Below are 57,266 nucleotides of genomic sequence, written 5' to 3'. Positions count from 1 at the left end.
GTGGAGCCGGTCGATCGCGCGGACCTGCTGGGGCAGGGCGGCCGGGGCGAGTCGACGGCCGTCGTCGCCGCACGCGTCCGCGACGCCAGGGCGCGCGCGGCCGAGCGGCTGGCCGGCACCCCGTGGACGACGAACAGCGAGGTCCCCGGCCACGAGCTGCGGACCCGGCTGCTCGCGGCCCCGGGGGCACTGGCGGCGGCGGAACGCGACCTGGAACGCGGGATCCTCACGGCCCGGGGCCTGGACCGGGTGCTGAGGGTGGCGTGGACCGTTGCGGACCTGCGCGGCGCCGACCGCCCGGACGCCTCCGACGTGGCGGTGGCCCTGGAGCTGCGGACGGGCATCCAGCGCGGGGTGCCGATGGGGGTGGGGGAGCGGTGACCGGTCTGCGGGGGGAGCGGCGGTACGGGCCGGAGGAGGACGGGGAGCAGCGCCCGGGGGGCCGGGGCCGCGACCTCGACCGGCACCGCGAAGGGGACCGCCACCGCGACGGGTACCCCGGCCGTGACGCGCACCCCGGCCGTTGCGGAGACCAGGAGTCGGAGCGGGTGGCCAGGGCGGCGTTGACGCGGGTGTTGGAGCCGGGGGACGAGCGTGCCGGGGGCTGGCTCCGGCGGACCGGTGCGGTCGAGCTGATGCGGAGGCTCACCGTCGAGGACGGCTCCGCCGAGAGGCTGCCGGGGATGACCGCCGCCCGGCTCGGGGGCTACCGCCTGCGTGCGGCCGCCGCGGAGCCGGAGCGGGATCTGGCCGCGGTCGCCGCGCTCGGCGGGCGCTTCGTCTGTCCGGGGGACCCGGAATGGCCGAGCCAGTTGGACGACCTGGGCGACGCGCGGCCCGTCGGGCTCTGGGTGCGGGGGCGGCCCGACCTGCGGTTGTGGTCCCTGCGCTCGGTCTCGGTGGTCGGTGCGAGGGCCTGCACCCCGTACGGCGCGCACATGGCGGCGACCCTCGGCTCCGGGCTCGCGGAGCGCGGCTGGGTGGTGGTGTCGGGGGCCGCGTTCGGGGTGGACGGGGCGGCCCACCGCGGCGCGCTGGCCGCAGGCGGGGCGACGACGGCGGTCCTGGCCTGCGGAGTTGACGTCCCCTACCCGCGCGGGCACGCCGAGTTGCTCGGGCGTATGGCCCAACAGGGTCTCATCGTCGCCGAGTTGCCGCCGTCCGCCCACCCCACCCGCAGCAGATTCATTCTGCGCAACCGGGTCATCGCCGCGCTGACCAGGGGAACGGTCGTGGTCGAGGCCCAGTACCGCAGCGGATCCCTGGTCACCGCCCGCCAGGCGCAACGGCTCGGCCGCTTCGCGATGGGGGTGCCAGGCCCCGCCACCAGCGGACTGTCGGCAGGTGTCCACGAACTGTTGCGCGGTGAGGGCGTGCTCGTCACCGATGCCGATGAAGTCGTCGAGCTGGTCGGGGACATGGGCGATCTCCCGCCGCTCCGCCGCGGCCCGGTGCTGCCCAGGGACCAGCTCGACGCGGTCACCGCGAGTGTCCTCGACGCGCTCCCTTACCACGGTGTCACCCACCCCCGTGACCTCGCCCGCACCGCGGGGACGTCCGCGGACGAAACGCTCGGTCGACTGTACGAACTGCACTCACTGGGGTTCGTCGAACGCGAAGGCGACGGCTGGCGGTTGACGCTTCCTTCGGCACGCAACGACGACGCGCGGCGAGGCGATACTTGACCTGGAGCATTCGGGTGAAAAGGTAAGCCGATGGCCTCGCACGATCGATCGGTGACCTGCCCGGGACCCGCGCCCACGGCGGCGGCCCCGGCCCCGGGCGGGCGCGGACAGCGTGAACGGCAGAACGCAATCACGCAGCCTGGATCTCCCGTCCTGCGCGGACTGCGACGTTGCAGTCACGCTACGCTCACAAGGATTTCGCCCCAGACAAAAGTCCCCCAGCACTTCACGGCAGAACGGCTCAAGGCACCACATGCCCCAGCACACCTCCGGGTCTGACCGCGCGGCAGTACCACCGGTTGCGCGTGGCACTGTGCGCCCTCCCGCCCCCTCCTCCCTCGACGAGTTGTGGCGTTCCTACAAGACCACGGGAGACGAGCGGCTGCGGGAGCAACTGATCCTGCACTACTCGCCGCTCGTGAAGTACGTCGCGGGCCGGGTGAGCGTGGGGCTGCCGTCCAACGTCGAGCAGGCCGACTTCGTCTCCTCCGGCGTCTTCGGGCTGATCGACGCCATCGAGAAGTTCGATATCGAGCGGGCCATCAAGTTCGAGACGTACGCGATCACCCGGATCCGCGGCGCCATGATCGACGAACTCCGGGCCCTGGACTGGATCCCGAGGTCCGTCCGGCAGAAGGCGCGGAACGTGGAGCGCGCCTACGCGACGCTGGAGGCGCAGTTCCGGCGCACCCCGTCGGAGGCCGAGGTCGCCTCGGAGATGGGCATCGCGCTGGAGGAACTGCACGCTGTTTTCAGCCAGTTGTCGCTGGCGAACGTGGTGGCCCTGGAGGAGCTGCTGCACGTCGGCGGCGAGGGCGGCGACCGGCTGAGCCTGATGGACACCCTGGAGGACACCGCCGCCGACAATCCGGTGGAGGTCGCCGAGGACCGGGAGCTGCGAAGACTGCTCGCGCGGGCCATCAACACCCTCCCCGACCGCGAGAAGACCGTGGTGACCCTCTACTACTACGAGGGCCTGACCCTCGCGGAGATCGGCAACGTCCTCGGGGTGACCGAGAGCCGGGTCAGCCAGATCCACACCAAGTCCGTGCTCCAGCTCCGGGCGAAGCTGGCGGACGCGGGCCGCTGACGTCCTTCTCCCGGCTCTCTCCGGCCATCCGATCCGAGGCCGTACCCTTCCTCCGCGCACCTGCCGCCGTAGAGTGGATGCGTGCCCAGGATTCGAGCGGCCTCCGTGGCCGAGCACCGGACCATGCAGCGCGGCGCCCTCCTGGACGCCGCGCGCTCCCTGCTGTCCGAGGGCGGTACGGAGGCGCTGACCTTCCCCGCGCTCGCCGAACGCACGGGCCTCGCCCGGTCCTCCGTGTACGAGTACTTCCGCTCCCGTGCCGCCGTCGTCGAGGAGCTGTGCGCCGTCGACTTCCCGGTCTGGGCGGCCGAGGTCGAGAACGCCATGGAGCGCGCCGAGACGCCCGAGGCGAAGATCGAGGCGTACGTCCGCCGGCAGCTGGACCTCGTCGGGGACCGCCGCCACCGTGCGGTCGTCGCGATCTCCGCGAGCGAGCTGGACGCGGGCGCCCGGGAGAAGATCCGGGCCGCGCACGGCGGACTGATCGCCATGATCGTCGAAGCGCTGGGCGACCTGGGCCACACACAGCCGAGGCTCGCCGCCATGCTCCTGCAGGGTTCGGTCGACGCCGCCGTGCGTCGCATCGAACTGGGCGTCGCGGAGGAGCCGGGCGTCATCGCGGACACCGCCGTCGCGATGGTCCTGCGCGGTGTGAGCGGCTGACCCGGACGGCCCCCGGCTCCGGCACCCCGAACACCGGCAGCAGCCGCGAGGGCCCTCTCCTCAGCAGCGAGGGCGGCAGCAGTGAGAGCGGGTCCAGGTAGGCCTCGCCGCGTCGCAGCCCCCAGTGCAGGCAGCCCGCCGCGCAGTGGAACGGCCCCTCCTCCAGCACCCCGATCGGCTGCCCTGCCCGCACGCTCGCGCCCTTTTCGGCCAGTGCCCGTACCGGTTCGTACGTGGTGCGCAGCGGCGGCGTACCGCTGCCGGCCACCTCGATGGCGAGCACCCCGCGTCCCGCCACCCGCCCTGCGAACGACACCCGGCCGTCGGCGGCCGCCAGCACCCGGGCGCCCGGCCCCGCCGCGAGGTCCACGCCGCGATGGCCGGGCCCGTACGGGCCGGAGGGCGGTTCCCACCCCCGTGACACCGCGGGTCTCCCCGCCAGCGGCCAGCTCCGGCCGCCGCCGTCCCGGCCCACGTCCGCATCCACTTCGGCGTCCACATCCGCCTCCACGTCGGCGTCCGCGCCGGGGAGGGATGCCGGTGCCCCGGCCGGGACCACAGCTGCGCCCGGCGCGGAAGGACCGGTCGGGAGCGGCACGTACAGCAGGAGAAGCGGGAGTAGCAGGACGGGCAGGATCACGGGACGGAGAGCGGGGCGGAGGGCGGGGCGGAGGGCGGGGGAGCGGCGTGGGCCGGGCTGATGGCGCATGCCCGCCACGATGGCCCGGACGCCGGGATTCCGGGGATCACGGGCCGTTCCTGTGGACTACTCGCCGGTTGTGGACATCGCCGTCACCCGGCACTCAACCGGTCCCGTACACTTCTTACGGCGATCCGGGTCACCGGGTCGACTTCGCACGCCCCGCCACCTCCCTCTCTCGGAGGTGGCCGCGCTCCTCGGTCCCTCGTGGCACGGCGCGTCGGGGCGTCAGGCGCGAACGCAAACCTGCGGTCGCGATAACCGAGTACCTCAAGGAGTACGGCCATGGCCGTCGTCACGATGCGGGAGCTGCTGGAAAGCGGCGTCCACTTCGGTCACCAGACCCGTCGCTGGAACCCGAAGATGAAGCGCTTCATCTTCACCGAGCGCAACGGCATCTACATCATCGACCTGCTCCAGTCGCTGTCGTACATCGACCGCGCCTACGAGTTCGTCAAGGAGACCGTCGCCCACGGCGGCTCCATCATGTTCGTGGGTACGAAGAAGCAGGCCCAGGAGGCCATCGCCGAGCAGGCGACGCGCGTCGGCATGCCGTACGTCAACCAGCGTTGGCTCGGTGGCATGCTCACCAACTTCTCCACCGTCTACAAGCGCCTTCAGCGTCTGAAGGAGCTCGAGCTCATCGACTTCGAGGACGTGGCCGCCTCCGGCCTCACCAAGAAGGAGCTCCTGGTCCTCTCGCGTGAGAAGGCCAAGCTGGAGAAGACCCTCGGTGGTATCCGCGAGATGCAGAAGGTGCCCAGCGCCGTCTGGATCGTCGACACCAAGAAGGAGCACATCGCCGTCGGTGAGGCGCGCAAGCTCCACATCCCGGTCGTCGCCATCCTCGACACCAACTGCGACCCCGACGAGGTCGACTACAAGATCCCGGGCAACGACGACGCGATCCGCTCCGTCACCCTGCTCACCCGCGTGATCGCCGACGCCGTCGCCGAGGGCCTCATCGCCCGTTCCGGTGCCGCCACCGGTGACTCGAAGCCGGGCGAGAAGGCCGCCGGCGAGCCCCTCGCCGAGTGGGAGCGCGACCTGCTCGAGGGCGACAAGAAGGACGAGACCGCGGCTGCCGCCGAGGTCCAGTCCTCCGCCGAGACCGAGAAGGTCGCCGACGCCGAGAAGCCGGCCGAGGCCGTCGCCGAGGCCGAGGCCGCTGTCGAGACTCCGGCTGCTGCCGAGGAGCCGGCCGCTGCCGACGCCCCGGCCGCCGACGCGGACGCCGAGCAGGCCTGACACCCGTCACGGCTGCTGACGGCGGGGGCCGACGCCACAAGCGTCGCCCCCGCCGTTCACCCGTAGATCTTTCAGACTTCGAGAGAGACATACAGACTCATGGCGAACTACACCGCCGCTGACGTCAAGAAGCTCCGCGAGCTCACCGGCGCCGGCATGATGGACTGCAAGAAGGCGCTCGACGAGGCCGACGGCAGCGTCGACAAGGCCGTCGAGGCGCTCCGTATCAAGGGCCAGAAGGGCGTCGCCAAGCGCGAGGGCCGCTCTGCCGAGAACGGCGCCGTCGTCTCCCTCATCTCCGAGGACCAGACGTCCGGCGTCATCCTCGAGCTGAAGTGCGAGACGGACTTCGTCGCCAAGGGCGACAAGTTCCAGGCCGTGGCCAACGCGCTCGCCGCGCACGTCGCCGCGACCTCCCCGGCCGACATCGCCGCGCTCCTCGCCTCCGAGATCGAGTCCGGCAAGACCGTCCAGGCGTACGTCGACGAGGCCAACGCCAACCTCGGCGAGAAGATCGTCCTGGAGCGTTTCGCGCAGTTCACCGGCGCGTTCGTCTCCGTGTACATGCACCGCACCATGCCCGACCTGCCCCCGCAGATCGGTGTTCTGGTCGAGCTGGACAAGGCCGACGCCGGGCTGGCCAAGGGTCTCGCGCAGCACATCGCCGCGTTCGCCCCGAAGTACCTGTCCCGCGAGGACGTCCCGGCCGAGGTCGTCGAGGCCGAGCGCCGCGTCGCCGAGGAGACCACGCGCGCCGAGGGCAAGCCCGAGGCCGCGCTCCCGAAGATCGTCGAGGGTCGGGTCAACGGCTTCTTCAAGGAGGCGACCCTCCTCGGCCAGCCGTACGCGCTGGACGCCAAGAAGTCGGTCCAGAAGGTCCTGGACGAGGCCGGTGTCACCCTGAAGCGCTTCTCGCGCATCAAGGTCGGCATCTGAGTCCGTCCGGGCGAACAGCACGAGACCCGATAGGGTCTGGTGCAGTCGACGGCCGCACCCACGCCGGACGACCGCAGATCTGACGAGGAGGCCATTGCCGCTGTAGGGACACCAGACCCACCGGCAATGGCCTTCTTCGTATGTGCACGAGGAGAATTTCCATGGACAAGGGCGCGGACGCCATTCAGGCCGACGACAAGCGCGACGACGACAAGGGTTCCGGACGCTTCATGCTGAAGCTCTCCGGTGAGGCATTCGCCGGTGGCGGCGGCCTCGGCGTCGACCCCGACGTCGTGCACACGATCGCCCGCGAGATCGCCGCCGTCGTACGCGACGGCGCCCAGATCGCGGTGGTCATCGGGGGAGGCAACTTCTTCCGCGGCGCCGAGCTCCAGCAGCGCGGCATGGACCGGGCCCGGTCCGACTACATGGGCATGCTCGGCACCGTCATGAACTGCCTGGCGCTCCAGGACTTCCTGGAGAAGGAGGGCATCGACTCGCGCGTCCAGACCGCCATCACCATGGGCCAGGTCGCCGAGCCGTACATCCCGCTCCGTGCCGTACGGCACCTGGAGAAGGGTCGCGTGGTGATCTTCGGCGCCGGTATGGGCATGCCGTACTTCTCCACCGACACCACCGCCGCCCAGCGTGCCCTGGAGATCGACGCCGAGGCGCTGCTCATGGGGAAGAACGGCGTGGACGGCGTCTACGACTCCGACCCGAAGACCAACCCCGACGCGGTGAAGTTCGACGCACTGGAGTACGGCGAGGTGATCACTCGCGACCTGAAGGTCGCCGACGCCACCGCGATCACGCTCTGCCGTGACAACCAGCTCCCGATCCTCGTCTTCGAGCTGACCGTCGAAGGCAATATCGCCCGCGCGGTCAAGGGTGAGAAGATCGGCTCGCTCGTGAGCGACGCGAGCACCCGGGCCTGACGGCCCCCCAGGATGGACAACGGCCTGCCGGTCGGACACCGTGCAGGTGAGGACGCGACGCAGGACCCACAGGGCCGGACGATGACGACGCCGGGCCCACTCAAGACACGCAGGAGCACGTGGTGATCGAAGAAATCCTCCTCGAGGCCGAGGAGAAGATGGAGAAGGCCGTTGTCGTCGCGAAAGAGGACTTCGCCGCGATCCGTACCGGCCGCGCGCACCCGGCGATGTTCAACAAGATCGTCGCCGACTACTACGGCGCGCTGACCCCGATCAACCAGCTGGCCTCGTTCTCGGTTCCCGAGGCGCGGATGGCCGTCGTGACGCCGTTCGACAAGACCGCCCTGCGCAACATCGAGCAGGCGATCCGTGACTCCGACCTCGGCGTCAACCCGAGCAACGACGGCAATATCATCCGGGTGACCTTTCCCGAGCTCACCCAGGACCGCCGCAAGGAATACATCAAGGTCGCCAAGACCAAGGCCGAGGACTCCAAGATCTCGATCCGCTCCATCCGCCGCAAGGCCAAGGAGACCCTCGACAAGCTCGTCAAGGACAAGGAGTCCGGCGAGGACGAGGTGCGCCGCGCCGAGAAGGAGCTCGACGACACCACCGCGAAGTACGTCGCGCAGGTGGACGAGCTGCTCAAGCACAAGGAAGCCGAGCTGCTCGAAGTCTGATGAACGACTCTTCCTGGGGTGCCCCGCAAGGAGCCGGTTACTGGGGCACGCCCGAGATGAGGGCTGCCCCGGCGGGTCCTGCCCACGATGTGCATGGCGCCCAGCAGACTCGGCCCATGCCCAACGTGCCGGACGTTCCCGACGCAGGTAGAGACGCAGCCGACCGCGACGACCGGGACAGGGATGCCGCTCACGTCAGCGGCCCCCTGTTCCGTGACGAGATGCCGCAGGAGCCCATGTCCACCCCGCTGCCGCCCCCGCCGCAGAAGAAGCGTGCGGGGCGTGATCTGCGCGCCGCCATAGGGGTCGGCGTGGGTCTCGGCGCCGTCATCGTCGCGTCGCTGTTCATCGTGAAGGCCGTCTTCATCGGCGTGATAGTGGTCGCCGTCGTCGTCGGCCTCTGGGAGCTCACCTCCCGCCTCCAGGAACGCAAGGGCATCAAGGCGCCCCTGGTCCCGCTGGCCGTCGGCGGAGCCGCGATGGTCATCGCCGGCTACGCCCGGGGTCCCGAGGGAGCCTGGATCGCGATGGCCCTGACCGCCCTCGCGGTGCTGGTGTGGCGGATGACCGAGCCGCCGGACGGCTATCTCAAGGACGTCACCGCCGGAGTCTTCGCGGCGTTCTACGTCCCCTTCCTGGCCACCTTCGTCGCCCTGCTGCTGACGGCGGACGACGGGTCGTGGCGGGTGCTGACCTTCCTCGTCCTCACGGTGGTCAGCGACACCGGGGCGTACGCGGTCGGCTGGCGCTTCGGCAAGCACAAGCTCGCCCCGCGCATCAGCCCCGGCAAGACCCGTGAGGGCCTGCTCGGGGCGGTCGCCTTCGCGATGGTCGCCGGCGCGCTCTGCATGGAGTTCCTGATCGACGGCGGCGCCTGGTGGCAGGGTCTGCTGCTCGGCCTCGCGGTCGCGGCCAGCGCCACCCTCGGCGATCTCGGCGAGTCCATGATCAAGCGGGACCTCGGGATCAAGGACATGGGCACGCTGCTCCCCGGCCACGGCGGCATCATGGACCGGCTGGACTCGCTCCTGCCGACCGCGCCGGTCGTGTGGCTGCTCCTGGTGCTGTTCGTCGGCTCCGGCTGAGCGCCTCGGCACCACGAAACACCGTCCCACCTGCACGTTTTACGAGTGAGGGTCCGTTGTCCACAGGGCGGCGGGCCCTCACCCGTCTGTCTGCGACACTGGATGAACCATGCCTAAGCCCGGAGAACTCACTTTCGTCGCGCCCCGCGGAGCCAAGAAGCCCCCGCGGCACCTCGCCGACCTCACGCCCGCCGAGCGCAAGGAAGCGGTCGCCGCGACCGGTGAGAAGCCGTTCCGCGCCCAGCAGCTCTCGCAGCACTACTTCGCGCGGTACGCGCACGACCCGGCGGAGTGGACCAACATCCCGGCGGCCGCGCGGGAGAAGCTCGCCGAGGCGCTGTTCCCCGACCTGATGTCCGTGATCCGGCACATCAGCTGCGACGACGACACCACGCGCAAGACGCTGTGGAAACTGCACGACGGGACGCTCGTCGAGTCCGTCCTGATGCGCTATCCCGACCGCGTCACGATGTGTATCTCCTCGCAGGCCGGCTGCGGAATGAACTGTCCCTTCTGCGCCACCGGACAGGCCGGCCTCGACCGCAATCTGTCGACCGCCGAGATCGTGCACCAGATCGTCGACGGCATGCGCGCGCTGCGCGACGGCGAGGTGCCCGGCGGGCCCGCGCGGCTGTCCAACATCGTCTTCATGGGCATGGGCGAGCCGCTCGCCAACTACAACCGCGTCGTCGGAGCGATCCGCCGGCTCACCGACCCGGAGCCGGATGGCCTCGGTCTGTCGCAGCGCGGGATCACCGTCTCCACCGTGGGCCTCGTCCCGGCCATGCTGCGCTTCGCCGACGAGGGCTTCAAGTGCCGTCTCGCCGTCTCGCTGCACGCCCCGGACGACGAGCTGCGCGACACTCTGGTCCCCGTCAACACCCGGTGGAACGTCCGCGAGGTGCTGGACGCCGCCTGGGAGTACGCGGAGAAGTCCGGCCGCCGGATCTCCATCGAGTACGCCCTGATCCGGGACATCAACGACCAGGCCTGGCGCGGCGACCGGCTCGGCCGGCTGCTCAAGGGCAAGCGGGTGCACGTCAACCTGATCCCGCTGAACCCCACGCCCGGCTCCCAGTGGACCGCCTCGCGGCCCGAGGACGAGAAGGCGTTCGTCGAGGCCATCGCGGCCCACGGCGTGCCCGTCACCGTCCGGGACACCCGTGGTCAGGAGATCGACGGGGCCTGTGGTCAGCTGGCGGCCTCCGAGCGTTAGCCTCTCCCGGGCGGGCGGCCGAAAACCGCCGGTGTAGCCTGGGCCCGAAATCAACTTCATATTCCGACAGGGGAGCGCCACAGCGCTGAGAGTGCGGCACCAAGGACAGGTTGGCCGCAGACCCTCTGAACCTCGCCCGGGTCATTCCGGGTAGGAAGTTCGGACCTTACTCAAGCTGTTGCGCCCTGCCCGCTTCCGGTTCGCCGGACAGCGGGCGGGGCCGCGTCTCTTCCTGGTCACCTCCAGGAGGAATCACATGAACACCACCACGAAGTACGCGGCGACCGCGCTCGCCGCCGCTCTGGGCGTCTCCGTGCTCGCGGGCTGCGGCGACGACGGCCCGTCGGGCTCCGGGGCGTCCAAGGGCAGCGGCTCCAAGACCGTGACCCTGGTCAGCCACGACTCCTTCAACGCCTCGGACAAGGTGCTGAAGGCGTTCACCGAGGAGACCGGCTACAAGGTCGAGATCCTCAAGAGCGGCGACGCCGGGGCCGCGCTCAACCAGGAGATCCTGACCAAGGGCTCCCCGCGCGGCGACGTCTTCTTCGGCGTCGACAACACCCTGCTCTCCCGCGCCCTCGACAACGGTCTGTTCACCGCGTACGAGGCCAAGGGCCTGGACGGGGTCGCGGCGGACACGCAGACGGACGACAAGCACCGGGTCACGCCCGTCGACACCGGTGACATCTGCGTCAACTACGACAAGAAGTACTTCGCCGACAAGAAGCTCGCGCCGCCGAAGACCTTCGAGGACCTGCTCGAGCCCGCGTACAAGAACCTCCTCGTCACCGAGAACGCCGCCAGCTCCTCGCCCGGTCTCGGCTTCCTCCTCGGCACCGTCGCCACCCAGGGCGAGGACGGCTACGAGACGTACTGGAAGAAGCTGAAGGCCAACGGCGTCAAGGTCGTCGACGGCTGGGAGCAGGCGTACAACGAGGAGTTCTCCGGCTCCGCCGGCGGCAAGAAGGCCAACGCGGACCGGCCGCTCGTCGTCAGCTACGCCTCCAGCCCGCCCGTCGAGGTGCTCTACGCCGACCCGCAGCCCAAGGAGGCCCCCACCGGAGTCGCCACCGGCACCTGCTTCCGGCAGACCGAGTACGCCGGACTGCTGACCGGGGCGAAGAACGAGGCGGGCGGCAAGGCGCTGCTGGACTTCCTGATCAGCAAGACGTTCCAGGAGGACATGCCGCTCACCATGTTCGTGAACCCGGTCGTGAAGGACGCCGAGCTGCCGGAGCTGTTCACGAAGCACGGCGAGACCGTCGAGACGCCTGCCACCGTCGCGCCCGAGAAGATCACCGCCAACCGTGAGCAGTGGATCCAGTCGTGGCAGTCGCTGGTCCTGAAGTAGGGCCCAAGGAGAAGACCGCCCGCCCCGCGCCGCCCGTCCGGGGGGCCGGGCGGCGCGGGACCGCGGTGCGGCTCGGCCTGATGGCCGTGCCCGTCGCGTTCTTCGTGGTGTTCTTCGCCTATCCCGTGACCGCGATCGTCGGCCGGGGCCTCAAGGCGGGCGGCGACTGGCAGTTCGGGCGGATCGGCGAGGTGCTGGCCCGCCCGGACATCCTGGACGTCCTCTGGTTCACCACCTGGCAGGCCCTCGCCTCGACCGCGCTCACCCTGCTGATCGCCCTGCCCGGGGCGTATGTCTTCGCCCGGTTCGACTTCCCCGGCAAGCAGGTGCTGCGGGCGGTCGTCACGGTGCCGTTCGTGCTGCCGACCGTCGTCGTCGGGACCGCGTTCCTGGCGCTGCTCGGGCGCGGCGGGCTCCTCGACGAACTGTGGGGGGTCCGCCTCGACACCACGGTGTGGGCCATCCTGCTGGCCCACGTGTTCTTCAACTACGCCGTGGTCGTCCGGACGGTGGGCGGGCTCTGGTCCCAGCTGGACCCGCGCCAGGAGGAGGCCGCCCGGGTGCTCGGGGCCGGCCGGTTCGCCGCCTTCCGCCGGGTGACGCTGCCCGCCCTCGCCCCGGCCGTCGCCGCCGCCGCGCTGATGGTCTTCCTGTTCACCTTCACCTCCTTCGGCGTCGTGCAGATCCTCGGCGGTCCGGCCTACTCCACCCTCGAGGTGGAGATCTACCGGCAGACCGCGCAACTCCTTGATCTGCCGACGGCCGCCGTGCTGACCCTCGTGCAGTTCGCCGCGGTCGGCGCGATCCTCGCCGTGCACGCCGCGACCGTACGCCGCCGGGAGCGGGCGCTGAAGCTGGTCGACCCGGCCCAGACCTCCCGCCGGCCGCGTGGCGCCGGGCAGTGGGCGCTGCTCGGCGGGGTGCTGCTCACCGCGCTGCTGCTGATCCTGCTGCCGCTCGGGGTGCTGGTGGAGCGTTCCTTCGACGGAGCAGCCGGAGCAGCCGGAGCAGCTGGAGCTGACGGATCCGGCGGATCAGGCGGTTACGGCTTCGGCTACTACCGGGCCCTCCAGTCGGCCGGGTCCGGCGGCTCCTCCACCTTCCTGGTCCCGCCGCTGGAGGCCGTCGGCAACTCCCTGCGGTACGCGCTCGTCGCGACGCTCATCGCGCTGGTCGTCGGCGGGCTCGCGGCGGCGGCCCTGACCCGCCGGGCCGGGCGGCTGGTCCGCGGCTTCGACGCGCTGCTGATGCTGCCGCTCGGGGTGTCCGCCGTCACCGTCGGCTTCGGCTTCCTGATCACCCTGGACGAGCCGCCGCTCGACCTGCGGACCTCCTGGATCCTGGTCCCGCTGGCCCAGGCGCTGGTCGGCGTCCCCTTCGTCGTACGGACCATGCTGCCCGTGCTGCGCGCGGTCGACGACCGGCTGCGGGAGGCCGCCGCCGTGCTGGGGGCCTCGCCGCTGCGTGCCTGGCGGGAGGTCGATCTGCCGCTGGTGCGGCGGGCGTTGCTGGTCGCGGCGGGCTTCGCCTTCGCCGTCTCCCTCGGGGAGTTCGGCGCGACGGTGTTCATCGCACGCCCCGACAACCCGACCCTGCCGGTGGCCGTGGCCCGGCTGCTGGGCCGGTCGGGGGAGCTCAACTACGGGCAGGCGATGGCGCTCAGCACGATTCTGATGCTGGTGTGCGCGGTGTCGCTGCTGCTCCTCGAACGTATCCGCACCGACCGATCCGGGGAGTTCTGAACGACATGCTGAGCTTGCAGTCAGCCACCGTGCGGTTCGGGAAGCGGACCGCGCTGGACGCCGTGGACCTGGAGGTCGCCGACCACCGGATCGTCTGCCTGCTCGGACCCAGCGGCAGCGGCAAGTCCACCCTGCTCCGGGCCGTCGCCGGGCTCCAGCCGATGGACGGCGGCCGGGTGCTGCTGGCGGGCCGGGACCAGGCGGGCGTCCCGGTGCACCGGCGCGGCCTCGGCCTGATGTTCCAGGACCACCAGCTCTTCCCGCACCGCGATGTCGGTGCCAACGTCGCCTTCGGGCTCCGGATGCACGGTGTCGGGCGGGCCGAGACCGGACACCGGGTCCGCGAACTGCTGGAGCTGGTCGGCCTGCCCGGGGCCGAACGCCGCGCGGTCGCCGCACTGTCCGGCGGCGAGCAGCAACGCGTCGCCCTGGCCCGCGCCCTCGCCCCGCGCCCGAAGCTCCTCATGCTGGACGAGCCGCTCGGCCAGCTCGACCGCAGCCTCCGCGAACGGCTCGTCGTCGAACTGCGGACGCTGTTCCAGGAGTTGGGTACGACGGTGCTGGCCGTCACACACGACCAGGGCGAGGCGTTCGCGCTCGCCGACCGGGTCGTCGTGATGCGGGACGGCCGGATCGCGCAGGAAGGGAGCCCGCTGGACGTCTGGCAGCGCCCCGCCTCCGCGTTCGTCGCCCGTTTCCTCGGCTTCGACAACGTCACCGCGGCGACGGTCACCGGATCGGCCGCCGCCACCGCCTGGGGCAAGGTCCCGGTGCCCGAGGGATCCCCGCAGGGCGAGGTCGATCTGCTGGTCCGGCCCGCCGGGGTCCTGATCGGCGCCCCCGAGGACGGCCTGCGCTGCACGGTCGGCGTCCGCACCTTCCGGGGGAACCATGTGACCGTACGCCTGATGCCCGAGAACGCGCCGGTGCTGGAGGCCGAGTGCGCGCTGCGGGACACCCCGGACGAGGGCGCGGTGGTGGGCGTCCGCTTCGACGCGGCGGAGACGGTGGTGCTGGCGGACTCCGGGCAGCCCTCAGGAGTCTGAGGGTCCCCGCAGTCGGCCCTTCGGTGGCCCGAGGCCCCCGCAGTCGGTCCCTCGGTGGCCGAGGTCCCCGCGGTCGGCTTTCAGGGACCCGAGGTCCCCGCCACCACCAGACCCAGTTCGTACGCGAGGATCACCGCCTGCGCCCGGTCCCGCAGCCCCATCTTCGCGAACAGCCGGTTGATATGGGTCTTCACCGTGTGGTCGGTGATCGTCAGCCGGTCGGCGATGTCCGCGTTGGACAGGCCCCGGGCGATCAGGACGAGCACCTCGGCCTCGCGCGTGGTCAATGCGTCGATCGAGCGCCGCGGGGGAGCGCTGACCCGCTGCCGGGTGAACTCCGCGATGAGCCGCCCGGTGATCTCGGGGGCCAGCAGGGCATGGCCGTCCGCCACCACCCGTACCGCGTGTAGCAGTTCGGGAAAGGTCGCGTCCTTCAGGAGGAAGCCGCTGGCCCCGGCGGTGAGGGCGTCGTAGACATACTCGTCCAGGCCGAACGTCGTCAGCATCAACGCCCTGGTCGCCCCGCTCGACGCCGAGACGATCTCGCGTGCCGCGTCGATGCCGCCGAGCCGGGGCATCCGGATGTCCAACAGCGCCACGTCGGGCCGCAGTTCGGCGGCGATCCGGATCGCCTGCTCGCCGTCCTCGGCCTCCCCGACCACCTCGATGTCGTCCTGGGTGTTCAGCAGACCGGAGAACGCCGTCCGCACGACCGCCTGGTCGTCGGCCACCAGCACCCGGATCACCACGGAAGTTCCGCCTCCACGAGAAATCCGCCGGCCGGACTCCGGCCGGTGGTGAGGGCCCCGCCGAGCAGGGCGGCCCGTTCGGCCATGCCCACCAGCCCGTGGCCCGGCCGTTCGGAGCCGCCGGACGGATCGGGGCCCGGCCCGTCGTCGGTCACCCGGACCGTCAACAGGCCCGGACCGTAGCGGAGTTCCACGACCGTGCGCGCACCCGGGGCGTGCCGCCGGGCGTTCGTCAGGGCCTCCTGGACGATCCGGTACGCCGACAGCTCCCAGGACGCGGGCAGCGGTGTCCGCTCGCCGGTGACCCGCAGTTCCGCCGCACCGCCCACCGCCCGGTGCTGGTCGAGGAGGTCGTCGAGACCGGCCAGCGAGGGCTGCGGGGCGGTGAGCGGAGCCGGTTCGGCCCCGTCGCCCGTCCGCAGCACCCCGAGCAGTCTGCGCAGCTCGGCCATCGAGGAGCGCGCCGTCCCCGCGATCTCCTGGAAGGCGTCCCGTGCCGGGGGCGAGAGGTCCGCGGTCGTGTACGTGGCGCTCTCGGCCCGGACCGCGATCACCGAGACCGAGTGCGCGATCATGTCGTGCAACTCCCTTGCTATCGCGGCTCGTTCCGCCTCGGCGGCCTGCCGCCGCTCCATCGCCAGCAGCCGGGACTGGGCGGCGGCCCGGGTGTGCCGGGTCTCCTCGCGCGCCCGCACCGCGTCCCCCGTGCTCACCGCGCCCAGGATCATCACGGTCAGCACCAGCGTCTCGGCGTACAGCCCCAGGCTGAACCGGTCGGCGCCCTGGAGCGCGGGCAGCCCGGGGGAGCCGTCCCGGGCCCACCGGTCGATGTGCACCAGATTGACGGTCAGCGCGGCCAGGGAACCGGCCAGCACGAGGACGGCCGGGTGCTGCACCCGGTGCCGCCCCAGGGTGTAGCAGCCGATCAGGGCACCGGCGATGGTCGCGAACGCCATGTTGCCGTCGGTCCCGAAACTGAGCAGGGCCGCGCCCACCGTCAGGAATCCCACGGCGGGCCACGCCGCCCGCAGCGCCAGCGAGGCCGTGCAGACCAGCACCCCGAACGTCGTCGCCGCCGAACCCGGTACGAGGACCAGCTCCACGACGGCGAACAGCGTCAGCGCGGCCCCGGTCAGCCAGGCGTACGAGGGCGCCGCCGCCCAGTGCCGCAGCCGCCTCCGCACCCTGCGGTCCGGCGGCGGCGGGGCGGCGGTGGCGACCGGGCGGTCCGGCGTGATGGTGCGCGTCATGGGGAGATTCTTCGTCACCCCGGGGACCGGCGCATCGGAGCACGGGTGGAATTCGCGGCGCCGTCTCATGCCACGGGTTGAGCCGGAGGACCGGACGGTGGTGTGACGATCCGTGAACGGTCCGTTCCTAGCCTCGGATCCATGGCCACGATCACGCTCCCCACCCCTCCCGACCGGCACCGGGAGCTCCCCGCGCTGCCTGCCGGAACCGCCTGGTGGACGTTCTGCGCGGCCACCGCCCTGGCGCTCGCCGCCTTCTCCTCGCTGGGCCCGCACCGGATCTGGGGAGCCGCCGCCGCACTCGGCTACACCGCCGCCGCGGTCCTCGCGGCAGCCGGACGGAGCCCCCGAACGGCCGGGGCGGTCGCCGTGGCCGGCGCGGTGCTGGTGCCCCTGGCCCTGCTTCTCGCCGCCGACCGGGCGCAGTTGGAGGTCGCCGTCGTCGCCCGCTCGGCGGAGCTCCTGCTCTCCGAGGGGACGCCGTACCCCGAACGGCCCGCGGCCCCCGAGGACTTCAACCCCTACCTCCCGGGCATGGCGTTCTTCGGGATCCCGGAGGCCGTGGCCGGACCGGGACCGCTCACCGATCCGCGCCTGTGGATGGGCGCGGCCTTCCTCGGCGCGTTCGCGCTCGCGCTTCCGGCGCGGTCCCGCCGCGCACCGCTGCGGTGGATCGCCGGCTGTCCGCTGGTGGCCCTGCCGCTCGCGGTCGGCGGGGTCGACCTGCCGGTGGCCGGGCTGATGTGCCTCGGGCTGGCGCAGGCGGGACGGGGCAGAGCGGGCCCGGCCGGGCTGGCCCTCGGCCTGGCCGCCGCCCTCAAGTGGACCGCGTGGCCGGCGGCGCCGGTGGCCCTCGCGCTGCTCGCCGCTGCCCGTGGGGGCGACGGCCGCCGGGGGAGCCGCGCCGCCCTGCGCTGCGGGCTCGTCACCCTGCTCACCGCCGCGGCGCTCGTCCTGCCCGCCGCACTGCGCGACCCGGGAGCCTTCCGGACCCATGTCGTCGACTTCCCCCTCGGGCTGACCGACGCCCTCTCGTCCGCCGCGAGCCCGCTCCCCGGCCATCTGCTCGCCACCCAGGTCCCCGGCGGCCGGACCCTGGCCCTCCTGCTGCTCGCGGTGAGCGCGCTACTCCTCGCCCTCTCCCTGCCGGTCCGGCCCCCGGCGACGGCGGCGGCCGCCGCCGGGCGGCTCGCGCTCGGGCTGCTCCTGGCCATCGCGTTCATGCCCGCGACCCGGTTCGGCTATCTGGTGCACCCACTGGTCCTCGTGGCCTGGGCCCTCGCCCGGCAGGCACCCGCCCACCCCCTCGGCGTACGCGAACCCGTACCCGTACGCGAACGGAAGCAGGCTCCTGATGACACCCCGCCGCACCCTTGTGGTGACCAACGACTTCCCGCCGCGCCAGGGCGGCATCGAGACCTTCGTCCAGGCGATGACCGGCCGGTTTCCCCCGGACTCCGTCGTCGTCCACACCTCTGCCGAACCCGGGGCGGCCGCCCATGACGCCGCTCTGCCGTACCCCGTGGTCCGCGACCCGGCCCGGATGCTGCTGCCGACCCCGCGCGTCGCCGCCCGCACCGTGGAAACCGCCCGCCGCCACGGCTGCGACAGCGTCTGGTTCGGGGCCGCCGCACCGCTCGGGCTCCTGGCGGGCCGGCTGCGCCGGGACACCGGGATACGGCGGGCGGTCGCCACGACGCACGGGCACGAGGTGTGGTGGGCCCGCACACCCGGAGCGCGGGCCCTGCTCCGGCGGATCGGCGACCGCACCGACGCGGTGACCTACCTGGGCGCGGCCACCCGCGCGCCCATCGCCGCCGCGCTCGGCCCGGCCGCCGCCCGCCGCATGGTGCGCCTGGCGCCGGGGGTGGACGCGGAGGCCTTTCGGGTACGCCCCGGGGAGCACGGCGTCCGCGAGCGGTACGGGCTCGGCGCGCGCCCGGTGATCCTCTGTGCGGCGCGGCTCGTCCCCCGCAAGGGCCAGGACACCCTGATCCGCGCCCTGCCCGCCGTGCGGCGGTCGGTGCCGGGCGCCGTGCTCCTGCTGACCGGGGACGGACCGTACGCCCGGACCCTGCGCCGGCTCGCCGCGGACACCGGGGTCGCGGACCACGTGATCCTCGCCGGCGGGCAGCCGCACGCGCGGATGCCCGGTCACTACGCCGCCGCCGACGTCTTCGCCATGCCGTGCCGCACCCGCAGGCGCGGCCTGGAGGTGGAAGGGCTCGGCATCGTCTTCCTGGAGGCGGCGGCGGCCGGGCTGCCGGTCCTCGTCGGCGATTCGGGCGGTGCGCCGGACACCGTACGGAACGGGGAGACGGGGTACGTGGCCGACGGCCGCGACGTCGCTGCCGTCGCGGACCGGCTCATCGCGCTGCTGCGGGACCGGGCGGCGGCCGCGGCGATGGGGGAGAAGGGCCGGGCGTGGGTCCGCGAGGCGTGGGGGTGGGAGCGGACGTACGACACGCTCGCCGGGCTGCTGACCCCCTGACCTGCGTGGCAGGCGGGCGGCGGGCGCGGCAAGCTGGAGGCGGACACCGCGCGGACGCATCCGGGCCCCGCGGGGACGGCCGACTCCGACAAGGACCGTGATCATGACCGGTGGCACCCGCGAGGGCATCGACCTCACCCGCGTCCTGCACGCCCCTCAGCAGCGGGTCTTCGCCGCCTGGACGTCACCCGAGGACTTCGCCGCCTGGTACGGCGGGGAGGCGGACGTCCCCCTGGACCGGGTGGCGATGGACGTGCGGCCCGGCGGTGCGTGGAGCCTGGTCATCGTGATGCCGGGGGTCGAGATGCCCTTCCACGGGGTGTACCGCGAGGTGAGCGAGCCCGACGGCCTCGTCTTCACGCTTCTGGGCGGCTCCGCGCCCCAGGACGCCGAGGGCGAGGTCGTGACCGTCACCTTCAGCGACCTCGGGGGCGGGACCACCGAGCTGGCCTTCCAGCAGCGCGGCGGCAACCTCACCGCCGAGCAGTACGCGGCGGCGGAGGACGGCTGGGAGGCCTTCTTCGACTCCCTGGCAGCCCGCCTGGCCACCCACCCCTGAGTCCGCCGGGCCCCCCCCACCCGGTTCACTTCGTCAGCGGAAGCGCCGCCAGCTGGGCGATCGCCCAGGTCAGCGGGGCGAACAGGGCCAGCAGCGCGGCTGCCCGCAGCGCCGTCGCCCGGCGCAGCGCGGAAACCGGAGCGCCCATCCTGAGCAGCACCTCGGCGGTGTGGGCGCGGGCGTGCTTGGCCTCCAGCGCGGAGGTCAGCAGCGTCGCCGTCGTACAGCTGAGGACCAGCACCGCGCCGAGTGCGGTGAGCGGGCCGTAGGGGCGCTCGTCGCCCCCGTACAGAGCCGAAGCGGCGATCGCCGCGGACAGCACCGCGCAGACGACCCCCAGCGGGCGGCCGATCCGGCGCGCCTCGCTCATCAGGACCCGCCCCGCCAGCAGCCGTACGGCTCCGGGGCGCACCGCCTGCAGCGCCCGCCCGCACAGATGGGTCAGGCTCGGTCCGGCCATCGCCAGGCCGACCGCGGTGAGCGTCCACCCGATCAGCACCGCCACCGGCGTGGCGTCGAACCGGCCGGGCAGCGGGAACGCGTTCCCCGTCGCCTCCCGTGACGCGTACGCCTCGACCGCGAGCCCGGCGGCCGTCAGCGCCACACCCCAGGGGAGCCCGGCCGGAGCCGGTGCGGGCTCCGGCAGCTCCTCGGAGCCGAAGGAGTCCTGTGCCGGGTCGGGCCGTGACCGCAGCGCCAGCGCGCTGGCCGCCGACGCGGCCAGCGGCACGAGCGTCAGCAGCATCAGCGCGGCGGCGAGCGGCAGCGGGCTGCCCGCGCCGAGGAACTCCGCCGCACCGCCGTCGAACGGCATCCCGGTCAGATCGCCACGCAGATGCAGGAAGAAGAGCAGGGCCACCATGGAGCCGAGCGTGGTGGAGACGGCCGTGGAGACCGCGGCCAGCGCGGAGAGCCGGACCGGTCCGAGGCCCACGGAGGACAGACCGGGCCGGGGCCGGGTGCTCGGGTCGGTCCGGGCCACCGCCACGGCGAACTGCACGGTGGCGGCCAGCGGGACGAAGCACCACAGCAGCCGCAGCACGGAACCGGCGGACGCCGGGTGCGCGGCGGCGTAGCCGAGGGTGCACAGGAGGAGGAACCCGACGCCCGCCGAAGCGGCGGCCACCAGCAGCCGCCGGACCAGGACGAGGGGATGCGAACCGCGGGCTAGACGGAGAGCGAGCACGCCGCGCGGCCCTCCGCTTCCGGTTCCGCGGGCAGGGCGACGGTGGCGACGCGCCGGCCGTCCAGCAGCGGGACCGCCCGGTCGGCGAGCGCGGCGACCTCGGCGTCGTGCGTGGCCAGGACGACGGTGATGCCGTGCGAGCGGGCCGCCGTGGTCAGGGTGCGCAGCAGCTGGGTGCGGTCCGCGCGGTGCAGGGTCGCGGTCGGCTCGTCGGCGAAGATCACGGTCGGCTGTGCGGCGAGGGCCCGCGCCACCGAGATCCGCTGGCGCTGCGCCTGGAGCAGGGCGTGCGGCCGCTTCTTGGCGAAGGCGGCGATGTCCAGGCGCTCCAGCCACTCGGTGGCGGCCTTCCGGGCGGCCCGGTGCGAGACGCCGCGCAGCATCAGGGGCAGCGCGGCGTTCTCCCAGACGGTCAGCTCCGGGACCAGCTCCGGATCCGAGGCGATCCAGCCGAACCGCTCCCGGCGCAGCTGTTCGCGGACCCGGGGGGCCATGGTGTGGACGGGGACGCTGTTGAACCAGACCTCGCCCTGCTGGGGCACCAGCCGGCCCGAGAGGCAGTGCAGCAGCGTGGTCTTCCCGCTGCCGCGCGGACCGGTCACGGCGAGGATCTCGGCGTCCCGGACACCGAGGGAGACACCGCCGAGACCGGGCGATCCGTTGTGGGAGTGGTGCAGGGAACGCGCCCAGATCACGTCGTTGTCCGGCGGGGCCACCATGGCGTACACCTCGGTTCAGGTCAGATTTCCCGTTCCCCCGTACGGGGGAACGAAGACGCGGCCGATCGGTCACTCGGCACCGTAGATAGTCGGACCGGTGCGGGCGCACAGCACGCGGCCCGGACACCCCCTTCTCACTCGAAGGGCGTATCCGGGCCGGGTGGACCGTATGAAATGACCGCTGGGCGATGATCACCCAGGGGGTGTGGCGTCGGTCGGAACCAGAACCTCGGACCAGGGGTCAGAGCTTCGTCCAGGCCTCCGTGAGGACGGCCCGCAGGATGCCCTCGATCTCGTCGAACGTCGACTGGTCGGAGATCAGCGGCGGTGCGAGCTGGATGACCGGGTCGCCGCGGTCGTCGGCCCGGCAGTAGAGGCCGTTCTCGTACAGCGCCTTGGAGAGGAAGCCGTACAGGACGCGCTCGGTCTCCTCGTCGGTGAACGTCTCCTTGGTGACCTTGTCCTTCACCAGCTCGATGCCGTAGAAGAAGCCGTTGCCGCGGACGTCGCCGACGATCGGCAGGTCGTGCAGCTTCTGCAGCGTCGTGAGGAAGGCGTTCTCGTTGTCCAGGACGTGCTGGGTGAGGTTCTCGCGCTCGAAGATGTCGAGGTTGGCGAGGCCCACCGCCGCGGAGACCGGGTGGCCGCCGAAGGTGTAGCCGTGCAGGAAGGTGTTGCCGCCCTGGTAGAACGGCTCCGCGATCCGGTCCGAGACGATGCAGGCGCCGATCGGGGAGTAGCCCGAGGTCATGCCCTTCGCGCAGGTGATCATGTCCGGCACGTAGTCGAACTTGTCGCAGGCGAAGATCGTGCCGAGCCGGCCGAAGGCGCAGATGACCTCGTCGGAGACGAGCAGCACGTCGTACTTGTCGCAGATCTCGCGGACCCGCTGGAAGTAGCCGGGCGGCGGCGGGAAACAGCCGCCCGCGTTCTGCACGGGCTCCAGGAAGACGGCCGCGACGGTCTCCGGACCCTCGAAGAGGATCTCCTGCTCGATCTGGTCGGCGGCCCAGCGGCCGAAGGCCACCGGGTCGTCGCCGAACAGCGGGGCGCGGTAGATGTTGGTGTTCGGCACCTTGTGCGCGCCGGGGACCAGCGGCTCGAAGGGGGCCTTCAGGGCCGGGAGGCCGGTGATGGACAGCGCGCCCTGCGGGGTGCCGTGGTAGGCGACGGCACGCGAGATGACCTTGTACTTGGTCGGCTTGCCCTGGAGCTTGAAGTACTGCTTGGCCAGTTTCCAGGCGGTCTCGACGGCCTCGCCGCCACCGGTGGTGAAGAAGACCTTGTTGAGGTCGCCCGGGGCGTGGCCGGCCAGGCGCTCGGCCAGCTCGACGGCCTTCGGGTGGGCGTAGGACCACACCGGGAAGAAGGCCAGTTCCTGGGCCTGCTTGTACGCCGTCTCGGCCAGCTCGTGACGACCGTGACCGGCGTTGACCACGAACAGGCCGGAGAGCCCGTCCAGGTAGCGCTTGCCCTGGTCGTCGAAGATGTACGTTCCCTCGCCACGCACGATGGTGGGAACGGGTGCGTTCTCGTAGTCCGACATGCGGGTGAAGTGCATCCACAGGTGGTCGTACGCGGTTCGGCTGAGGTCCTTGCTCACGGCTATCGGGTTCCCCACATATAGGTCTGCTTCTTGAGCTTGAGGTAAACAAAGCTCTCGGTGGAGCGCACGCCGGGAAGGGTCCGGATGCGTTTGTTGATCATCTCCAGCAGGTGGTCGTCGTCCTCGCAGACGATCTCCACCATCAGGTCGAAGGAGCCCGCGGTCATCACCACGTACTCGCACTCGGCCATGGCCGACAGGGCTTCGGCCACCGGGTCGAGGTCGCCCTCGACATTGATGCCGACCATCGCCTGGCGCCGGAACCCCACGGTGAGCGGGTCCGTGACGGCGACGATCTGCATCACGCCCTGGTCGAGCAGCTTCTGGACGCGCTGGCGCACAGCCGCTTCGGAGAGGCCGACGGCCTTGCCGATCGCGGCGTACGGACGCCGTCCGTCCTCCTGGAGCTGCTCGATGATTGCGAGGGAGACGGCATCGACCGCTGGCGGTGATCCGTTCCCGGTCCTGGAGTCTGCGCTGCGACTGGCCACGGACCCACCATGCACCGCTCCTCGTCTGTCTCGCAACCCCAGATCGATGAAATTCGTTGTCTGAGAGCTTCGATCTGACTGAATCCGAAGTTGAGGCCGGTTGGGTATGTCGAAAGCGTCACCGGAGCGATTAGGGTGGACATCTCACCCATCGGACAGCCGACAGGAGGGGTGGTTGTGACCACCGAGGTGCGCCGTCTGCGCAACTACATCAACGGAGAGTTCCGGGACGCCGCGGACGGGCGGACCATCGATGTGGTCAGCCCGGTGACGGAAGAGGTCTACGCAACCTCGCCGCTCTCCGGCCAGGCCGACGTCGATGCCGCCATGGAGGCCGCAGCGGCGGCCTTCCCCGCCTGGCGCGACACCACGCCCGGTGAGCGCCAGAAGGCTCTGCTGAAGATCGCGGACGCCTTCGAGGAGCGGGCCGAGGACCTGATCGCCGCCGAATCGGAGAACACCGGCAAGCCGCTCGGCCTGACCCGCAGCGAAGAGATCCCGCCGATGGTGGACCAGATCCGCTTCTTCGCGGGGGCCGCCCGGCTGCTGGAGGGCCGCTCGGCCGGCGAGTACATGGAGGGGCTGACCTCCATCGTCCGCCGCGAGCCGGTCGGCGTCTGCGCCCAGGTCGCACCGTGGAACTACCCGATGATGATGGCCGTGTGGAAGTTCGCCCCGGCGCTCGCCGCGGGCAACACGGTCGTCATCAAGCCGTCCGACACCACCCCGGCGTCGACCGTGCTGATGGCCGAGATCATCGGCCAGATCCTGCCCAAGGGCGTCTTCAACGTCCTGTGCGGCGACCGGGACACCGGCCGCGCCATGGTCGAGCACCCGACCCCGGCGATGGCCTCCATCACCGGTTCGGTACGGGCGGGCATGCAGGTCGCCGAGTCCGCCGCCAAGGACGTCAAGCGCGTCCACCTGGAGCTCGGCGGCAAGGCCCCCTGCGTCGTCTTCGAGGACACCGACCTCGAGAAGGCCGTCGCGGGCATCTCGGAGGCGGGCTTCTTCAACGCCGGCCAGGACTGTACGGCCGCCACCCGCGTGCTGGTCCACGAGTCGATCCACGACGAGTTCACCGCCGCGCTCGCCAAGGCCGCCGCCGAGACGAAGACCGGGCAGCCGGACGACGAGGACGTGGCGTACGGCCCGCTCAACAACGCCAACCAGCTGAGGCAGGTCACCGGCTTCATCGAGCGCCTCCCCGCCCACGCCAAGGTCGAGGCGGGCGGCCACCGGGTCGGCGACAAGGGCTACTTCTACGCCCCGACCGTCGTCTCCGGCCTGAAGCAGGACGACGAGATCATCCAGAACGAGGTCTTCGGACCCGTCATCACCGTCCAGTCCTTCACCGACGAGCAGCAGGCCGTCGAGTACGCCAACGGCGTCGAGTACGCGCTCGCCTCCTCGGTGTGGACCAAGAACCACTCCCGCGCCATGCGGCTGTCCAAGAACCTCGACTTCGGCTGCGTGTGGATCAACACCCACATCCCGCTGGTCGCCGAGATGCCGCACGGCGGGTTCAAGAAGTCCGGCTACGGCAAGGACCTCTCCGCGTACGGCTTCGAGGACTACACCCGCATCAAGCACGTCATGACGTCCATCGAGGACTGACGTCCCCACGGCGACGGACCGCGCACGGCCCCGGGCTTCGGCCCGGGGCCGTGCGCGTGGGTCCCCCTGGACAAGGTGTGCGGGACGGGCCCGTCCCGCTGGACGCTTGGCCCATTGTCCGCGCGCCCGCCGACCGGCATTCTGCGCGGGTGCGAGCGATCAGGAAGAACCCCATGTCCCGCCGTTCCCTGCTGCGCGCCCTCGGGGCGGGAGCGGCCGGCGCCGCCCTGACCGGCTGCGGGGTGCCCGCGGCCTTCGTCGGTCCGGGGGAGCGCGCCGGGCACGACAGCTCCGCCACCGACCGCACGCTGCACTTCGCCAACTGGCCGCTCTACATCGACACCGACGATGACGACGAGTCGAAGCGGCCCACCCTGGACGCCTTCTCGAAGCGGACCGGGATCTCCGTCACGTACACCGAGGAGATCAACGACAACGACGAGTTCTTCGGGAAGATCAGCCCCGCGCTGATGAACCACCAGCAGACCGGCCGGGACCTGATCGTCATCAGCGACTGGATGGCCGCCCGCTTCGTCCGGCTCGGCTGGGTCCAGGAGATGGACCGCGCGAAACAGCCCAACGTCGCCCAGTACCTGGACCCGCAGCTGCGGAACCCCGCCTTCGACGAGGGGCGGCTGCACAGCGTCCCCTGGCAGTCCGGGATCACCGGCATCGCCTACAACCGCAAGAGGCTCGGCCGCGAGATCCGGTCCACCGACGACCTGTGGGCGGACGACCTGCGCGGCCGGGTCACTCTGCTCTCCGGGCTCGACGAGTCGTTCGCGCTGCTCATGCAGGGCAACGGCGTCGACATCACCCGCTGGAAGTCCGACGACTTCCACACGATCTGCGAGCAGGTCGAGAAGCGGGTCCGCTCCCGGCACATCCGCCGCTTCACCGGCAACGACTACATCAAGGACCTCGCCACCGGGGACGTGCTCGCCTGCCAGGCGTACTCCGGCGACGTCATCCAGCTCCAGGCCGACAACCCCGACATCGAGTTCGTCGTCCCCGAGGAGGGCGCCGAACTGTGGGCGGAGTCCCTGATGATCCCCAACCTCGCCCGCCACAAGCGCAACGCCGAGCGGCTGATCGACCACTACTACGACCCCGAGGTCGCCGCCGAACTCGCCACGTGGGTCAACTACGTCTGCCCCGTGCCCGCCGCCCGCGACGTCCTGGCCTCCTCGAAGGACCAGGAGACGGCCGCACTCGCCGAGGATCCGCTGATCTTCCCGGACGACGTGATGCGCCGCCGGCTCGCCATCGCGCGCGACATCACCTCCGAGGAGCGGATGGACTTCGCCAAGAAGTGGAACTCCATCGTCGGCTTGTGAACGCGTAACAGGGGCGGCGTGAAGGGGGCGTAAAGGCGGGCGTACGCTGCGGATATGAGCGAGCGACACGCCCTCACGCGGCGTATACGCAGGTGGTTGGTCTTCTTCATCGTCTGTCTGGTGCTGAGCGGGCTCACCGCCTTCCCTCTGGTCACCGAACTCCGCTGGGCCGAGGATCTGCTGAGCGCCTCGGCCTCCCCGGTCCCCGAGCACCTCCCCGGCCTGATGGACTGGATCACCCGGGTCCGCGAGGGCCTCGACACCGTCGAGCGCGACCAGCCCTTCATGCTGTACGGCACCGACTGGCTGGCCTTCGCCCACCTGGTCATCGCGGTCGCCTTCTACGGCCCCTACCGCGACCCGGTCCGCAACATCTGGGTCATCGAGTTCGGCATGATCGCCTGCGCCGGGATCATCCCGCTCGCCCTGATCTGCGGCCCGATCCGTGACATCCCGTTCTGGTGGTCCGTGATCGACATGTCCTTCGGGGTCTTCGGCGTCATCCCGCTGCTGATCGTCCGCCGCATGATCAAGCGCCTGGAGGCGCTCGAGCGGACGGCCACCGCGAGCACGGAGCCCGTTCCGGCCGGCGCCTGAGTCAGGAGCGCGCGGTCTCAGGGCTTTCGGGCCACCGCCCCGAACTGGGCGACCTCCGGCTCCCGCGGGTTCGTACGCCAGCGGGAGCAGGAGACGATCCCCGGCTCCAGGATCTCCAGATCGTCCAGGAACGAGGCGAACTCCTCGCGGCCGCGGGCGGTGATGGGCGGCGTGGCGTTGTCGTTCCAGAAGCGCATCGCCGCCTCGTTGCCCGCGCCGCCCAGCTCCAGCGTCGGGTGGGTCAGCACCAGATGGCTGCCCGACGGCACGGCCGCCATCAGCGTCCGCACGATGGACCGCGCCTCGTCCGTGTCCAGCACGAAGTTCATGATGCCCAGCATCATCACCGCGACCGGCCGCCCCAAATCGAGGGTGGGCTCGGCGGCCCGCAGGATCCGCTCCGGGTGGTGCGCGTCCGCGTCGACGTACTCGGTCGCCCCCTCCAGCGAACTGGTCAGCAGGGCGCGGGCGTGGGCCAGCACGATCGGATCGTTGTCCACGTACACGATGCGCGCGTGCGGCGCGGTGTGCTGGGCGATCTCGTGGGTGGTGTTCCCGGTCGGCAGCCCGGTGCCGATGTCGAGGAACTGGTCGACGCCCGCGTCCCCGGCCAGGTGGTGCACCACCCGCCCCAGGAACGCCCGGTCCGCGCGCGCCACTTCACCGATGCTCGGGTACATCCCGGTGATCCGGTCGCCCACCGCCCGGTCCACCGGGTAGTGGTCCCTGCCGCCCAGCCAGTAGTTCCACACCCGGGCGTTGTGCGCGAGGTCGGAACGTATCCGGGCGGGGGCGGGCTGCGGTCGGCGGTCCATCACATCTGCTCCTCGGTGCCCGGGGGCCCGCCGCCCCGGGGTGACGGAGCGGCGGGCGGTGCGGGGCGGCGGGCGGTGCGGGACCTCCATCATGCCGGACCGATCAAGTGCCTTTGTGTGCGGAGGAGTTGGCCAGCAGCCGGCGCAGGGTGTCGATCCGGTTGGTGGTGATCGAGTCGACGCCCCGCTCGATCAGCCGGCGCATCGTGCGCTTCGTGTCGGCCGTCCACGCCGAGACGAGCAGCCCGTCCCGGTGCGCCCGGTCCGTCAACTCCCGGCTCACCAGGCCGAAGCGGTAGTTCAGCCAGCGCGGCTTCACCGCGGCCAGCAGCTCCGGACGCGGCGGGGCCAGCGTGGTCCAGGTCAGGGCGATCTCGGCGGACGGGTCGGCGGCCCGCACCCGCAGCATCGCGTCCGCGCTCGCGCAGTAGTACGCCCGCTCGCCAGCCCCGCACTCCCGGACCGTCCCGACGATCTTCTTCACCGAGGCGTCCGTGGAGCCGGGCAGGTCCACCATCACCCGGTGCGCCCCGACGGCGAGCAGCGCCTCGCGGAGCGTGGGCACCCCGCCGCCCGTCAGCTCCTTCAGCTCCGTGTGGTCCAGCCGGTCCACGCGCCGGTCGTGACCCCACAGCCGCTCCAGCGTCGCGTCGTGGAGGAGGACGGGCACGCCGTCGCGGGTCACCCGGACATCGATCTCGACCGCGTCCGCCCCCCGTTCGAGGGCGGAGCGGATCGAGGGCAGGGTGTTCTCGCGGGCACGGTAGGGATCGCCGCGATGCCCCACGGCGGTGACGCTGGTGACGGTGTTGGCCATGGGGCCATTGTCGACGACCGGGTCAGCGACCGGGGGCCCGGAGCCAGTTCGCCGTGTACGTGTCGATCTCCTCGGCCAGCTTCCGCTTGCCCGTCGGGTCGAGGAACGAGGCCTCGACGGCGTTCTTCGCGAGGTCGGCGATGCCGCGCTCGTCGAGCTCCAGCAGCCGGGCGGCCACCGCGTACTCGTTGTTGAGGTCGGTGCCGAACATCGGCGGGTCGTCGCTGTTCACGGTGACCAGCACGCCCGCCCGGACCATCTCCCGGATCGGGTGCAGCTCGATGTCGGTGACCGCGCGGGTGGCGATGTTCGACGTCGGGCAGACCTCGAGGGCGATGCGGTGCTCGGCGAGGTGCTCCAGCAGCTTCGGGTCCTGGACGGAGCTCGTGCCGTGGCCGATGCGCTCGGCGCGCAGCGAGGTCAGCGCGTCCCAGACGGTCTGCGGCCCGGTCGTCTCCCCGGCGTGCGGCACCGAGTGCAGCCCCTCGGCGATCGCCCGGTCGAAGTAGGGCTTGAACTGCGGGCGGTCCACCCCGATCTCCGGTCCGCCGAGGCCGAAGGAGACGAGCCCCTCGGGCCGCCGCTCGACGGCGAGCCGGGCGGTCTCGTCGGCCGCCTGGAGCCCGGCCTCGCCCGGGATGTCGAAGCACCAGCGCAGGACGACGCCGAGCTCGGCCTCGGCCGCCTTGCGGGCGTCTTCGATGGCCTCCATGAACGCGACCTCGGGGATGCCCCGGCGGGTCGAGCTGTAGGGGGTCACGGTCAGCTCCGCGTACCGGATGTTCTGTCGGGCCATGTCCCGCGCCACCTCGAAGGTGAGCAGCCGGACGTCCTCGGGGGTGCGGATCAGGTCCACCACGGAGAGGTAGACCTCGATGAAGTGCGCGAAGTCGGTGAAGGTGAAGTAGTCGGCCAGCGCCTCCGGGTCCGTGGGGACCTTGGAGTCCGGGTGGTGGGCGGCCAGCTCCGCGACGATCCGGGGCGAGGCCGACCCGACATGGTGGACGTGGAGCTCGGCCTTGGGCAGCCCCGCGATGAAGGGATGCGGATCAGTCATCGGTTATCTCCCGGTTCGGTGTGACGTCGGCCGGACCGGGGGACTCGCCCGTGGATCACGCCGGGCTCGCGGGTCCCGGCACGATCCGGACGCGGGGCCCCGGCCGGCTGCACCGATCATCGTAGGCGGGGTCCGGGGCCGTTGGGCCGGGCCGTAGCATGACGGGACCACGATGGGGGAGGCCCATGTCAGACAACACAGAGCAGCCCGGGGGCGGGGCCGCGCCGCGCGATCCGTGGGCACCGCCGGACAGCAGGGTGGAACTGGGCAAGCCCGGTGCGGACACGCCGCCGCCCGCGGTCCACGACCAGCAGACCGTCACGTCGATGCCGGGCGCCGGACCGGCGGCGGGGGACGGCACCGGGCCGATACCCACGGCCGGAGGCTTCGGGCCCGCACCCGCGGACGTACCGCCGCCGCCGGTCGGCCCGCACGGCCCCGGCCACGCGACCCCGCCGCCCGCCGCGCACTACGGCTACCCGGCCCCGCCCGCGCAGCCCTACGGCGGCTACCCGGGCTACGGCGCCTACGGCATGGGGCCGGCCGGCTGGGCCCCGGCGCCCTCGAACGGCCTCGGCACGGCCGCGATGGTGATCGGCATCGTCTCGGTGGTCGGCTTCTGCCTCTACGGCATCAACATCATCCTCGGCATCCTCGCGCTGATCTTCGGCATCATCGGCCTCGGCCGTGCCAAGCGCGGTGAGGCCACCAACCGGGGCATGGCGATCGCCGGGATCATCCTCGGCTCCGTCGGCATCGTCGTCGGCTCCGCGATCCTCGGCCTGATCATCTGGGCCGCCACGAACGCCGACAGCGACGAGGACTACGGCGACACCTACGACGACCCGTTCGCCACGTCGCTGGTCGTCGAGGACCACCGCTAGGGTCTGTCCACGACAGACCCCAGGGCGCAGCGCCGTCGGCGCGAACGCCGCACACCACCGGCCGGGCAGGGACCGCTCCCCGCCCGGCCGGGCGTCGTAGCGGCGGAACCGCCTCAGCCCGCCGCCTCGCCTTGCAGCCGGTCCCGCGCCTCCATCAGGGCGAAGCCCAGGAGATTCAGCCCCCGCCACTGCTGCGGCCGCTCCACCCGCTCGTCGTCCGCCGCGAGCCCGACGCCCCAGATCCGGTCCAGCGGGGACGCCTCCACCAGCACCCGCTTCCCGGTGCCCAGCAGATAGCCGCCCAGCTCCGGGTCCTGCCCGAACTTGTGCACGCTGCCCGCCACGACCAGGGCGAACCGCTCCCGTATCCACACGTCCTCGTCGAAGCCGCGCACCAGCCGCCCCGCCCTCTTCGCCGCCGCCGGGCTCTTCGCCGACACCGCCGCCCGCTCCGCCTCCCCGTCGCCGAAGAGCCGCGCCTTGCCGGCCATCATCCAGTGCTCGGCACTCGCGTAGGCGACCTGGTCCACCGTGAACGGCGACGGCCACCACTGGCTCAGGCAACTCGACCCGAGCCGTCCGTCCGGACGCGGCCGGTGGCCCCAGAACGGCAGATACTTCACCCGCTTGCCCCGCGCCACGTCCGCCAGAAGCTCATCGATCGGTCCCATGGCATGTGAGTGTGGCATCCGCCACTGACACTCCGTACGGGGATTTCCGCACCGACACGACACATGGTCGACAGATTCCGTCGCGTAACCAAAAGGCAACAACGGAATCACTTGTTGGGTGCGAACCCCTCTGTCAGGATCGGCACTCAATTCACGAAGAAGCTACGCCGACCCCGCCCAGCGGGTACAGCGGCGGAGGAGAGCGTCATGAGCAACGGCTTCCAGGTTCAGGACCGCTTCGCGGAAGGTGCGCAGTACATCGGCGGCAAGCTGCTCCCCGGCACGTCCGGCAACCACCACGACGTGGTGAACCCCGCGACCGGCGAGACCGTGCTCCGCTACGAGCTCGCGGGCGCCGACGACGTGGACGCGGCGGTGGCCGCCGCCCGCGCCGCCTTCCCCGGCTGGTCCGGCGCCACCCCCGGCGAACGCTCCGAGGCACTGCACCGGTTCGCCGCCGTCCTCGCCGAGCAGGCCGACGACTTCGCGTACGCCGAGTCCCTCCAGTGCGGCAAGCCGATCAAGCTCTCCACCGAGTTCGACGTCCCCGGCACCGTCGACAACGCCGCCTTCTTCGCGGGCGCGGCACGCCACCTGGAGGGCAAGGCCGCCGCCGAGTACGACGGCGACCACACCTCCTACGTACGCCGCGAGGCGATCGGGGTCGTCGGCTCCATCGCCCCCTGGAACTACCCCCTCCAGATGGCCGCCTGGAAGGTCCTCCCGGCCGTCGCCGCGGGCAACACCATCGTCCTCAAGCCCGCCGAACTCACCCCGCTCACCTCGCTGATGTTCGCCCAGGCGGCCACCGAGGCGGGCCTCCCCGACGGCGTCATCAACATCGTCACCGGCGCCGGCAAGGACGCCGGCGAGCACCTCGTCGGCCACCCCGACGTCGTCATGACCTCCTTCACCGGCTCCACCGCCGTCGGCAAGCGCGTCGCGGAGATCGCCACCGCCACCGTCAAGCGCCTCCACCTGGAGCTCGGCGGCAAGGCCCCCTTCGTGGTCTTCGACGACGCCGACCTGGAGGCCGCCGTGCACGGCGCCGTCGCCGGGTCCCTCATCAACACCGGCCAGGACTGCACCGCAGCCACCCGCGCCTACGTCCAGCGCCCGCTCCACGACGCCTTCGTCCGGGGCGTCGCCGCCCTCATGGAGACCGTCCGGCTCGGCGACCCCTTCGACGCCGCCACCGACCTCGGCCCGCTCATCAGCCACGCCCAGCGCGACCGCGTCGCCGCCTTCGTCGAGCGGGCCCGCGGCTACGCCCAGGTCGTCACCGGCGGCGAGGGCCCCGGCGGCGACCTCGCCGACGGCGCGTACTACCGGCCCACCCTGGTCGCGGGCGCCGCCCAGGACAGCGAGATCGTCCAGTCGGAGATCTTCGGTCCCGTCCTGGTGGTGCTGCCGTTCGACACCGACGACGAGGGCATCGCGCTCGCCAACGACACCCCGTACGGACTGGCCGCCTCCGCCTGGACCCGCGACCTGTACCGCGCGAACCGCGCCACCCGCGAGATCCAGGCGGGCTGTGTGTGGGTGAACGACCACATCCCGATCCTCTCCGAGATGCCGCACGGCGGATACAAGGCCAGCGGCTTCGGCAAGGACATGTCGGCGTACTCCTTCGAGGAGTACACGCAGGTCAAGCACGTCATGTACGACAACACCGCGGTCGCCCGCAAGGACTGGCACCGCACGATCTTCGGGGACCGATAGCAGCTGCCGCGCACCTCGGGGCCGAGAGGCCCCGGCGGCCTCCCACCCGAAAGGGCACAGCGTATGGAGAGTTACGAGCCCGAGCGCCTCTCGTCCGCCCAACTGGCGGCCATGAGGCGATCCCTGAACAGCGGCAGGGGCGCCCTCACCCGCCGCTCCCTGCTGCGCGCCTCCGGCATGGGCGCCCTGGCGCTCGGCGGGGTGGCCACCCTCGGCGCGTGCGGCATCCCGCCCGCCAAGCGCGCCGACGCGGGTCTGGCCTCCGACGACCACTCGGCCAAGGAGAAGGAAGTCAGCTTCTCCAACTGGACCGAGTACATGGACGTCAGCGAGGACGAGAAGAGCCGGCCCACCCTCCAGGCGTTCACGAAGCGCACCGGGATCAGGGTCAGGTACACCGAGGACATCAACGACAACGTCGAGTTCTTCGGAAAGATCAAACCGCAGCTCGCGGCCGGCCAGAACACCGGGCGCGACCTCATATGCGTCACCGACTGGCTGGCCGCCCGCATCATCCGGCTCGGCTGGGCGCAGAAGCTCGACCCCTCGAACCTCCCACACGCCTTCGCCAACGTGTCCGCCCAGTTCCGCACCCCCGACTGGGACCCGGGCCGCGCCTACTCCTATCCCTGGACCGGCATCCCGACCGTCATCGCGTACAACGTGAAGGCGACCGGCGGCCGCAAGGTCGACTCCGTCACCCAGCTCCTCGACGACCCGAAGCTCAAGGGGCGCGTCTCCTTCCTCTCCGAGATGCGCGACTCCATCGGCATGACCCTGCTCGACCAGGGCAAGGACCCGGGGAAGTTCACCGACGCCGACTTCGACGGCGCGATCGGCCGGCTGCAGAAGGCCGTCGACAAGAAGCAGATCCGCCGCTTCACCGGCAACGACTACACGGCCGACCTGAGCAAGGGCGACATCGCCGCCTGCGTCGGCTGGGCCGGGGACATCATCCAGCTCCAGGCCGACAACCCGGACATCGAGTTCGCCATCCCGGCCGCCGGTTACATCACCTCCAGCGACAACCTCCTGGTCCCCGCGCAGGCCCGGCACAAGACCAACGCCGAGAAGCTCATCGACTACTACTACGAACCTCCGGTCGCCGCGCAGCTCGCCGCGTACATCAACTACGTCTGCCCGGTCGACGGCGTACGCGAGGAACTCGCCAGGATCGACGAGTCGATGGCCTCCAACACCCTGATCCTCCCGGACCAGGAGATGGCGGCGAAGTCCCGCTCCTTCCGCTCCCTGAGCACGGAGGAAGAGACGGCGTACGAAGAGAAGTTCGCCAAACTCATCGGCGCCTGACCCGGCACGGCCACCGGCCCGGCACAGCCACAGCCACCGGCCCCGGCACGGGCCGGTCCGCCCGGCCAGGTCACCCCCTTCCCCGAACTCCCCCCGAACACACTGGGACTGCGACCCATGACACAGCAGCAGCAGACCGCGGGCGGCGATGTCCGCCTCGCCGGGATCAGCAAGACCTACGGCTCCTTCACCGCCGTACAGCCGCTCGACCTGACCGTCCCCCAGGGCTCCTTCTTCGCCCTGCTCGGCGCGTCCGGCTGCGGCAAGACCACCACCCTGCGGATGATCGCGGGCCTGGAGGAGGCCACCACCGGCACGGTCTTCCTCGGGGACAAGGACATCACCGACCTGCCCCCGTACAAACGGCCGGTCAACACCGTCTTCCAGAGCTACGCGCTCTTCCCGCACCTGGACGTCGTCGAGAACGTCGCCTTCGGGCTCCGGCGGCGCGGCGTCAAGTCGGTGAAGAAGCAGGTCGCCGAGATGCTGGAGCTGGTCCAGCTCGGCGACTTCGCCCGCCGTAAACCGCACCAGCTCTCCGGCGGCCAGCAGCAGCGCGTCGCCGTCGCCCGCGCGCTCATCAACCACCCGCAGGTCCTGCTGCTCGACGAACCGCTCGGCGCCCTCGACCTCAAGCTCCGCCGCCAGATGCAGCTGGAGCTCAAGCGGATCCAGACCGAGGTCGGCATCACCTTCGTGCACGTCACCCACGACCAGGAGGAGGCCATGACCATGGCCGACACCGTCGCGGTGATGAACGGGGGCCGCGTCGAGCAGCTCGGCGCGCCCGCCGACCTCTACGAGAACCCGCGCACCACCTTCGTCGCCAACTTCCTCGGCACCTCCAACCTCATCGAGGGCGAGATCGTGTCCACCGGCGAGGAGCTGGTGGTGGCCGCGGGCGGCGGGAAGCTCGCCCTGCCCCGCGAGCGATGTTCGGCCTCCTCCACCGCCGCCGGCGGCCGTCTCCTCCTCGGCATCCGGCCGGAGAAGATATCCCTGGCCCACGCGGACCAGGCGGATGGGATAGCCGCCGGCCGCAACCGCGTCACCGGTCGCATCACCGACTCCAGCTTCATCGGCGTCTCCACCCAGTACGTGGTCGAGAGCCCGGCGGGCAAGGCGCTCCAGGTGTACGAGCAGAACATCGGCAGGCGTACGGGACTCCTCCCCGGCGCGGAGGTCGTCCTGCACTGGAACCCCGCCCACACCTTCGGACTCGACGCGGACCAGGACATCGACGCCGGCGTGGAGAGCGTGGAGGACGCGGCGTGAGCCTCACCGAGGCGCCGCCCGCGCCCCCTTCGCAGCCGGAGGAGCCCACAGGACCGGCGCTCCGCAAGCCCTCCACCCGCAAACGCCTCGTCCCCTACTGGCTGCTGCTCCCCGGCATCCTCTGGCTGCTCGTCTTCTTCGCCCTGCCGCTCGTCTACCAGGCCTCCACCTCCGTACAGACCGGCTCCCTGGAGCAGGGCTTCGAGGTCACCTGGCACTTCCAGACGTACGTGGACGCGCTGCGCGACTACTACCCGCAGTTCATCCGGTCCCTGCTGTACGCGGGCACCGCCACGATCCTGTGCCTGCTGCTGGGCTACCCGCTCGCCTACCTCATCGCCTTCAAGGCGGGCCGCTGGCGCAACCTGGTGCTGGTCCTGGTCATCGCCCCGTTCTTCACCAGCTTCCTCATCCGTACGCTGGCGTGGAAGACGATCCTCGCCGACGGCGGCGCGGTCGTGGACGTGCTCAACACGCTGCACGTCCTGGACGTCACCAGCTGGCTCGGCTGGACCGAGTCCAACCGGGTCCTCGCCACGCCGATGGCCGTCGTCTGCGGTCTGACGTACAACTTCCTGCCGTTCATGATCCTGCCGCTCTACACCTCGCTGGAGCGGATCGACGGCCGGCTGCACGAGGCGGCGGGCGACCTCTACGCCACCCCCGCCACCACGTTCCGCAAGGTGACGTTCCCGCTCTCCATGCCCGGCGTCGTCTCCGGCACCCTGCTGACCTTCATCCCGGCCAGCGGCGACTACGTCAACGCCGAGCTGCTGGGCTCCACCGACACCAAGATGGTCGGCAGCGTCATCCAGAGCCAGTTCCTGCGGGTCCTGGACTATCCGACGGCCGCCGCGCTCTCGTTCATCCTCATGGCGATCGTCCTGCTGGCGGTCACCTTCTACATCCGCCGCTCCGGGACGGAGGACCTGGTCTGATGCCCGTACTGCGCTGGATACGCCGGAACCTGATCGTCATCGCGGGTCTGCTGACCCTCGCGTACATGATCCTGCCGAACATCGTCGTGATGGTCTTCTCGTTCAACAAGCCGAACGGGCGCTTCAACTACGCCTGGCAGCAGTTCTCGCTGGACGCCTGGAAGGACCCGTGCGGCGTCGCCGACCTGTGCGGCTCGCTCTCCCTCTCGCTCCAGATCGCCTTCTGGGCGACGCTCGGGGCGACCGCGCTCGGCACGATGATCGCGTTCGCGCTGGTCCGCTACCGCTTCCGGGCACGCGGCGCGATCAGCTCGCTGATCTTCCTGCCGATGGCCATGCCCGAGGTCGTCATGGCCGCCTCCCTGCTCACGCTCTTCCTGAACATGGGAGCCCAGCTCGGCTTCTGGACCGTGCTGATCGCGCACATCATGTTCTGCCTCAGCTTCGTGGTGACCGCCGTCAAGGCGCGCGTGATGTCGATGGACCCGAGACTGGAGGAAGCCGCCCGCGACCTCTACGCGGGCCCCGTGCAGACCTTCGTACGGGTGACCCTTCCCATCGCCGCCCCCGGCATCGCGGCGGGAGCGCTGCTGGCCTTCGCGCTCTCGTTCGACGATTTCATCATCACGAATTTCAACGCGGGCTCCACCGTCACGTTCCCCATGTTCGTCTGGGGTTCGGCACAGCGCGGCACGCCCGTGCAGATCAACGTCATCGGCACCGCCATGTTCATCATTGCGATATCGATGGTTCTCGTCGGCCAGATCGTCGCGAGCCGACGGAAGAACAACGCTCGACCCTGAAATTCCTGAAGGAGTTGGAAACCATGGCCCCAGCTGCCATGCGTACGGCCGCCCATGCACTCTCCGGCGCCAAGCCGGTCTCCTACTGGCTCGACGACCCGGCCAGGCCCGATGCGCTGCCCGCCCTCACCGGCGACGAGCACACCGACCTCCTGGTCATCGGCGGCGGCTACAGCGGCCTGTGGACCGCGCTCATCGCCAAGGAGCGCGACCCGGACCGCGATGTCGTCCTCATCGAGGGGCACGAGGTGGGCTGGGCCGCCTCGGGTCGCAACGGCGGCTTCTGCGCCGCCTCCCTCACCCACGGCCTGGCCAACGGCCTGGAGCGCTGGCCCGGGGAGATCGCCCGGCTGGAGGAGCTGGGGGAGCAGAACCTCGACGCCATCGAGGCCGCCGTCGCCCGCTACGACATCGACTGCGCATTCGAGCGGACCGGCGAGATCGACGTCGCCACCGAGCCCCACCAGCTCCAGGAGCTGCGGGAATGGCACGAGGAGCTCCAGCGGCTCGGCATCACCGGCGTGGACTTCCTGGACCGCGACGCCCTGCGCGCCGAGGTCGACTCGCCCACCTTCCTCGGCGGGCTCTGGGACCGGCGCGGCGTCGCGATGCTGCACCCGGCGAAGCTCGCCTGGGGCCTGAAGCGGGTCTGCCTGGAGCTCGGCGTACGGATCCACGAGCACACGCGCGGCCTGGACCTGGTCCGCTCCGGCTCCGGAATGGCGGTCCGCACCCCCTACGGCCGGGTCTTCGCCCGCCGCGTCGCCCTCGGCACCAACATCTTCCCCTCGCTCGTCAAGCGGGTCCGGCCCTACACCGTGCCGGTCTACGACTACGCGCTGATGACCGAGCCGCTCAGCCCTCAGCAGCGGGAATCCATCGGCTGGAAGGGGCGGCAGGGGCTCGGCGACAGCGCGAATCAGTTCCATTACTTCCGGCTTTCCGCCGACAACCGGATCCTGTGGGGCGGATACGACGCGATCTATCCGTACGGGGGCCGGCTCAGCGCCGATCTCGATCAGCGTCCGGAGACGTTCCTGAAACTCGCGGAGCAGTTCTTCGACTGCTTTCCCCAGCTTTCCGGGCTGAATTTCTCGCACGCCTGGGGCGGCGCGATCGACACCTGTTCCCGTTTCACGGCCTTCTTCGGGACGGCCCATCAGGGACGGGTCGCCTACGCGGCCGGGTTCACCGGACTCGGCGTCGGATCCACCCGGTTCGGGGCCGACGTGATGCTCGACCTGCTCTCCGGCGAGGAGACCGAGCGGACCCGTCTGGAGATGGTCCGCTCGAAGCCGATGCCCTTCCCGCCGGAGCCCTTCGCCTGGGCCGGGATCGAGATCACCAAGCGGTCCCTGGCCCGTGCCGACAGCAACGGCGGACACCGCAATCTGTGGTTGAAGACCATGGACAAGCTGGGCCTCGGCTTCGACAGCTGACCTGGTCACGGCCGCTGTGACCCACTTCACTACCAACTGGTAGCCACAACCCGCGTCATAGTCGGCGCCGAGCCCTCTCTCGCACGTGAAGCACCGGCGGAACCCTGCCGGCGCCCACGCCAACGGGAGGCTGGTCATGACTGGCTCGGAAACGAAAGCCGCGGTCGAGTGGCTCACATCGGTGGCACCGGACCCGGACGCCTGCCGGTGGGAGTGGGAGCGCAATCCGCAGGGGATCGCGCTCCTTCCCGCCGGTCGGCGCTGGGACGTTCTGATCCTCCCGGGTGAGCTGGGGTATCCGACGCTCGACGTCCTCACCCGCCTGATCGACCGCCCGGGACCCGTCCTCGCCGACTTCGGGGAGTCCCGGATGGGCTTCTTCGTCCCGCCGGGCACCGTCTCCCGCTGGATCGGCACCGGGATCAGGGGCTGCGGCCAGGGCACCTGGATCGTCGTCCCCTATCCGGGGCGGGCCACCGGGGGAACGCGCTGGCTGGTCCCGCCGGACGGGTCGGGGACCCTCACCGACGCCGGGCTCCTGGAACTCGCGATGCACGAGGCGGCGGGCGCCGCCGCCCGGGAGGCCCGCGAAGAGCGGCCGGAGGGCTGAGCGGGCTGCCAGAGGTCTTGACAACCTCATTGGTCTGGACCATGTTGTGCGCACGCCGAACCCCGAATTCCCCCCTGCGCGGAGGCTGTTGTGGAACGCACCGGACCAATCGTCAGATTTTCCAGACTTCTGGCCGTCTGCTCGGCCGCCCTGCTCGCCGCCGGAGTCCTGGTCGCCTCGGCGCCCGCGGTGAGTGCGGCCGACGCGGACCTGATGCGCAACGGCGGCTTCGAGGCGGGCCTGGACGGCTGGACCTGCGCGAACTCCAGCGGGGCGGCCGTCTCCGCGCCCACCCGCAGCGGCGCTTCCGCGCTCAAGGCGACCCCGGCCGGCAGCGACCACGCCAAGTGCTCCCAGAGCGTCACCGTCAAGCCCAACTCCTCCTACACGCTGAGCGCCTGGGTGCGGGGCAGCTACGTCTACCTCGGGGCGTCCGGCACCGGCACCACCGACGTCTCCGCCTGGACCCAGTCCCCCGAAGCGTGGAAGCAGCTCACCACCACCTTCACCACCGGCCCCTCCACCACCTCCGTGAGCGTCTACACCCACGGCTGGTACGGCACCCCCGACTACTACGCCGACGACCTCACCCTCGTCGGCCCCGGCGGCGACCCCGTCGTGGTCCCCGCCGTCCCTGCGGGCCTGAAGACCACCGCGCTCACCTCCTCATCCGTCGCGCTCTCCTGGAACGCCGTCTCCGGCGCGAGCGGCTACCACGTCTACCGCGGTGGTACGAAGGTGGCCTCGGCCACCGGACCGTCCGCCACCGTGACGGGCCTGACCGCCTCCACCGCGTACAGCTTCCAGGTCACCGCCGCCAACGCGGCCGGTGAGTCCGCGAAGTCGGCCGCCGTCACCGCGACCACCACGCAGGGCGGCGGAGGCGGCGACCCCAAGCTCCCGGCCCGCGCACTCGTCGGCTATCTGCACTCCAGCTTCGCCAACGGCTCCGGCTACACGAGGATGGCGGACGTGCCCGACTCCTGGGACGTCGTCAACCTCGCCTTCGGCGAGCCCACCTCCGTCACCTCCGGCGACATCCGCTTCGCGCTCTGCCCGGTCGCCGAGTGCCCGAACGTCGAGTCCGAGGCGGAGTTCAAGGCCGCGATCAAGGCCAAGCAGGCCGCGGGCAAGAAGGTGCTGATCTCGATCGGCGGCCAGAACGGACAGGTGCAGCTCGGCTCCACCGCGGCCCGGGACGCCTTCGTCACCTCGGTCTCGAAGATCATCGACACCTACGGGCTGGACGGCCTGGACATCGACTTCGAGGGCCACTCCCTCTCCCTCGACACCGGCGACACCGACTTCCGCAGCCCCACCTCACCGGTGATCGTCAACCTGATCTCCGCGGTGAAGTCACTCAAGGCGAAGTACGGCCCGGACTTCGTCCTCACGATGGCGCCGGAGACCTTCTTCGTACAGCTCGGCTACCAGTTCTACGGATCCGGTCCCTGGGGCGGCCAGGACCCGCGCGCCGGCTCCTATCTGCCGGTCATCCACGCGCTGCGCGACGACCTGACCCTGCTGCACGTCCAGGACTACAACTCGGGCCCGATCATGGGCCTGGACAACCAGTACCACTCGATGGGCGGCGCGGACTTCCACATCGCGATGACCGACATGCTGCTGGCGGGCTTCCCGGTGGCGGGCGACACCGCCAAGGTCTTCCCGGGCCTGCGCCCCGACCAGGTCGCCATCGGCCTCCCGGCCTCCACCCAGGCGGGCAACGGCCACACCTCACCGGCCGAGGTCAACAAGGCGCTCGACTGCCTGATCAAGAAGACCTCCTGCGGCTCCTACCAGACCCACGGGACCTGGTCGGACCTGCGCGGCCTGATGACCTGGTCCATCAACTGGGACCGCTTCAACAGCTGGGAGTTCAGCCGGAACTTCGACGCCTACTTCGGCGGCTGACCCACCACAGGGGCGCGAGCACCAGCGGCCCCAGGCACCAACTGGCCAGCACGTCCAGCGGCCAGTGGTAGCCGTGCAGCACCAGACCGATGCCCGTCGCCGTGGTCAACAGGATCGCGGCGACGGGCATCATCCACGCCCGGGGCCAGGACGCCTCCCGCAGCCACGACGGACGCGGCAGGGCCAGCAGCACCAGGGCCGAGGCCCCGTACGCCACGGCCGCCGTCGCCGTATGGCCGGAGGGGTAGTAGTTGACCGCCTCGGTCAGCGGCCCCTGCCGGGCGGTGGCCACCTTCAGGGGGATCACCAGGGCGGGCACCGCCGCCATCGTGAGGGCCGCGTACACGGCGAGCCGCCGCGCGCCGCGCCACAGGGCGTACGCGATCACACAGGTGAGCACCGGGAGCGCCACCGGCATCCCGCCGAGGTCGGAGAAGAGCTGGGTCAGCGCGCCCGGCCCCCGCCCGAAGAGCTCCGCGCCGAGGCGCTCGTCCGGCCGCAGCAGCGGGCCGTCGACGGCGACCTGCCAGGTGATCAGCGCGAAGAGGACCGCGAGCAGACCGAGGACGCCGGAAACAAGAGGGGCCGGCCACCCGGGAACAGGGGGGGTTGTTCCGGGATGGCCGGCGAGATCGGTTCGCCGCGCGCCCCGGGGGGTGTGGGGCGGGCGGCCGTCCGATCGGTGAGGAGTCCCGGAGCCCGAGGCTCCGGTGTGCGCGAACGCACGCCCCGGACGGCGCTGGGGAAGCCCCGGTCCGGAGTCGGCCGCGGTTTCCCGCGGTCGAGGTGTTTCTCTCATCTGCAGAAACCGTACGGCAGCCGAGGGGCGGCCGACAGCCGCCGCCGCCTCCCGCCATCGCCCCCGCACACCTTCTTCACAGGCCCTCACCCGGATGCCGGACGGAAGCGGGGATACGCCCGCTCCGCCCGCATTCCGGTTCGACGGGATCAGAGCTGACCGAAAGCCTGCTCGATCAGGTCCAGGCCCTCGTTGAGCAGGTCCTCGCCGATCACCAGCGGCGGCAGGAAGCGCAGGACGTTGCCGTACGTGCCGCAGGTGAGGACCAGGAGGCCCTCGGCGTGGCAGGACTTCGCGAGCTGCGCGGCGGCCTCCGGGTTCGGGTCCTTGGTGCCGGACTTCACCAGCTCGATCGCGATCATCGCGCCGCGGCCGCGGATGTCGCCGATGATGTCGCCGTTCGGCAGCTTGGCCCGCATCTCGGCGAGGCGGCCCTTCATGACCTCCTCGATCCGCTTGGCCTTCCCGTTCAGGTCCAGCTCGCGCATCGTCTCGATGGCCCCGAGCGCACCGGCGCAGGCCACCGGGTTGCCCCCGTACGTACCGCCCAGGCCGCCGGCGTGCGCGGCGTCCATGATCTCGGCGCGGCCGGTGACGGCGGACAGCGGCAGACCGCCCGCGATGCCCTTGGCGGTGGTGATGAGGTCGGGAACGATGCCCTCGTCCTCGCAGGCGAACCACTGGCCGGTACGGCAGAAGCCGGACTGGATCTCGTCCGCGACGAACACGATGCCGTTGTCCTTGGCGAACCGGGCGATCGCCGGCAGGAAGCCCTTGGCGGGCTCGATGAAGCCGCCCTCGCCGAGCACCGGCTCGATGATGATCGCGGCGACGTTGTCCGCGCCGATCTGCTTGGTGATCGCGTCGATGGCCTGCGCGGACGCCTCGGCGCCGGCGTTCTCGGCGCCGGTCGGCCAGCGGTAGCCGTAGGCGACCGGGACGCGGTAGACCTCGGGCGCGAACGGGCCGAAGCCCTGCTTGTACGGCATGTTCTTCGCCGTCATGCCCATGGTGAGGTTGGTCCGGCCGTGGTAGCCGTGGTCGAAGACGACGACGGCGGTGCGCTTGGTGTGGGCGCGGGCGATCTTCACCGCGTTCTCGACGGCCTCGGCGCCCGAGTTGAACAGCGCGGACTTCTTCGCGTGGTCGCCCGGCGTCAGCTCGGCGAGCTGCTCGCAGACCTCGACGTACCCCTCGTACGGCGTGACCATGAAACAGGTGTGGGTGAAGTCCGCGAGCTGCGCGGAGGCCCGCCGCACGACGGCCTCGGCGGACGCGCCCACGGAGGTCACGGCGATCCCGGACCCGAAGTCGATCAGACGGTTGCCGTCCACGTCCTCGATGATCCCGCCGCCCGCACGGGCGGTGAACACCGGCAGGGTGGAGCCCACACCTGCGGCGACGGCCGCCAGGCGGCGAGCCTGCAGCTCGACCGACTTCGGGCCGGGGATGGCAGTGACGACGCGGCGCTCCTGCGGGATTGCGGTCATGAGGGGCTCCTGGGGGGTGTCTCGGACGCTCTTCTTTCTGCAGGCTAGGGGTGGGGGAGGGGTGCGGGCATGCTCCGATCGGGAGTGGTGGGGGGTGTGTCCTTGTCCTTGGCGGACAGATGGCGGGGCCTGCCCGCCGTGTCGGCGCAGTCCGCGTCCACGGCGGCCCTGACGGTCACTATCCGGGCGCGTTGCTGAACTCACCGTGTGCGCGCACTACATTGACCGGGGCAGCGGACGGACCGGCAGGTCAAGGGGGCAGTGGTTCATGGACGACGACGGCACGCGGGGCGTACGGGGATCGAGCGCGGACAGAGTCCCCGGACCGGCTCTCCCGCCACCGCCCACGACCCCGCCGCGGGTGCCGCCTCCCGCTGCCGGCCCGTACCCGGCGGCCCCGCACCCGGCCCCGCCGGTCGAACGGCGCCCGGCCCGCCCCGCAGCTCCACCGGCCGAGCAGCCTCCCCCCGGGGCCCCGCTCGACGCCTGGCTGCGCACCCCCCGCCCGCCCCAGGAACCGGGCGTCTGGCGGTACGGATACACCCCGCCGCCCCCCGAGGAGCCCGAGGGCGTCTCCGACCGGTCACTGCTGGTCGGCGCCCTGATCTCGTTGCTCTCCGCGCTGCTGCTGTGGTCGCTGTGGCGCAACGGCTATCTCCCCTACCGGCTCGTCCCCCTGAAGCTCTTCACCCCGGGGGAGTGGTGGAACCCGGGAACGTCCGGCGGGCCCCGCACCATCGAGGGCAGCGACGCCCTCACGGTGTACGAGGCGATCCTGTTCGGGCTGCTGGCCTACGGCTGCGGGCGGATCGGCAACTGGTCCGAGCTGTTCCGCCGCCATGTCGCGGGCCGGGGCCAGCCCTTCCTCGCCGTCGCGGCAGCCGTCGCGGCGGCCCTGACCCAGCTGCTCGTCTGGAAGGAGACGCTTCCGGTCGTCCGCCCGGTCCTTGTCCTGGTCGCCTCCGTCGCGGGCGGCGAGATCTACCAGAGCCAGACCGTCGTCAACGTGATCTACGGGGTGATCGCCGCCGCCGTGCTCTGGCCCTTCGCCCGGGGCGGCCGCTGGCGCGAACTGATCGCCGCCCGCCGGGGGAGCGCCGCCCCGAGGCCGGACGACGACGCGGCCCCCGCCACCACGACCTCCGCCGATCAGTGGCCCGAGCTGCGCGCGGCGGGCTGGACCGATGCCGCGGACACCCTCACCGCCGAGGTCCGCACCGGCCGCATGAACGACGTGGACGTGGCCCGGCTGCGCCACGCGTGGACCCTCGCCACCCGGCGGCCCGACCGGCTCGCCCCCCTCGCCGAGGCCGTACTGCGGACCGGCGGCGCCGCGGCCCTGCACCCCTCCGGCCACCGCGACCTGCCCCGGCGGACCGCCCGCCACGACGTGCTCACCGGCCAGGTCAGGATCGGCCGGTGCGCCGAGGACCCGCACAACCCCTATGTCCGCCGGGGCACGGGCCTCGCCCTGGAACCCGCGCTGCTGGGCACCTCCCTGCTCGCGGTCGGACCGCCCGGCGCAGGGAAGTCGGCCCGGCTGATCCGGCCGGTCGTCGAGGCCCTGGCCCTGCGCGCACTGGCCGGACAGGCCGCGGTTCTCGCCGTCGGCGGGGCGGGTGCGCCGCTCGGACCCGACGACTCCTTCGACGTCGTCGTCCGCATCGGCCACCCCGGCTCCGCCCACGACATCGACCTCTACGGCGGCACCACCGACCCCGACGAGGCGGCAGCCGTCCTCGCCGAAGGGCTCGTCGGCGATGTCGGCAGCCTCGACAGCCGCCGCGCCGCCACGGTCCTCGCCCAGTTGCTCGGCCCGTACCGCGCCGCCCACGGGTACTTCCCCTCCGTGCCCGAACTGCGCGAACTCCTCGACGGCACACCGGCCGCGCTCGACGGACTCCGTGCCTCCCTCGAAGCCGCCGGCCACCGAGCGATGCTCCGTGAACTGGACGCGCGGTCCCGGCAGGCGGGCGGCCCCGGCGACCCCGCACCGGCCCTCGCCGACCGGGTCGCCCTGCTCGACCGGCCGGCGTTCACCGGGTTCTTCGCCACCGGCCCGGACGCCCGGCCCTTCTCGCTGCGCGCGCTCGGCCAGCACCCGCTGCGGGTCCGCGTCGATCTGCCCGAACGCGGCCACGCGGAGGCTTCCCGGCTCCTCACCCGGCTGCTCCTCGCCCAGTTCACCGCGATCACCGCCGCCCGCACCGACACCGCGCTCTTCGCCTGCCTCGTCCTGGACGACGCCACCCACGCCGTGACCGCCGAGACCGTCCGCGGCATCCGCCGACTGCGCTCGGTCAACGCGGGGGTGGTGCTCGCCCTGCGGACCGTCGACGACGTTCCCGAGGCCCTGCACACCCCGCTGCTCGGTGCGGTCGGCTGCACGGCGGCCTTCTCCGGGATCACCACCTGGGACGGCAAGCGCTTCGCCGAGGCCTGGGGCAAGGAATGGGTCGAGACCCGCGAGGTCGCCCAGCACACCGTCTTCGCCGACCAGCCGTTCACCCGCGCCCTGCACGCCCTGCGCAAGCTCGTCACCGGCAAGGCCGTGACCACGGACGCGGTGACCGTGCGGCAGGTCGAGCGGGAGCGCTGGTCGGCCTCGGAGCTGGCGTACGCGGTCCCGGCCGGCCACGCCGTCGTCCGACTGGCGAATGTCGAGGGCGAGCACGCCCCCCCGCTCCTCGTCCACCTCGACGCCTGAGAACCCCGCCCCCGCCCCGAGACCCCCTACCCGGGAGTAGTGGAGAAGGGCCGCCGGGAGCGGTGAGAGGAACCCTGCCGCCCTGGCAGAATCGGAGACAGCCGTTCATACGGGACGGCGCAATGCGGAGTCATCGATCCGGCGGCGATCCGGCCGTCCCCACGGCGGCGCCGCGACCTCGTCCCCGACCTTGAGGGTTCCCCGCCCATGCCCCCCACGCTCGCCTCGCTCGTCCAGAACTCGGCGCTCAAGCTCACCGTGCGGGCGGGCGCGGACCGGCTCGACACCCTCGTGCGCTGGGCCCACGCCAGCGAGCTCGCCGATCCCGTTCCGTACATGGACGGCGGCGAACTCCTCCTCGTGACCGCCACCAATCTCGACGCCGAGAACGCCGAGGCCATGCGGCGCTATGTGCGGCGGCTGGCCGGATCCGGGGTCGCCGGGGTCGGATTCGCGGTCGGCGTGAACTACGAGCACGTCCCGGCCGCCCTGGTCGACGCCGCCGAGGAGGCCGGGCTGCCGCTCCTCGAAGTCCCCCGCCGCACCCCGTTCCTCGCCATCAGCAAGGCCGTCTCGGCCGCCATCGCCGCCGACCAGTACCGCGCGGTCACCGCCGGGTTCGAGGCCCAGCGCGAGCTGACCAGGGCCGCGCTCGCCGGGGACGGCCCCGCCGACCTCCTCGCCCGGCTCGCCGCCCACATCGACGGCTGGGCCGCCCTGTACGACACCTCCGGCGCGGTCCTCGCCGCCGCCCCCGACTGGGCCGCCCGCCGCGCCGCCCGGCTCACCCCCGACGTCGAGCGCCTCCGGGACCGCCCCGCCCCGGCCAGCGTCGTCGTCGGCGACAGCGAGGACCGGGTCGAGCTCCAGTCGCTGGGCTCCGGCCGCCGGGCCCGCGGCGCGCTGGCCGTCGGCACCGGAGCAGCGCTCGGCACCGCCGAGCGCTACGCCGTGCACTCCGCCGTCGCTCTGCTCACCCTGACCACCGCCCGCTCCCGCTCCCTCCAGGGCGCCGAACAACGCCTGGGGGCCGCCGTCCTGCGGATGCTGCTCGCCGGACAGCCCGACCACGCGCGGGCCGTCGCCGGCGACCTCTACGGCGGGCTGCTCGACGCCCCGTTCCGGCTGCTGATCGCCGAGGCCGCCGCGCCCGCCGGGTCCGAGCTGCTCACCGAGACGATGGAGGCCGCCGCCGCCCGCACCGGCGAGGCGCTGCTCCTGGTCCCCGAGGGCGAACGCGTCGTCGTGCTCGCCGCGGACGGCGGCTCCGCCGTCGCCGCCTGCGCCTCCTACGCCGAGGCGCAGGACGACCGCGCCCCGCGCGAGGGCGGCCCCGAGGACAGCGACGTCGTGGTGGGCCTCTCCGCCCCCTCCGGCCCGATCGCCGTCTCCGCCGCGTACAAGCAGGCCGAACAGGCCCTCTCCGTCGCCCGCCGCCGGGGCAGGGCGCTGGTCGAGCACGAGGAGCTGGCGGCCGGATCCGTCCTGCCGCTGCTCGCCGACGACGCGGTACGGGCCTTCGCCGACGGCATGCTCCGCGCGCTGTACGAGCACGACGCCAAGGGCCGCGGCGACCTCGTGGCCTCCCTGCGCGCCTGGCTCTCCCGCCACGGCCAGTGGGACGCCGCCGCCGCCGACCTGGGCGTGCACCGGCACACCCTGCGCTACCGGATGCGCCGGGTGGAGGAGATCCTGGGCCGCTCGCTGGACGACCCGGACGTCCGCATGGAGCTGTGGCTCGCCCTCAAGACGACCGAGGCGGCGACGCCCGCCGAGGACTGAGCCGCCGCCCGGACGCCTCGCGGTGACCGGGCCGCTCACCCCCGTACCGGAACTGCTCCGGCGTACGAGGAAGCCCGGCGCGGCCGGACCGGGTGAGCCCTCCGCCAATTCGGAGTACCCGGCACCCGCTCCGCTCCACGCCGGACAAACGCCCTGAGCGCCTGTCCGCCCTACCGTGGACCACAGAGGGGAGCCTTCCCGGCGCCCACCACCCCCGTCACGACCTCCGAAGGGCCGGAACCTCCATGACTTCGCCCCACGCCTTCTGGGTAGCCGGCCGCCAGGCCACCGGTGCCGACAGCTTCGACGTCACCAACCCGTACGACGGACGCCTCGTCGGCACCGTCAGCGTGCCGACCGACGCCCAGGTCGAGGAGGCCGTCGCCGCCGCCCACGCGGTACGCGACGAGTTCGCCGCCACCCCGGCGCACGTACGGGCCGCCGCGCTCGACCACGTCGTACGGCGGCTGACGGAGCGCACCGAGGAGATCGCCCAGCTGATCTCGGCGGAGAACGGCAAGCCGATCAAGTGGGCCCGCGGCGAGGTCGGCCGGGCCGTGTCCGTGTTCCGGTTCGCCGCCGAGGAGGCCCGCCGCTTCAACGGCGGCGAGGCCCAGCGGCTCGACACCGACCTCGGCGGCACCGGCCGCCTCGGGCTGACCCGGCGCTTCCCGCGCGGGGCCGTCCTCGGCATCGCGCCCTTCAACTTCCCGCTGAACCTCAGCGCCCACAAGGTCGCCCCGGCCATCGCCGTCGGCGCCCCGATCATCCTCAAGCCGGCCCCGGCCACCCCGATCTCCTCGCTGATCCTCGGCGAGCTGCTCGCCGAGACCGACCTCCCGGCCGGCTCCTGGTCCGTCCTGACGGTCCCGAACGACAGGATGCCCGCCCTGGTCCAGGACGAGCGGCTGCCGGTCATCTCCTTCACCGGCTCCGGCCCGGTCGGCTACGCGATCATGGAGTCGGTGCCCCGCAAGCACTGCACCCTGGAGCTCGGCGGCAACGGCGCGGCCGTCGTCCTCGGCGACTACGCCTCGGAAGCGGACCTCGACTGGGCCGCGACCCGGATCGCCACCTTCTCCAATTACCAGGGCGGCCAGTCCTGCATCTCCGTGCAGCGCGTCATCGCCGACGCCGCCGTCTACGACCGGCTCGTCCCCAAGATCGTCGCCGCCGTCGAGGCCCTGGCCACCGGTGACCCGGCCGACGCCGCCACCGACGTCGGCCCCCTCGTCAGCGAGGCGGCCGCCCAGCGCGTCGAGTCCTGGGTCGACGAGGCCGTCCAGGGCGGCGCGGAGCTGCTCACCGGCGGCAAGCGCGACGGAGCCACCTACGCCCCGACCGTCCTCGCCGGCCTCCCCGACGGCGTGAAGCTCTCCTGCGAAGAGGTCTTCGGCCCGGTCATGTCGCTCCAGAAGGTGGACGGCGAGGCCGAGGCGTTTGCCGCCGTCAACTCCTCCCCGTACGGCCTCCAGGCCGGCGTCTTCACCCACGACCTCCAGACCGCCTTCCGCGCCCACCGCGCCCTGGAGGTCGGCGGCGTGATCATCGGCGACGTCCCCTCGTACCGCGCCGACCAGATGCCGTACGGCGGCGCCAAGCAGTCCGGCGTCGGCCGCGAGGGCGTGCGCTACGCGATGGACGACTACACCTACGAGCGCGTCCTGGTCCTCACCGGCCTCGCCCTGTAACACCCCTGGACGACCCCGCCCGCCCTCCGCCCGGACAGCGTGCGCGGGCGGGGGCGCGAAACGGACGGCCCGAACCCACTGTGCGGGGGTTCGGGCCGTCCGCGTGTCCGTGCGCGGGGGCTGGTGCGGGTGCCGAACCGCGGGTACACGGGTTACATACGGACCAGTAAGCAGCGACTAGCAGTCCGCGCGTCCCGGGCGACCCCTCCCCTCCTGGTCACGCGCGGCGAGGTGAGGTCCCTCATGTCCGCACCACACAACACCCCCCAGGTGCCCAAGGCCCCCAAGGTCACCGAACGCGAAGCGCGACGGGTCGCCGAGGCCGCCCGGGAACAGGACTGGCGCAAGCCCAGCTTCGCCAAGGAGCTGTTCCTGGGGCGCTTCCGGCTCGACCTGATCCATCCGCACCCCCTGCCGCCGCCCGACGACATACGGCGCGGCGAGGAGTTCCTGGCGCGGCTGCGGGCGTTCTGCGAGACGAGCGTCGACAGCGCGCGGATCGAGCGCGAGGCGCGGATCCCCGACGAGGTGATCGCCGGTCTCAAGGAGCTCGGCGCGCTCGGGATGAAGATCGAGACGAAGTACGGCGGACTCGGCCTCACCCAGGTGTACTACAACAAGGCGCTCGCTCTCGTCGGCTCCGCCAGCCCCGCGATCGGCGCGCTGCTCTCCGCGCATCAGTCGATCGGCGTACCGCAGCCCCTGAAGATCTTCGGCACCCAGGAGCAGAAGGACGTCTACCTGCCCCGGCTGGCCACCACCGCCCTCTCCGCCTTCCTGCTGACCGAGCCGGACGTCGGCTCCGACCCGGCCCGCCTCGCCACCTCCGCCGTGCCCGACGGACCGGACTACGTCCTCGACGGCGTGAAGCTCTGGACCACCAACGGCGTCGTCGCCGACCTCCTGGTCGTCATGGCACGGGTCCCCGCATCCGAGGGCCATCCCGGCGGCATCACCGCGTTCGTCGTCGAGGCCGACGCCCCCGGCGTCACCGTGGAGCACCGCAACGCCTTCATGGGCCTGCGCGGCATCGAGAACGGCGTCACCCGCTTCCACCGGGTCCGGGTCCCCGGCGCCTGCCGGATCGGGGCCGAGGGCGCCGGCCTGAAGATCGCCCTGACCACCCTCAACACCGGCCGCCTCTCGTTGCCCGCGATGTGCGTAGGCGTGGGCAAGTGGTCCCTGAAGATCGCCCGCGAATGGTCCGCCGTACGGGAGCAGTGGGGCCGGCCCGTCGCCCGGCACGAGGCGGTCGGCGTGAAGATCTCGTTCATCGCGGCCACCACCTTCGCCCTGGAGGCCATCGTCGACCTCTCCTCGCAGATGGCCGACGAGAACCGCAACGACATCCGTATCGAGGCCGCCCTCGCCAAGCTGTACGGCTCCGAGATGGGCTGGCTGATCGCCGACGAACTGGTCCAGATCCGCGGCGGCCGCGGCTTCGAGACCGCCGAGTCGCTGGCCGCCCGCGGGGAGCGGGCCGTCCCCGCCGAGCAGATGCTCCGCGACATGCGGATCAACCGGATCTTCGAGGGCTCCACCGAGATCATGCACCTGCTGATCGCCCGTGAGGCCGTGGACGCCCACCTCAAGGTCGCGGGCGACATCATCGACCCCGACAAGCCGCTCTCCGCCAAGGCGAGGGCGGGCGCGAACGCCGCCGGGTTCTACGCCCGCTGGCTGCCCAAGCTCGTCGCCGGACCGGGTCAACTCCCGCGTACGTACGCCGAGTTCCATCCGGCCGGTCACCGCGACCTCGCCGGCCATCTCCGGTACGTGGAGCGGTCCTCGCGCAAGCTCGCCCGGTCCACCTTCTACGCCATGTCCCGCTGGCAGGGCCGGATGGAGACCAAACAGGGCTTCCTCGGCCGGATCGTCGACATCGGCGCGGAACTCTTCGCCATGAGCGCCGCCTGCGTCCGCGCCGAGCACCTGCGCGGCGCGGGGGAGCACGGCCGCGAGGCCTACCAGCTCGCGGACGCCTTCTGCGAGCAGTCCCGCATCCGGGTGGAGGAGCTGTTCACCCGCCTGTGGTCCAACACCGACGACCTCGACCGGCGCGTGGTCGACGGCGTCCTGTCGGGGACGTACACCTGGCTGGAGGAGGGCGTCATCGACCCCAGCGGCGAGGGCCCCTGGATAGCGGACGCCACCCCCGGACCCTCCGTCCAGGAGAACCGGCACCGCCCGGTGCGCTGAGCCCCGGGGGCCCGGCGCAGCCGACCGGGGCCGCGTCCGGCGGGCCGGGGCCCCGGTCGATCGGGGCGCGTCCACGCACCGGACGCGCCCCGCCCGGCCCGCCCGCCGCAGGGCAGGATGATCGTTGTGACCGTCATCGACATCCCCGGCTCCAAGTCCGTCACCGCCCGCGCCCTCTTCCTGGCCGCTGCCGCCGACGGCACCACCACCCTGCTGCGGCCGCTGCGCTCGGACGACACCGAGGGCTTCGCCGAAGGCCTCAGGAGCCTCGGGTACACGGTCACGCAGGAGGCCGACCGCTGGCATGTCGAGGGCCGCCCGGCCGGGCCCGCCGCCCCCGACGCCGACGTGTACTGCCGCGACGGCGCTACCACCGCCCGCTTCCTGCCCACACTCGTCGCGGCCGCCGCCTCCGGGACGTACCGCTTCGACGCCTCCGCCCAGATGCGCGCTCGCCCGCTCGCCCCGCTCACCCGGGCCCTCACCGCACTCGGCGTCGACCTGCGCCACGAGGGGGCCGAGGGACACCACCCGCTGACCGTCCGGGCCGCCGGGATCCGGGGCGGCGAACTCACCCTGGACGCGGGGGAGTCGTCCCAGTACCTCACTGCCCTGCTGATGCTCGGACCGCTCACCGCAGAGGGGCTGCGCATCGAGGTCACGGAGCTGGTCTCGGAGCCGTACGTCGAGATCACCCTCGCGATGATGCGCGATTTCGGCGTGGAGGTGCTGCGGGAGGGGAACACCTTCACCGTCCCCTCCGCGCGTTCTCGGCCTCGCCCGGACACCGGGGGCCCCATCGGCGGCTACCGGGCCACCGCCTACGCCGTCGAACCCGACGCCTCCACCGCGAGCTACTTCTTCGCCGCCGCCGCCCTCACCGGCCGCGAGGTCACCGTCCCCGGCCTCGGCATCGGCGCGCTCCAGGGCGACCTGCGCTTCGTCGACGTCCTGCGGGACATGGGCGCCGAGGTGGCGGTGGGCGCCGACGCCACCACCGTCCGCTCCACCGGCCGGCTGCGCGGGATCACCGTCAACATGCGCGACATCTCCGACACCATGCCCACCCTCGCCGCCATCGCCCCCTACGCGGACGGCCCCGTCACGATCGAGGACGTCGCCAACACCCGGGTCAAGGAGTGCGACCGGCTGGAGGCCTGCGCCCAGAACCTGCGCGCCATGGGCATCACCGTGCACACCGGTCCCGACCGGATCGAGATCCACCCCGGAACGCCGAAGCCCACCGAGATCGCCACCCACGGCGACCACCGCATCGTGATGTCCTTCGCCGTCGCCGGACTGCGCACGCCCGGTCTCACCTACGACGACCCCGGCTGCGTACGCAAGACGTTCCCGGGGTTCCACGGTGCCTTCGCGGACTTCGCGAACGGCCTCGAAGGGCACGGATGAGGAACTGACAGCGCGCCCCACGGGGACGCGCTGTCCCCACACACAGCCGGAGCGGCAACAATGGGGGGTATGAGCGACACCCACGCCCCCCTCGCCGATCCGCATCTCGTCTTCGACGCCGCGGCCGGCCGCCGGGATCTCGTGATCCTCGGCTCCACCGGGTCCATCGGCACCCAGGCCATCGACCTGGTCCTGCGCAACCCCGCCCGCTTCCGGGTCACGGCCCTCTCGGCGGCCGGATCCCGGGTCGCCCTGCTGGCCGAGCAGGCCCGCCGGCTGCGGGTCGGCACGGTCGCCGTGGCCGCCGAGGACGCGGTCCCCGCCCTGCGCGAGGCGCTGCGCGCGCAGTACGGGGCCGGCGAGCCGCTCCCGGAGATCCTGGCCGGACCCGACGCGGCCACCACCCTCGCCGCGAGCGACTGCCACACCGTGCTCAACGGCATCACCGGCTCCATCGGGCTGGCCCCGACCCTGGCCGCGCTGAAGGCGGGCCGCACGCTCGCCCTCGCCAACAAGGAGTCGCTGATCGTCGGCGGCCCGCTGGTGAAGGCGCTCGCCGCCCCCGGGCAGATCATCCCGGTCGACTCCGAGCACGCCGCGCTCTTCCAGGCACTGGCCGCGGGCAATCGCGCCGACGTCCGCAAGCTCGTCGTCACCGCCTCCGGCGGACCCTTCCGGGGCCGTACGCGCGCGGAACTGGCCGACGTCACCCGGGAGCAGGCGCTCGCCCACCCGACCTGGGCCATGGGCCCGGTCATCACCATCAATTCCGCGACCCTGGTCAACAAGGGCCTGGAGGTCATCGAGGCGCACCTCCTCTACGACATCCCGTTCGACCGGATCGAGGTCGTGGTCCACCCGCAGTCCTACGTGCACTCCATGGTCGAGTTCAGCGACGGGTCCACGCTCGCCCAGGCCACCCCGCCGGACATGGGCGGCCCCATCGCCGTCGGGCTCGGCTGGCCGGAGCGCGTCCCGGACGCGGCCCCCGCCTTCGACTGGACGAAGTCCTTCAGCTGGGAGTTCTTCCCGCTGGACACCGAGGCCTTCCCCTCGGTCGGTCTCGCCCGGCACGTCGGCGCGCTCGGCGGCACCGCACCGGCCGTGTTCAACGCCGCGAACGAGGAAAGCGTCGACGCTTTCCTCTCCGGACGGCTGCCCTTCAACGGAATCATGGATACGGTCACCGCTGTGGTGTCCGAACACGGGACCCCCGCCCCGGGAACCTCGCTCAGCGTCGCGGACGTCCTCGAAGCGGAAACCTGGGCCCGCGCACGGGCCCGGGAACTCTCGGCGAAAGCGACAGCGGAGGCGCGCGCATGAGTCTGACCTCGATCCTGCTGACGGTCCTGGGGATCGCCGTCTTCGTCGTGGGCCTGCTCTTCTCCATCGCCTGGCACGAGCTGGGCCACCTCTCCACGGCCAAGATGTTCGGCATCCGGGTGCCGCAGTACATGGTCGGGTTCGGTCCGACGATCTGGTCGCGCAAGAAGGGCGACACGGAGTACGGCATCAAGGCCATCCCGGCCGGCGGCTACATCCGCATGATCGGGATGTTCCCGCCGGGACCGGACGGCCGCCTCGAGGCGCGATCCACCTCACCCTGGCGCGGCATGATCGAGGACGCCCGCTCCGCGGCCTACGAGGAGCTGGAGCCGGGCGACGAGAAGCGCCTCTTCTACACGCGCAGGCCGTGGAAGCGCGTCATCGTGATGTTCGCCGGCCCCTTCATGAACCTGATCCTCGCGGTCGCCATCTTCATGGGCGTCGCGATGACCTTCGGCTTCCAGACCCAGACCACCGAGGTGGCCGGCGTCCAGCAGTGCGTGATCTCGCAGAGCGACAAGCGCGAGACCTGCAAGGACGGCGACCCGGTCTCGCCCGCCAAGGCCGCCGGCCTCCAGGAGGGCGACAAGATCGTCGCCTTCGACGGGAAGAAGGTCGACGACTGGGCGACCCTCTCGGACCGCATCCGCGAGACCATCGGCCCCGCCACCCTCGTCGTCGAGCGCGACGGCAGGGAAGTGACGCTCAACGCCGTCCTGCGCGAGAACGCCGTCGCGAAGAAGGACGGCAACGGCGAGGTCGTCCCGGACCAGTTCATCAAGGCGGGCTACCTGGGCTTCGCCGCGCAGACCGAGATCGTGCCGCTCTCCTTCGGCGACTCCGTCGTCCGGATGGGCGACATGATCGAGAACGGCGTCGACTCGATCATCGCCCTGCCGTCCAAGATCCCGGCCCTGTGGGACGCCGCCTTCAGCGACGGCGAACGGGCCGACGACTCGCCGGTCGGCGTGGTGGGCGCGGCCCGCATCGGCGGCGAGGTGATGAACCTCGACATCCCGGCGCAGAACCAGGTCGCGATGATGCTGTTCCTGCTCGCCGGCTTCAACCTCTCGCTGTTCCTCTTCAACATGCTCCCGCTGCTCCCGCTGGACGGCGGGCACATCGCGGGCGCTCTGTGGGAGTCGCTGCGGCGCAATGTGGCCAAGGTCTTCCGGCGCCCCGACCCGGGCCCGTTCGACGTGGCCCGGCTGATGCCGGTCGCCTATGTGGTCGCCGGAGTCTTCATCTGCTTCACGCTGCTGGTCCTGGTGGCCGACATCGTGAACCCCGTCAAGATCACCTGATCGCCCCTTCCGCCCCACAGGTGACGGCCGGGCACACACGGTGTGTCCGGCCGCTCACCAACGGGTGGACTTGTCGACACGGTGCGTCCGTCCCGGCTCGGGTGCCGTAACCTCGAAGGCTGGAGCCCGCCGATCTCGGGACCTTGATCCACACCTTGGGGATGCACAGCGCATGACTGCGATTTCTCTCGGAATGCCGGCCGTTCCGACCAAGCTCGCCGACCGAAGGGTCAGCCGACAGATCCAGGTCGGCTCGGTCGCGGTCGGCGGCGACGCGCCCGTCTCCGTGCAGTCGATGACGACGACACGCACGTCGGACATCGGTGCCACCCTCCAGCAGATCGCCGAGCTGACGGCGTCCGGCTGCCAGATCGTCCGGGTCGCGTGCCCGACGCAGGACGACGCCGACGCGCTCGCCACGATCGCCCGGAAGTCGCAGATCCCGGTGATCGCCGACATCCACTTCCAGCCGAAGTACGTCTTCGCCGCGATCGACGCGGGCTGCGCGGCGGTCCGCGTGAACCCCGGCAACATCAAGCAGTTCGACGACAAGGTCAAGGAGATCGCGAAGGCGGCCGCCGAGACCCGCACCCCGATCCGGATCGGCGTCAACGCCGGCTCCCTGGACGCGCGGCTCCTGAAGAAGTACGGCAAGGCCACCCCCGAGGCGCTGGTCGAGTCGGCCCTGTGGGAGGCGTCCCTCTTCGAGGAGCACGGCTTCGGCGACATCAAGATCTCGGTCAAGCACAACGACCCGGTCGTCATGGTCAACGCCTACCGCCAGCTCGCCGCCCAGAGCGACTACCCGCTGCACCTCGGCGTCACCGAGGCCGGACCGGCGTTCCAGGGCACCATCAAGTCGGCCGTCGCGTTCGGCGCGCTGCTCTCCGAGGGCATCGGCGACACCATCCGCGTCTCCCTCTCGGCCCCGCCGGCCGAGGAGGTCAAGGTCGGCCTCCAGATCCTGGAGGCGCTGAACCTCAAGCAGCGCCGCCTGGAGATCGTCTCCTGCCCGTCCTGCGGCCGCGCCCAGGTCGACGTCTACAAGCTCGCCGACCAGGTCAGCGCCGGACTGGAGGGCATGGAGGTCCCGCTCCGCGTCGCGGTCATGGGCTGCGTCGTCAACGGACCCGGCGAGGCCCGCGAGGCGGACCTCGGCGTCGCCTCCGGCAACGGCAAGGGCCAGATCTTCGTGAAGGGCGAGGTCATCAAGACCGTCCCCGAGTCGAAGATCGTCGAGACCCTCATCGAAGAGGCCCTGAAGATCGCCGAACAGATGGAGAAGGACGGCATCGCCTCCGGCGAGCCCGAGGTCTCCAT

At 71.7% G+C, this 57,266-nt stretch carries 49 protein-coding genes and 1 riboswitch (2 of these 50 cut by a window edge); of the genes, 36 read left to right on the top strand and 13 right to left on the bottom strand.

The annotated features are described in order from the left end of the window. From ACH4UK_RS07350 to ACH4UK_RS07335, 4 genes are all read left to right on the top strand, one after another. Positions 1-381, top strand: partial view of a YifB family Mg chelatase-like AAA ATPase gene (locus ACH4UK_RS07350; protein WP_398355038.1) — the end only. 1,242 nt of this gene lie to the left of the window's left edge; 381 of the gene's 1,623 nt are visible here — the last part of the coding sequence; the start codon falls outside the window, past its left edge; the stop codon is at positions 379-381. A gap of 191 nt (positions 382-572) precedes the next feature. Then, the gene (dprA, locus tag ACH4UK_RS07345; protein WP_398355696.1) at positions 573-1,685 is read left to right on the top strand and encodes a DNA-processing protein DprA; all 1,113 of its coding nucleotides are present in this window, start codon (positions 573-575) and stop codon (positions 1,683-1,685) included. 253 nt (positions 1,686-1,938) lie between these two features. Beyond that, positions 1,939-2,775: an RNA polymerase sigma factor WhiG gene (whiG, locus tag ACH4UK_RS07340; protein ID WP_003965944.1), complete on the top strand. Its 837-nt coding sequence runs from the start codon at positions 1,939-1,941 to the stop codon at positions 2,773-2,775. Positions 2,776-2,880: 105 nt separating this feature from the next. After that, complete coding sequence (locus tag ACH4UK_RS07335) at positions 2,881-3,438, top strand: TetR/AcrR family transcriptional regulator (protein ID WP_398355695.1); 558 nt, start codon at positions 2,881-2,883, stop codon at positions 3,436-3,438. Here ACH4UK_RS07335 and ACH4UK_RS07330 read toward each other — a convergent pair. Continuing rightward, positions 3,389-4,147: a murein hydrolase activator EnvC family protein gene (locus ACH4UK_RS07330; RefSeq protein WP_398355037.1), complete on the bottom strand. Its 759-nt coding sequence runs from the start codon at positions 4,145-4,147 to the stop codon at positions 3,389-3,391. The two genes, ACH4UK_RS07335 and ACH4UK_RS07330, sit on opposite strands and share 50 nt — an antisense overlap. 276 nt (positions 4,148-4,423) lie before the next feature. On the opposite strand from ACH4UK_RS07330, the gene rpsB reads away from it, so the two are divergent. From rpsB to ACH4UK_RS07285, 9 genes are all read left to right on the top strand, one after another. Continuing rightward, entirely contained in the window at positions 4,424-5,386 is a 963-nt protein-coding gene (rpsB, locus tag ACH4UK_RS07325) for a 30S ribosomal protein S2 (protein ID WP_398355036.1), read from the top strand. 99 nt (positions 5,387-5,485) lie between these two features. After that, entirely contained in the window at positions 5,486-6,322 is an 837-nt protein-coding gene (gene tsf / locus ACH4UK_RS07320; RefSeq protein ID WP_398355035.1) for a translation elongation factor Ts, read from the top strand. 161 nt (positions 6,323-6,483) lie between these two features. After that, entirely contained in the window at positions 6,484-7,260 is a 777-nt protein-coding gene (gene pyrH, locus ACH4UK_RS07315; RefSeq protein WP_398355034.1) for a UMP kinase, read from the top strand. 122 nt (positions 7,261-7,382) lie between these two features. Next, positions 7,383-7,940: a ribosome recycling factor gene (gene frr / locus ACH4UK_RS07310; RefSeq protein ID WP_018960718.1), complete on the top strand. Its 558-nt coding sequence runs from the start codon at positions 7,383-7,385 to the stop codon at positions 7,938-7,940. Next, the gene (locus tag ACH4UK_RS07305; RefSeq protein WP_398355033.1) at positions 7,940-9,025 is read left to right on the top strand and encodes a phosphatidate cytidylyltransferase; all 1,086 of its coding nucleotides are present in this window, start codon (positions 7,940-7,942) and stop codon (positions 9,023-9,025) included. The genes frr and ACH4UK_RS07305 overlap by 1 nt, the downstream gene beginning before the upstream one ends. 109 nt (positions 9,026-9,134) lie before the next feature. Next, entirely contained in the window at positions 9,135-10,241 is a 1,107-nt protein-coding gene (gene rlmN, locus ACH4UK_RS07300; RefSeq protein WP_398355032.1) for a 23S rRNA (adenine(2503)-C(2))-methyltransferase RlmN, read from the top strand. 58 nt (positions 10,242-10,299) lie between these two features. Then, positions 10,300-10,416, top strand: a riboswitch (TPP riboswitch). 81 nt (positions 10,417-10,497) lie between these two features. Beyond that, positions 10,498-11,592 (top strand): thiamine ABC transporter substrate binding subunit, encoded by a 1,095-nt coding sequence (locus tag ACH4UK_RS07295; RefSeq protein WP_398355031.1) that lies wholly within the window; start codon positions 10,498-10,500, stop codon positions 11,590-11,592. A gap of 80 nt (positions 11,593-11,672) precedes the next feature. Beyond that, positions 11,673-13,334 carry an ABC transporter permease gene (locus tag ACH4UK_RS07290; RefSeq protein WP_398355694.1) on the top strand — a complete coding sequence of 554 codons (1,662 nt, stop codon included), beginning with the start codon at positions 11,673-11,675 and terminating at the stop codon, positions 13,332-13,334. 5 nt (positions 13,335-13,339) lie between these two features. Further along, positions 13,340-14,380: an ABC transporter ATP-binding protein gene (locus tag ACH4UK_RS07285; RefSeq protein WP_398355030.1), complete on the top strand. Its 1,041-nt coding sequence runs from the start codon at positions 13,340-13,342 to the stop codon at positions 14,378-14,380. Positions 14,381-14,460: 80 nt separating this feature from the next. Here ACH4UK_RS07285 and ACH4UK_RS07280 read toward each other — a convergent pair whose 3' ends face one another. Together ACH4UK_RS07280 and ACH4UK_RS07275 are read right to left on the bottom strand one after the other, a co-directional pair. Then, on the bottom strand, positions 14,461-15,129 hold the full coding sequence (locus ACH4UK_RS07280; RefSeq protein WP_398355029.1) for a response regulator: 669 nt from the start codon (positions 15,127-15,129) through the stop codon (positions 14,461-14,463). After that, on the bottom strand, positions 15,123-16,379 hold the full coding sequence (locus tag ACH4UK_RS07275; RefSeq protein WP_398355028.1) for a sensor histidine kinase: 1,257 nt from the start codon (positions 16,377-16,379) through the stop codon (positions 15,123-15,125). The genes ACH4UK_RS07280 and ACH4UK_RS07275 overlap by 7 nt, the downstream gene beginning before the upstream one ends. A 141-nt stretch (positions 16,380-16,520) precedes the next feature. Between ACH4UK_RS07275 and ACH4UK_RS07270 the strand changes: the two genes are divergently transcribed. The 3 genes from ACH4UK_RS07270 to ACH4UK_RS07260 all read left to right on the top strand — a co-directional run bounded on the left by ACH4UK_RS07270 (position 16,521) and on the right by ACH4UK_RS07260 (position 19,429). Beyond that, positions 16,521-17,882 (top strand): glycosyltransferase 87 family protein, encoded by a 1,362-nt coding sequence (locus ACH4UK_RS07270; RefSeq protein WP_398355027.1) that lies wholly within the window; start codon positions 16,521-16,523, stop codon positions 17,880-17,882. Then, entirely contained in the window at positions 17,812-18,870 is a 1,059-nt protein-coding gene (locus ACH4UK_RS07265; RefSeq protein ID WP_398355693.1) for a glycosyltransferase family 4 protein, read from the top strand. The genes ACH4UK_RS07270 and ACH4UK_RS07265 overlap by 71 nt, the downstream gene beginning before the upstream one ends. A gap of 103 nt (positions 18,871-18,973) precedes the next feature. Then, entirely contained in the window at positions 18,974-19,429 is a 456-nt protein-coding gene (locus tag ACH4UK_RS07260) for an SRPBCC domain-containing protein (RefSeq protein WP_398355026.1), read from the top strand. Positions 19,430-19,454: 25 nt separating this feature from the next. Here the strand turns inward: ACH4UK_RS07260 and ACH4UK_RS07255 are convergent, their stop codons facing one another. From ACH4UK_RS07255 to ACH4UK_RS07240, 4 genes are all read right to left on the bottom strand, one after another. Next, complete coding sequence (locus ACH4UK_RS07255) at positions 19,455-20,615, bottom strand: hypothetical protein (RefSeq protein WP_398355025.1); 1,161 nt, start codon at positions 20,613-20,615, stop codon at positions 19,455-19,457. Further along, positions 20,597-21,334 carry an ABC transporter ATP-binding protein gene (locus tag ACH4UK_RS07250; RefSeq protein WP_398355024.1) on the bottom strand — a complete coding sequence of 246 codons (738 nt, stop codon included), beginning with the start codon at positions 21,332-21,334 and terminating at the stop codon, positions 20,597-20,599. The genes ACH4UK_RS07255 and ACH4UK_RS07250 overlap by 19 nt, the downstream gene beginning before the upstream one ends. Positions 21,335-21,575: 241 nt before the next feature. Continuing rightward, positions 21,576-22,955: an aspartate aminotransferase family protein gene (locus ACH4UK_RS07245; RefSeq protein WP_398355023.1), complete on the bottom strand. Its 1,380-nt coding sequence runs from the start codon at positions 22,953-22,955 to the stop codon at positions 21,576-21,578. Then, entirely contained in the window at positions 22,940-23,431 is a 492-nt protein-coding gene (locus tag ACH4UK_RS07240) for an Lrp/AsnC family transcriptional regulator (protein WP_007452460.1), read from the bottom strand. The genes ACH4UK_RS07245 and ACH4UK_RS07240 overlap by 16 nt, the downstream gene beginning before the upstream one ends. A 177-nt stretch (positions 23,432-23,608) precedes the next feature. Between ACH4UK_RS07240 and ACH4UK_RS07235 the strand changes: the two genes are divergently transcribed. The 3 genes from ACH4UK_RS07235 to ACH4UK_RS07225 all read left to right on the top strand — a co-directional run bounded on the left by ACH4UK_RS07235 (position 23,609) and on the right by ACH4UK_RS07225 (position 26,982). Then, on the top strand, positions 23,609-25,048 hold the full coding sequence (locus tag ACH4UK_RS07235; protein ID WP_398355022.1) for a gamma-aminobutyraldehyde dehydrogenase: 1,440 nt from the start codon (positions 23,609-23,611) through the stop codon (positions 25,046-25,048). A 173-nt stretch (positions 25,049-25,221) separates the two neighbouring features. Then, positions 25,222-26,385: a spermidine/putrescine ABC transporter substrate-binding protein gene (locus ACH4UK_RS07230; protein ID WP_398355021.1), complete on the top strand. Its 1,164-nt coding sequence runs from the start codon at positions 25,222-25,224 to the stop codon at positions 26,383-26,385. A 54-nt stretch (positions 26,386-26,439) separates the two neighbouring features. Continuing rightward, entirely contained in the window at positions 26,440-26,982 is a 543-nt protein-coding gene (locus tag ACH4UK_RS07225; RefSeq protein ID WP_398355020.1) for a hypothetical protein, read from the top strand. A gap of 17 nt (positions 26,983-26,999) precedes the next feature. Here ACH4UK_RS07225 and ACH4UK_RS07220 read toward each other — a convergent pair whose 3' ends face one another. The 3 genes from ACH4UK_RS07220 to ACH4UK_RS07210 form a co-directional block, all read right to left on the bottom strand. Continuing rightward, positions 27,000-27,797, bottom strand: coding sequence for an SAM-dependent methyltransferase (locus ACH4UK_RS07220; protein ID WP_398355019.1), 798 nt, complete (start codon positions 27,795-27,797; stop codon positions 27,000-27,002). Positions 27,798-27,900: 103 nt separating this feature from the next. Then, the gene (locus tag ACH4UK_RS07215; RefSeq protein WP_398355018.1) at positions 27,901-28,614 is read right to left on the bottom strand and encodes a glycerophosphodiester phosphodiesterase; all 714 of its coding nucleotides are present in this window, start codon (positions 28,612-28,614) and stop codon (positions 27,901-27,903) included. A 22-nt stretch (positions 28,615-28,636) separates the two neighbouring features. After that, positions 28,637-29,671 carry an adenosine deaminase gene (locus tag ACH4UK_RS07210; RefSeq protein ID WP_398355017.1) on the bottom strand — a complete coding sequence of 345 codons (1,035 nt, stop codon included), beginning with the start codon at positions 29,669-29,671 and terminating at the stop codon, positions 28,637-28,639. A 185-nt stretch (positions 29,672-29,856) separates the two neighbouring features. Here ACH4UK_RS07210 and ACH4UK_RS07205 point away from each other — a divergent pair, with 185 nt between their 5' ends. Continuing rightward, the gene (locus ACH4UK_RS07205) at positions 29,857-30,555 is read left to right on the top strand and encodes a DUF4190 domain-containing protein (RefSeq protein WP_398355016.1); all 699 of its coding nucleotides are present in this window, start codon (positions 29,857-29,859) and stop codon (positions 30,553-30,555) included. 113 nt (positions 30,556-30,668) lie between these two features. Here the strand turns inward: ACH4UK_RS07205 and ACH4UK_RS07200 are convergent, their stop codons facing one another. After that, complete coding sequence (locus ACH4UK_RS07200; RefSeq protein ID WP_398355015.1) at positions 30,669-31,226, bottom strand: NADAR family protein; 558 nt, start codon at positions 31,224-31,226, stop codon at positions 30,669-30,671. Between the two features lie 207 nt (positions 31,227-31,433). On the opposite strand from ACH4UK_RS07200, the gene ACH4UK_RS07195 reads away from it, so the two are divergent. The 8 genes from ACH4UK_RS07195 (at position 31,434) to ACH4UK_RS07160 (ending at position 41,238) form a co-directional block, all read left to right on the top strand. Continuing rightward, entirely contained in the window at positions 31,434-32,948 is a 1,515-nt protein-coding gene (locus ACH4UK_RS07195) for a gamma-aminobutyraldehyde dehydrogenase (protein WP_398355014.1), read from the top strand. Positions 32,949-33,011: 63 nt separating this feature from the next. Beyond that, positions 33,012-34,259 (top strand): PotD/PotF family extracellular solute-binding protein, encoded by a 1,248-nt coding sequence (locus ACH4UK_RS07190; protein ID WP_398355013.1) that lies wholly within the window; start codon positions 33,012-33,014, stop codon positions 34,257-34,259. Between the two features lie 117 nt (positions 34,260-34,376). Then, on the top strand, positions 34,377-35,534 hold the full coding sequence (locus tag ACH4UK_RS07185) for an ABC transporter ATP-binding protein (RefSeq protein ID WP_398355012.1): 1,158 nt from the start codon (positions 34,377-34,379) through the stop codon (positions 35,532-35,534). Then, a complete protein-coding gene (locus ACH4UK_RS07180) occupies positions 35,531-36,472 on the top strand; it encodes an ABC transporter permease (protein ID WP_398355011.1) in 942 nt (313 codons plus the stop codon). The genes ACH4UK_RS07185 and ACH4UK_RS07180 overlap by 4 nt, the downstream gene beginning before the upstream one ends. Beyond that, positions 36,472-37,275 carry an ABC transporter permease gene (locus ACH4UK_RS07175; protein WP_398355010.1) on the top strand — a complete coding sequence of 268 codons (804 nt, stop codon included), beginning with the start codon at positions 36,472-36,474 and terminating at the stop codon, positions 37,273-37,275. Before ACH4UK_RS07180 ends, ACH4UK_RS07175 begins: the two co-directional genes overlap by 1 nt. Before the next feature lie 23 nt (positions 37,276-37,298). Then, positions 37,299-38,714 carry an NAD(P)/FAD-dependent oxidoreductase gene (locus ACH4UK_RS07170; RefSeq protein ID WP_398355009.1) on the top strand — a complete coding sequence of 472 codons (1,416 nt, stop codon included), beginning with the start codon at positions 37,299-37,301 and terminating at the stop codon, positions 38,712-38,714. 136 nt (positions 38,715-38,850) lie between these two features. Beyond that, on the top strand, positions 38,851-39,324 hold the full coding sequence (locus ACH4UK_RS07165) for a hypothetical protein (RefSeq protein WP_398355008.1): 474 nt from the start codon (positions 38,851-38,853) through the stop codon (positions 39,322-39,324). A gap of 90 nt (positions 39,325-39,414) precedes the next feature. Further along, positions 39,415-41,238, top strand: a complete 1,824-nt coding sequence (locus tag ACH4UK_RS07160; protein ID WP_398355007.1) for a chitinase — start codon at positions 39,415-39,417, stop codon at positions 41,236-41,238. Here ACH4UK_RS07160 and ACH4UK_RS07155 read toward each other — a convergent pair. Both ACH4UK_RS07155 and gabT read right to left on the bottom strand, forming a co-directional pair. Beyond that, positions 41,204-42,037 (bottom strand): phosphatase PAP2 family protein, encoded by an 834-nt coding sequence (locus ACH4UK_RS07155; protein WP_398355006.1) that lies wholly within the window; start codon positions 42,035-42,037, stop codon positions 41,204-41,206. The two genes, ACH4UK_RS07160 and ACH4UK_RS07155, sit on opposite strands and share 35 nt — an antisense overlap. 149 nt (positions 42,038-42,186) lie before the next feature. After that, a complete protein-coding gene (gene gabT, locus ACH4UK_RS07150) occupies positions 42,187-43,527 on the bottom strand; it encodes a 4-aminobutyrate--2-oxoglutarate transaminase (protein WP_398355005.1) in 1,341 nt (446 codons plus the stop codon). A 268-nt stretch (positions 43,528-43,795) separates the two neighbouring features. Here gabT and ACH4UK_RS07145 point away from each other — a divergent pair, with 268 nt between their 5' ends. From ACH4UK_RS07145 to ispG, 8 genes are all read left to right on the top strand, one after another. Beyond that, positions 43,796-46,234, top strand: coding sequence for an ATP/GTP-binding protein (locus ACH4UK_RS07145; RefSeq protein ID WP_398355003.1), 2,439 nt, complete (start codon positions 43,796-43,798; stop codon positions 46,232-46,234). 207 nt (positions 46,235-46,441) lie between these two features. Next, complete coding sequence (locus ACH4UK_RS07140; RefSeq protein ID WP_398355002.1) at positions 46,442-48,016, top strand: PucR family transcriptional regulator; 1,575 nt, start codon at positions 46,442-46,444, stop codon at positions 48,014-48,016. 245 nt (positions 48,017-48,261) lie between these two features. Then, positions 48,262-49,707, top strand: coding sequence for an aldehyde dehydrogenase family protein (locus ACH4UK_RS07135; protein ID WP_398355001.1), 1,446 nt, complete (start codon positions 48,262-48,264; stop codon positions 49,705-49,707). 243 nt (positions 49,708-49,950) lie between these two features. Next, positions 49,951-51,906 carry an acyl-CoA dehydrogenase family protein gene (locus tag ACH4UK_RS07130; RefSeq protein ID WP_398355000.1) on the top strand — a complete coding sequence of 652 codons (1,956 nt, stop codon included), beginning with the start codon at positions 49,951-49,953 and terminating at the stop codon, positions 51,904-51,906. Between the two features lie 126 nt (positions 51,907-52,032). Then, entirely contained in the window at positions 52,033-53,316 is a 1,284-nt protein-coding gene (gene aroA / locus ACH4UK_RS07125) for a 3-phosphoshikimate 1-carboxyvinyltransferase (RefSeq protein ID WP_398354999.1), read from the top strand. Between the two features lie 69 nt (positions 53,317-53,385). Beyond that, entirely contained in the window at positions 53,386-54,639 is a 1,254-nt protein-coding gene (gene dxr / locus ACH4UK_RS07120; protein WP_398354998.1) for a 1-deoxy-D-xylulose-5-phosphate reductoisomerase, read from the top strand. After that, entirely contained in the window at positions 54,636-55,946 is a 1,311-nt protein-coding gene (locus ACH4UK_RS07115; protein WP_398354997.1) for a M50 family metallopeptidase, read from the top strand. The genes dxr and ACH4UK_RS07115 overlap by 4 nt, the downstream gene beginning before the upstream one ends. 172 nt (positions 55,947-56,118) lie before the next feature. Then, positions 56,119-57,266, top strand: the 5' portion of a protein-coding gene (ispG, locus tag ACH4UK_RS07110; protein WP_398354995.1) for a flavodoxin-dependent (E)-4-hydroxy-3-methylbut-2-enyl-diphosphate synthase. Its footprint extends 10 nt past the window's final position; the window shows 1,148 of its 1,158 coding nt (coding positions 1-1,148); its start codon is at positions 56,119-56,121; its stop codon lies off the right edge, out of view.

The organism is Streptomyces sp. NPDC020884 (assembly GCF_044333935.1).
Classification (GTDB): Bacteria; Actinomycetota; Actinomycetes; order Streptomycetales; family Streptomycetaceae; genus Streptomyces.
This window is presented reverse-complemented; position numbering and strand designations above follow the sequence as displayed.

What these genes read in the sequence shown, in the direction of transcription:
- ACH4UK_RS07295 (WP_398355031.1), top strand. Translation starts at nt 10,498, where the DNA reads ATGAACACCACCACGAAGTACGCGGCGACCGCGCTCGCCGCCGCTCTG.
- ACH4UK_RS07230 (WP_398355021.1), top strand. Translation starts at nt 25,222, where the DNA reads ATGTCCCGCCGTTCCCTGCTGCGCGCCCTCGGGGCGGGAGCGGCCGGC.
- pyrH (WP_398355034.1), top strand. Translation starts at nt 6,484, where the DNA reads ATGGACAAGGGCGCGGACGCCATTCAGGCCGACGACAAGCGCGACGAC.
- gabT (WP_398355005.1), bottom strand. Translation starts at nt 43,527, where the DNA reads ATGACCGCAATCCCGCAGGAGCGCCGCGTCGTCACTGCCATCCCCGGC.
- ACH4UK_RS07200 (WP_398355015.1), bottom strand. Translation starts at nt 31,226, where the DNA reads ATGGGACCGATCGATGAGCTTCTGGCGGACGTGGCGCGGGGCAAGCGG.
- ACH4UK_RS07265 (WP_398355693.1), top strand. Translation starts at nt 17,812, where the DNA reads ATGACCGGCCGGTTTCCCCCGGACTCCGTCGTCGTCCACACCTCTGCC.
- ACH4UK_RS07165 (WP_398355008.1), top strand. Translation starts at nt 38,851, where the DNA reads ATGACTGGCTCGGAAACGAAAGCCGCGGTCGAGTGGCTCACATCGGTG.
- ACH4UK_RS07140 (WP_398355002.1), top strand. Translation starts at nt 46,442, where the DNA reads ATGCCCCCCACGCTCGCCTCGCTCGTCCAGAACTCGGCGCTCAAGCTC.
- ACH4UK_RS07205 (WP_398355016.1), top strand. Translation starts at nt 29,857, where the DNA reads ATGTCAGACAACACAGAGCAGCCCGGGGGCGGGGCCGCGCCGCGCGAT.
- ACH4UK_RS07260 (WP_398355026.1), top strand. Translation starts at nt 18,974, where the DNA reads ATGACCGGTGGCACCCGCGAGGGCATCGACCTCACCCGCGTCCTGCAC.
- ACH4UK_RS07145 (WP_398355003.1), top strand. Translation starts at nt 43,796, where the DNA reads ATGGACGACGACGGCACGCGGGGCGTACGGGGATCGAGCGCGGACAGA.
- ACH4UK_RS07195 (WP_398355014.1), top strand. Translation starts at nt 31,434, where the DNA reads ATGAGCAACGGCTTCCAGGTTCAGGACCGCTTCGCGGAAGGTGCGCAG.
- ACH4UK_RS07250 (WP_398355024.1), bottom strand. Translation starts at nt 21,334, where the DNA reads ATGGTGGCCCCGCCGGACAACGACGTGATCTGGGCGCGTTCCCTGCAC.
- ACH4UK_RS07290 (WP_398355694.1), top strand. Translation starts at nt 11,673, where the DNA reads ATGGCCGTGCCCGTCGCGTTCTTCGTGGTGTTCTTCGCCTATCCCGTG.
- dxr (WP_398354998.1), top strand. Translation starts at nt 53,386, where the DNA reads ATGAGCGACACCCACGCCCCCCTCGCCGATCCGCATCTCGTCTTCGAC.
- whiG (WP_003965944.1), top strand. Translation starts at nt 1,939, where the DNA reads ATGCCCCAGCACACCTCCGGGTCTGACCGCGCGGCAGTACCACCGGTT.
- ACH4UK_RS07305 (WP_398355033.1), top strand. Translation starts at nt 7,940, where the DNA reads ATGAACGACTCTTCCTGGGGTGCCCCGCAAGGAGCCGGTTACTGGGGC.
- ACH4UK_RS07330 (WP_398355037.1), bottom strand. Translation starts at nt 4,147, where the DNA reads ATGCGCCATCAGCCCGGCCCACGCCGCTCCCCCGCCCTCCGCCCCGCC.
- ACH4UK_RS07215 (WP_398355018.1), bottom strand. Translation starts at nt 28,614, where the DNA reads ATGGCCAACACCGTCACCAGCGTCACCGCCGTGGGGCATCGCGGCGAT.
- ACH4UK_RS07175 (WP_398355010.1), top strand. Translation starts at nt 36,472, where the DNA reads ATGCCCGTACTGCGCTGGATACGCCGGAACCTGATCGTCATCGCGGGT.
- ACH4UK_RS07170 (WP_398355009.1), top strand. Translation starts at nt 37,299, where the DNA reads ATGGCCCCAGCTGCCATGCGTACGGCCGCCCATGCACTCTCCGGCGCC.
- tsf (WP_398355035.1), top strand. Translation starts at nt 5,486, where the DNA reads ATGGCGAACTACACCGCCGCTGACGTCAAGAAGCTCCGCGAGCTCACC.
- ACH4UK_RS07130 (WP_398355000.1), top strand. Translation starts at nt 49,951, where the DNA reads ATGTCCGCACCACACAACACCCCCCAGGTGCCCAAGGCCCCCAAGGTC.
- rpsB (WP_398355036.1), top strand. Translation starts at nt 4,424, where the DNA reads ATGGCCGTCGTCACGATGCGGGAGCTGCTGGAAAGCGGCGTCCACTTC.
- ACH4UK_RS07135 (WP_398355001.1), top strand. Translation starts at nt 48,262, where the DNA reads ATGACTTCGCCCCACGCCTTCTGGGTAGCCGGCCGCCAGGCCACCGGT.
- ACH4UK_RS07190 (WP_398355013.1), top strand. Translation starts at nt 33,012, where the DNA reads ATGGAGAGTTACGAGCCCGAGCGCCTCTCGTCCGCCCAACTGGCGGCC.
- ACH4UK_RS07115 (WP_398354997.1), top strand. Translation starts at nt 54,636, where the DNA reads ATGAGTCTGACCTCGATCCTGCTGACGGTCCTGGGGATCGCCGTCTTC.
- ACH4UK_RS07270 (WP_398355027.1), top strand. Translation starts at nt 16,521, where the DNA reads ATGGCCACGATCACGCTCCCCACCCCTCCCGACCGGCACCGGGAGCTC.
- ACH4UK_RS07275 (WP_398355028.1), bottom strand. Translation starts at nt 16,379, where the DNA reads ATGACGCGCACCATCACGCCGGACCGCCCGGTCGCCACCGCCGCCCCG.
- rlmN (WP_398355032.1), top strand. Translation starts at nt 9,135, where the DNA reads ATGCCTAAGCCCGGAGAACTCACTTTCGTCGCGCCCCGCGGAGCCAAG.
- ACH4UK_RS07225 (WP_398355020.1), top strand. Translation starts at nt 26,440, where the DNA reads ATGAGCGAGCGACACGCCCTCACGCGGCGTATACGCAGGTGGTTGGTC.
- ACH4UK_RS07185 (WP_398355012.1), top strand. Translation starts at nt 34,377, where the DNA reads ATGACACAGCAGCAGCAGACCGCGGGCGGCGATGTCCGCCTCGCCGGG.
- ACH4UK_RS07155 (WP_398355006.1), bottom strand. Translation starts at nt 42,037, where the DNA reads ATGAGAGAAACACCTCGACCGCGGGAAACCGCGGCCGACTCCGGACCG.
- ACH4UK_RS07220 (WP_398355019.1), bottom strand. Translation starts at nt 27,797, where the DNA reads ATGGACCGCCGACCGCAGCCCGCCCCCGCCCGGATACGTTCCGACCTC.
- ACH4UK_RS07210 (WP_398355017.1), bottom strand. Translation starts at nt 29,671, where the DNA reads ATGACTGATCCGCATCCCTTCATCGCGGGGCTGCCCAAGGCCGAGCTC.
- ACH4UK_RS07285 (WP_398355030.1), top strand. Translation starts at nt 13,340, where the DNA reads ATGCTGAGCTTGCAGTCAGCCACCGTGCGGTTCGGGAAGCGGACCGCG.